Source organism: Halomonas sp. YLB-10 (assembly GCF_003856855.1).
Taxonomy (GTDB): Bacteria; Pseudomonadota; Gammaproteobacteria; order Pseudomonadales; family Halomonadaceae; genus Halomonas; species Halomonas litopenaei.
Genome location: NZ_RRCU01000004.1, coordinates 338,147 through 395,817 on the forward strand (window position 1 = coordinate 338,147; position 57,671 = coordinate 395,817).

Sequence of the window (57,671 nt, forward strand, 5' to 3'; positions counted from 1 at the left end):
CTGATGGTCTCGCCGGTCGCGGCCTTGACCAGCGGCGGGCCGCCGAGAAAGATCGTGCCCTGCTCGCGCACGATGATCGATTCATCGGCCATGGCCGGCACATAGGCGCCACCGGCGGTGCAGGAGCCCATCACCACGGCGATCTGGGGAATTCCCTCCGCCGACAGGGTGGCCTGGTTGTAGAAGATCCGGCCGAAGTGGTCGCGGTCGGGGAATACCTCGTCCTGGCGCGGCAGAAAGGCACCGCCGGAGTCGACCAGGTAGACGCAGGGCAGGCGATGCTTGCGCGCGACTTCCTGGGCGCGCAGGTGCTTCTTCACCGTCAGCGGAAAATAGGTGCCGCCCTTGACGGTAGCGTCGTTGGCGACGATCACGCACTCGACGCCCGAAACGCGGCCGATGCCGGTGACGATGCCGGCCGCCGGCACTTCGGCGTCGTACACCTCATGGGCGGCCAACGCCGACAGTTCGAGGAAGGGCGAGCCCTCGTCGAGCAGGTGGTCGATGCGGTCGCGTACGAACAGCTTGCCGCGGGATTCGTGCCGGCTACGGGCCTTGTCGCCACCGCCACGGCGGATGGCAGCGGTCAGTTCGGCCAGTTTGCCGACTTCGGCGCGCATGGCCGCGTCCCGGGCCTGGAACTCCTCGGAGCGCGGGTTGATCTTGGTGTCCAGAATCGCCATGACCGGCTCCCCTTACTTGGATTCGTTGAACAGCTCACGCCCGATCAGCATGCGCCGGATCTCGCTGGTGCCGGCACCGATCTCGTAGAGCTTGGCGTCACGCAGCAGGCGCCCGGTCGGGTACTCGTTGATGTAGCCGTTGCCGCCGAGCAGCTGGATGGCGTCCAGCGCCACCTGAGTGGCCTTCTCGGCGCAGTAGAGGATCACCCCGGCGGCGTCCTTGCGCGAGGTCTGGCCGCGGTCGCAGGCGGCGGCGACGGTGTAGAGGTAGGCGCGGCAGGCGTTCAGGGTGGTGTACATGTCGGCAACCTTGCCCTGGACCAGCTGGAACTCGCCGATGGACTGGTTGAACTGCTTGCGCTCGTGGATGTAAGGCACCACCACGTCCATCGCCGCCTGCATGATGCCGATGGGGCCAGCAGCCAGCACGGTGCGCTCGTAGTCCAGCCCGCTCATCAGCACGCGCACGCCCTTGCCGACCTCGCCCAGCACGTTCTCGGCGGGGACTTCACAGTCCTCGAACACTAGTTCGCAGGTGTTGGAGCCGCGCATGCCGAGCTTGTCGAGCTTCTGGGCGGTGGAGAAGCCGGCAAAGCCCTTCTCGATAATAAAGGCCGTCATGCCCTTGGAGCCGGCGTCAGGATCGGTCTTGGCGTAGACCACCAGCACGTCGGCGTCGGGGCCGTTGGTGATCCACATCTTGTTGCCGTTGAGGATATAGCGGTCGCCGTCCTTGCGGGCGCGCAGCTTCATCGACACCACGTCGGAACCGGCGCCCGGCTCCGACATGGCCAGCGCCCCTACGTGCTCGCCGGAGATCAGCTTGGGCAGGTACCTGGCCTTCTGTTCGGCGGAGGCGTTGATCTTGAGCTGATTGACGCACAGGTTGGAGTGGGCGCCGTAGGACAGGCCCACCGAGGCGCTGGCCCGGGAGATTTCTTCCATGGCGATGCAGTGGGCCAGATAACCCATGCCGGTGCCGCCGTCCTCGTCGGACACGGTGATGCCGAGCAGGCCCATGTCGCCGAACTTCTGCCACAGGTCGGCGGGGAATTCGTTTTTCTCGTCGATCTCGCCGGCGCGGGGGGCGATCTCGTCGCGGGCGAAGGCATTGACCTGGTCGCGCAGCATGACCAGGGTTTCGTCGAGGCCGAAATCGAGGGGCGTATAGGGGCTGAACATGATGGGCTCCGGGGCATCCTTGATGGTCGATACGGCGCCAGGAGGGGGCCGGACCATCTTTATTGATGGTGTTGGTGACGAGGTGAAACGGCACCGCAGGCGGTGAGCGTTCACGGGATGACAAGAAGACTAGGCAAGGTTTACGTTAACGTAAAGTGCAGCTTGTGATGCTTGCGACCAAAGTTGGTAGATAGGTGCGGGTAGTCGAGCGGCAGGTGCCCGGCAGTGGGTAGCCACCAAAAGCGCCAGACAACGCCTTCGGGTCAGGGCGATGGGGTGAACAGGGGGGCCGTGCGGTTCAGGTCGAGATCAGGATAATGGCAGTGGTTCAATGCCAGGCCAGATTCAGGGACGAGACCGGCAACGTCTGAGAAAGCGCGCCTGGCACGAGGCATGGAGCGATACGGCAAGGGTGAGCCGTCTGCCTCCAGGCACGCCCGTCCCATCAACCTTCGTCCTGCCAGTAGTCCACCGCGTCCTGGCGCATGCCGTAGTGTTCGAAGCTGCGCTCGGCCTTGTCGCCGCCCGGAGCGCTGCCGGCCAGTACACCAAACTTGCCTGAGTCGGGATACTCCATCACGTCCGGAGCGTTCATGCTGCTGATACACAGGTAGGTCAGGGGTTCGTCGGAGTCGTTGATGATCTGGTGTGCGCAGTCGGCGTCGCCGGCGGGGGCCGCGATCAGCTCCCCCTCGACGATGGGGTAGCGTTTCTCACCCAGACGCACGCTGCCCTTGCCCTTGAGCACGATGAACATCTCGTCATTGTTGTGATGGAAGTGGAAAGGCCAGGCGTGGCAGCCAGGTGCCAGGGTGACTCGGCGACAGCCGAGGTCGCGCATGCCCAGCACCGGCGTCAGGTTGATGATCTTGGCATCGACCTTGTCACCGTGCTGGTGGTCCTGGCGGGGGATCGGGCAGTGGCACAGAGAGAGGATGCGAGCTCGCATTGAGGGTCCTTGTCGGTCATGGGGACGAACGAAGCACGCCGATCGCGTGCCTTCGCCCGTCTCGCGTCAATCCTCGTATCAGCCTAGACCGAGATATATGACCCTGCTACGACCCCGGTCAGTTGACGTTGCTGCCTCGGGCGCGGCCGCCGGCTTCAGCGCAAGCCAGCGATTACTCGCTGTCGGCGTTGGGAAAGAACAGCTGCTGTCCCTTGACCTCGAAGTCGCCGATGGCCTGCTGGCCCGCCTCGGACAACAGCCAGTCGTGCCACTGGTCGGCCAGGTCGTGCTTGAGCTCCGGATGGCGCTCGGGCGACAGCTTGAGGCTGCCGTACTGGTTGAACAGCACCTCGTCTCCTTCGAACAGCAGCTCGAGATCCTGACGGTTGTCGAAGGCCACCCAGGTGGCACGATCCGACATCACGTAGGCACCCATGCCCGCCGCGGTGTTGAGGGTGGCCCCCATGCCGCTGCCCAGTTCACGGTACCAGTCGCCGCCGGGTTCGACCCCCGCCGACTCCCACAGCCGCAGCTCCGCCCGGTTGGTGCCGCTGTCGTCGCCACGGGAGGCGAAGGGCGACGCGTTGTCGGCGATCAGGTTGAGCGCCTCGGCGGCGCTGTCGGCGTCACGGATGCCTGCGGGATCCTCGGCCGGGCCGATCAGCACGAAGTCGTTGTACATGACGTCGGCGCGCTCGGTGGCGTAGCCGTCCGCCACGAAGGCTTCCTCGCCGGCGGTGTCGTGCACCAGCAGGCTGTCGGCGTCCCCGCGCCTGGCGATCTCGAAGGCCTGTCCGGTGCCCACGGCGACTACACGGACGTCGATGCCGGAGTCCTCGGTAAAGCTCGGGATGATGGCGTCGAACAGCCCCGAGTTCTGGGTCGAGGTGGTCGAAGCCAGGGTGATGAAGCGATCCTCGGCCTGGGCACTGGTGGCGCACACCGCCAGACCGGCGATCAGCAGGGCGCCGGAAAGCTGAGCGCCGGAAAGTAGAGCACTGGCAGGAGTGGAGGCTTGATATCTTGTCATGGGGGCCTTCCTTGCGTGGGTTGATCGGACTTCTGGATGGGGCAGGCCGCTCAATCGAGCAGCTCGCCGTGGACAAAGGCGTGGCCCTCGGCGGTGACCGGGGCGTCGAAGAAGGTCGCTGCAGGGCTCTGTTCGACCAGCCTGCCGTGGTGCAGCAAGATCACCTCGTCGGCCAGTCGGCGGGCCTGATGAAGGTCATGGCTGGTCATCACGATGCGTACCCCCTGGCGGTGAAAGTCGCCGATGGCGGCCTCCACGGCGCGAATGGCGGCGGGATCCAGGGCCGAGGTGGGCTCATCGAGAAACAGCACCTCGGGCGACAGCAGCCAGGCCCGGGCCAGCGCCAGGCGCTGCTGTTCGCCGCCGGACAGTACCCTGGCCGGTCGCCGGGCGAGCGCCTCCAGACCAAACCGCGCCAGCGCCTCCCTGGCCCGTTCGCGACGCTGACGCCGCGGCACCCGCTGCACCGCCAGGGCATACTCGAGGTTGGCCAGGGCCGAGCGTCTGAGCAGCACCGGGCGCTGGAACACCATGGCCTGGCGTGGCGCCGCGCCTTCCCACACCAGGCGCCCCGACGTCGGCTGCAGCAGACCATGGGCCAGGCGCATCAGCAGGCTCTTGCCGGCGCCGTTGGGCCCCATGATCAGGGTGCGGCGATGGCCCTCCAGGTTCAGCGACAGCGGCCCCAGCAGCGTCTGCCCACGGGATGCATAACTGACGCGATCGAAGTTCAGGCGTGGCGTCGTGGCCGGCACCGAAAGGGTCAGATGGGTCATCCGAGCTGCCTCCGCGTCGCTTCGCCCAGCAGATGCGCCAGTGCATTGATGACCCCCACCAGTGTCAGCAACACGATACCCAGGCCCAGCGCCAGGGGCAGGTTGCCCTTGCTGGTCTCCAGCACGATGGCCGTCGTCATCACCCGGGTGACGCCGTCGATGTTGCCGCCGACGATCATCACCGCCCCGACCTCGGCGCTGGCGCGGCCAAAGCCGGCCAGCACCACAGTGATCAGCGACAGCCTGGCGTCCCACAGCAAGGTCGGAATACGGCGCCGCCGAGAAACCCCGATGGAGGCGAGCTGTTCGGCGTACTCGCCGTGGAGCTCCTCGACCTTCTGACGGGTCAGGGCCGCCAGGATCGGCAGCACCAGGATGACCTGGGCCACGACCATGGCGGTGGGGGTAAACAGCAGCCCTAGTGAACCCAGCGGCCCTGCCCGGGACAGCAATAGATAGACGGCGAGCCCCGCCACCACCGGCGGCAGGCCCATCAGGGCATTGAGGGTGACGATAAGAGGGGCTCGGCCTGGAAAGCGAAACAGCGCCAGCGCCGCCCCCAATGGAAAGGCCACCAGGGCAGCGATGGCGACGGCGGTCAGCGAGATCTTCAGCGATAGCCCGACGATGTAGAGCAGGTCGGCGTCCAGACCGATGACGAGTTCAAGGGCAGTAAGGAAGGCAGAGTCGGTCATCGTGTCTCGGTCGATTTGGGGGCGTCGGGTGCTTGCCGTTTTCCGGTCTACCGGCATGATGTGATGATCTACTGCGACGCGCACCCCATGGCCGTAATATATGCAGCCATAGACCACTTCCTGCAAAGTGACCCTCTACACCTTTTGGAGGTAACCCGATGGTCGAACCCGTCCTGCCTCGCTACCTCACCACTGCAGAGGTGGCCGACTATCTGCGGTTGAAGCCACGCAAGGTCTACGATCTGGTCCGCCAGGGGCAGATTCCCTGCACCCGTGCCACCGGCAAACTGCTGTTTCCACGTCATGCCATCGACCTGTGGCTGATGAACCACCTGGAGGGGGATCAGTCTTCCGCGACCGAGCCGCTGGAGGTGATGGCCGGCAGTCAGGACCCGCTGCTGGACTGGGCGATGCGCGAGAGCGGCTGTGGCCTGGCGAGCCTTTGCCTGGGCAGCGGCGACGGCATCCAGCGGCTGCTGGCGGGCAAGGCCATGGTGGTGGGTGCTCATCTGCTGGACGGGGCGGGGCGCTACAATGTGCCCTCGGAGCTTGGCCTCGGTGGCATGCGTGACCTGGTGGTGGTGCACTGGGCCAGACGTACCCAGGGGCTGATGCTGGCGCAGGGCAACCCGCTTGGCCTCAAAGGCCTGGGTGACCTGGCAAGGCCGGGGCTGCGTATCGGTCGGCGCCCCGAGGGCGCCGGCGCCCACCGCTTGCTGGGTTGGCTGCTGGAGCGGCAGGGCATCGAGATGGAGCGGCTGGATATGGTGGAGCATCCGGCGACAAGCGAGGACGACCTGGCGCTTGCCGTTGCCCAGGGCAGGGCGGACGTGGGGCTTGGTGTGGAGGCCGCAGCAAGGCGCCAGGGGCTTCATTTCCTGCCCCTGCACCAGGAGTCTTTCGACCTGCTGTTGCGGCGACGCAGCTATTTCAGCGATGCCCTGCAGCGGCTGTTCGCCTTCGCCCGGGGTGAGCGTTTACGGGACCAGGCGGAAAGCCTTGGCGGCTACGAGGTGTCGCGGATCGGGACGATTCGCTTCAACGCCTGATGCGAGGTCGGTGATCCTCGGTGTTCCACCTTTCACGCGCGCAAGGGTGTCGCGGAGGGCCGGTGATCCTTGGTGTTCCGCCTTTCACGCGCGTAAGGGTGTCGCGGAGGGCCGGTGATCCTTGGTGTTCCGCCTTTCACGTGCGTAAGGGTGTCGCGGAGGGCCGGTGATCCTCTGTGTTCCGCCTTTCACGCGCGCAAGGGTGTCGCGGAGGGCCGGTGATCCTTGGTGTTCCGCCTTTCACGCGCGCAAGGGTGTCGCGTGAAAAGGCGGTCACCCTTCTTACTCTTCCCGCATCGCCCGTGCCAGCATGTCCACGATCGGTTTCGCCACATAGCTGGCGAAGCTTCTTTCGCTGGTGCGGATCATCACCTCTGCCGGCATGCCGGCCATCAGCCGCATATTCTCGGTCATGTCCTTCTCGCCGAGTTCGGTTACCTGGATGCGTACCTTGTAGTAGCGCTGGCGCGTCGCCTCGTCCTCGAAACTGTTGGCGCTGACGTGGACGACCTCACCGTCGATGACGTTGGACAGCCGCTGGTTGAAGGCGCTGAAGCGGATTTCCGCCGGTTGGCCAAGGTACAGATGGTCGACGTCGTGGTTGGCCACCTTGGCCTCGACGATAAAGCCGTCGCCCATGGGCACCAGGTCCATCAGCGGGTCGCCGCCGCGCACCACCGCGCCCAGGGTATGCACCTTGAGCCCGACCACGGTGCCCGCTACCGGGGCGGTGATCTGGGTGCGCTTCAAGGTATCGTTCAGCGCCACCAGGCGTTCTTCAGCGTCCGCCACCTCGGCCTGCACCTGGCGCAGCGCCTCGCCGACCTGCTGCTGGAACTCCTGCAGGCGAATCTGCTTGTTCAGGGTGTTCTCGCTGATCTGGGCCCTGAGCCTGGCCACCTCGGAGACGTGACGAGCGTTGTCGCTCTGGTACTCCAGGCTCTCGCGCTCCATCTCGCGCATGCGCTGGCTGCTGATCAAGCCATCACGAAACAGCTTGCGGTGGTTGGCGACATCGCCGTTGAGGGAGTCGATTCGCCGCTGGGTGATGACCTGGGTCTCCTCGAGGCCGGTGATCTGCTCCTCGAGCTGGAGGATCTGCTGGTCGAGCGCCGCCAGGGTGCCCTCCAGCGAGTCGCGGCGTACCTCGAACAGCCGCCGCTGAACCTCCAGCACCGCCTGTACCCGGGCGTTGTCCGAATCGATCAGGGCCTGGGGGAAGACCAGCGTTTCGGCGCCGGACTGTTCGGCCAGCAGGCGTACTTCGCTGGCGCGGGCGATCAGGTACTCGGTCTCGACGATACGACTCTGGGCCATCGCCTGGGTGTCATCCAGGGTGATCAGCGGTGCACCGGCCTCGACCTGACTACCATCCTCGACGTGGATCTGCTCGACGATGCCACCCTCGAGATGCTGCACCGTCTTGGTGAAGCTCTCCACCGACACCGAGCCGGGAGCCACCACCGAGACCGCCAGGCTGGCCATCACCGACCAGCTGCCGAAGCCGCCGAAGGCGACCAGCAGGATGATCAGGCCCATGCGCCGATAGCGAGTGTCCTGCAGCGGCAGGTCGTCCTGGGAAGGGGAGGGGCTGTTCATGATGAGGTCTCCTCACCGCCGCTGCGGCGGTTGACGGGGGAGCGCCCCCGGGCGCTGGGGTGCAGGGTGGTGACGCCGGGCGAGCGCCGTCCAGCGGTGGCCACGGCGGCCGCCGGCGTGTTGCGGCGGGGCGGCGTCAGCGAGGCGATCTGGCCGTCCTTGAGCACCAGGATACGATCGACGTTGCTCAGCAGGCGTTGGCGATGGGTAATCACCAGCGCGGTGGTGCCCTGCTGGCGCAGCTGGATCAGACACTCGGCCAGGGCGGCCTCACCGGCATCGTCCAGATTGGCGTCGGGTTCATCCAGCACGATCAGCGCGGGGTCGCCGTAGAGCGCTCGGGCCAGGCCGATACGCTGGCGCTGACCGGCGGACAGCGCGGTGCCGCCGTGATCCAGATAGGTGTCATAGCCTTCGGGCAGCTTCAGCACCAGTTCATGCACGCCGGCACGGCGGGCGGCACGCACGACCTGCTCGGGGTCGACCTCCTGGAAGCGGGCGATGTTCTCGGCCACGCTGCCGTCGAACAGCTCGATGTCCTGGGGCAGATAGCCGAGGTAGGGGCCCAGCGCGGTGCGATCCCACTTGTTGATATCGGCGCCATCCAGGCGCACACAGCCAAGCTGAGCCGGCCATAGCCCGAGCACCACCCGGGCAAGGCTCGACTTGCCCGAGGCGCTGGGGCCGACCACGGCCAGGTGTTCGCCCTTGGCAAGCTTGAGGTCGATGTTGGTCAGGGTCGGCAGGCGCACGCCGGGAGGCGCGGCGCTGACGCCTTCCAGGCTGAGCTGACCCCGGGGCCGGGGCAGCGGCATGGTCGGCGGATCGGCGGGCACCTCGTCGAGCAATGCCTCGAGTCGTCCCTTGGCCGTGCGTGCCCCGGAAAAGCCCTTCCAGCCGTTGATCATCTGGTCGATGGGGGCGAGGGCGCGGCCCATCAGGATCGAACCGGCGATCATCATGCCTGGGGTCAGCTCGCCCCTGAGCACCAGAAAGGCACCGATGCCGAGGATCAGCGACTGGAACATCAGCCGCAGCACCTTGGAGGTATTGGTCAGCAGGCCCGAACGATCGCTGGCCTGGGATTGCAGCACCAGGTATTCACGATGGCGCGCCGCCCAGCGGCCCTGGATCCCGGGCAGCATGCCCATGGCGTGCAGCACCTCGGCGTTGCGCAGGTTGCTGTTGGCCAGGTCCTGGGACTGCACGTGGCGACCGTTGGCCTCGGTCAGCAGTTGCTTGGTCATACGCTCGTTGATGACCGCGATGGTGGCCAGGATCACGCCGGCGCCCAGGGCAAACAGCCCAAACCACGGATGAAAGAGTGCCAGCACCCCGATGTAGACCGGTACCCAGGGCGCATCGAAGAAGGCAAACAGGCCGTTGCCGGAGAGGAACTGACGCAGGCTGGTCAGGTCGTTGAGCGGTTGGGCGGAGGGCTTGCCGGGACTCGACAGGGTGCGCTTGAACATGGCGCTGTAGAGCCGGGGACTGATCAGCGCATCGAGGCGATTGCCGACCCGGACCAGGATGCGTGAGCGCATCAGCTCGAGCCCACCCATCACCAGAAACAGGAACACCACCACCAGCGTCAGCATCCACAGGGTTTCCTGGCTGCGGGTGGTCAGCACCCGGTCATACACCTGCAGCATATAGAGTGGCGGCACCAGCATCAGCAGGTTGATGAACAGGCTGAACAGAGCCACATAGCCAAAGCTGCGCCGGCAGAAGGCCAGCACCTTGCGCAGATCGTTGTGTTCCGCAGACATCTTCCCTCTCCCCCTGGACGTCACGTCATTTTTCTTGTTTGGCGAACATTGCGCCGTTTTTCTTGAAAAGCTGCTGAGCTATTTGCCTGTAGATGGTGAATGTCGTAGGTCAATGCGGACGACGAATGACTAAAGATGTTATGCGGTTTTTTCTACCTTGCAACTACTTTGCAGGGGCTTTTGCCTAGTTATTCTTTGGATTTTATTCCCCAGTTATCTGCGGGCTGTATCTCTGATTTTTTAATAGTGGAAATCTGAATATATATCCGATGTTGGCATAATAAAAGTCTCATGTTGGAGTGTTGTTACGCTGGACTTCAAGGTGCCTTGTTTTTGGTTTTGGAGTGGTGGGTATACTGCATTTAGAGAGATTAATAATTTAATAAAACAATTAAAAACAACGATATAGATCACCGTTGATGAGGGTTTCTTTACCGTTTATTCCGCATGGTTAGCGCTGTCAAAAAAATCTTGATGTACCTCCGTCGGGTTATAGAATCAGAGAGAGCCATCTCTTTCTGGCTACCGGTTCGTTTGTTGTCTCAGCGGAAGTTGGGGATTCGTCTGGGCGGGCTGTAAAGCGGCGAGAGAGATCTTCGAAGAAAGTTGATGGGTTCTTGTTGGCAGTTGGTGGCAATCACTATCCAAAATAATCGTCAGGGGGCAGGCCATGTTTTCCATGTCATTTGTGAGCCGTGGGCAAAAGTCATTTCAAAAGCGTCTGGCAGATAAGGCGGAATTTCGGACAAAAGATTTCGAGATGCATGATCTGGTGGTCGCACCGCATCCTGGCCAATGGCGGGACGCGGTCGAAGCCGTGCGGATGACCTGGAAGGATGCCTCCGGCGCACAAAGCGTCTTCGAGCGTTTCGAACGGCCCTTCGTGTTTGACCATCTGCCTACGCCGCAACCGGGCAAGCTGGCCATGGTGATCGATGCCCTCGATGGGCAAGGGCAGGCACTGGGCGGACTTCGTGCTGCCTTCGATGTGCTTATCGAGGACGCCGAGGCTGCCAGTGACGAAGAAGTCGCAGGCCCGAGTGGCCAGGTGGAAGCGGGGCAGGACGGTGAAGGTCTGGAAGCATCGGAACAAGGGTCTGGTGATCAGGGTATCCCGGTAGATGCAGCGCCGGCGTCGGCACCAGGCGCGCCTGCTGCGTCCGATAGCGCAGCGCCTTTGGCAACCCCAGCCGCGGCGCTCTCTACCACCCCAGCCGCAGCGCTCTCAGCCACCCCTTCAGCAACCCCCTCAATAGTAGCCGCGGCCGCACCGCTCGGCTTTTCGCTACGTATCCAGGCCGAGGACGATGACGCCAGCGACGGCGCCTCGGCCAGTATTTCCGGCGATACCGGAATCGCCGTGGTCAGTGATCCGGCTAACCCTGACGCCGCCGATGCCGAGGGCAACGCCTACGTGGATTACGGCAACGGCGTGGCCGGTGGCGAGAGCCTGACCTTCACCTTCGAGGCGCCGGAGGCCGGTGAATACGACCTGGTGCTGCGCTACGCCATGGGCGACGGCAACCGCCCCCTGCGACTGGATGTCAACGGCGAGCTGTTCGACCGCATGTTCGACCTGCCCGCTACCGGCGATGATTTCACCAACTTCGAGCTGACCCAGCCGGTACGGGTGACCCTGGCCCAGGGCACCAACACCATTACGCTGACCTCCAATGGGGCCAGCGGGCCTAACATCGACTATCTGGAAATCACCGCCCCGGACCCCGATCGCTACGTGGTGCAAGGCGAGGACATGCTGCTGTCGCCCGACGAGGACGTGGACGACACTGGTACCAACCGGGTGGCGACGCTCGATAGCATCGCTGACTTCACCAACAACAACGAGACCTTCCGCGTCGGCGCCGAAGGTGCCGGCTACCTGGATTGGGCGTTTGGTAATGCCAATGCCAGCGCTGACTTTACCCTGGACGTGGCCACCGCCGGCACCTACACCGTAAGCGTCACCTACGCGACCTCCGACCCCCGTCCGCTGGACCTGATACTGGTGGACGGCGCGACCACCACCACCCTGGGCACCTTTGCCTTCGCGACAACCACGGCGCCGGACTACTACCCCGACGATGTCGAGTCCGATCTCGACGCTGCCAACCGGCCCAATCAGAGCAGCCAGTGGGAAGGCTGGACCGTCGAGACCCTGGAGGTCGACCTGGCTGCCGGTTCCAATACCCTGCGTCTGGGCGGCGGCTATACCAATGGCCCCAATATCGACAAGATCGAGCTGGCCCTGGTCAGCGCTGCGGCAACCAATCCAGTGATCGACCCGCTGGTGGTGCAGGCCGAGGACGCCGAGCTCGGCGCCGACAACGGTGCCGCCACCCTGGTGCGCGACGCCGAGAACCCCGAGAACGGCGGCTTTGTCGGGCTGCGCCCGGACTACTCCGGCACCGGCTATGTGGACTTCGGCAGCGCACCCGGCGACAGCCTGACGTTTACCGTCAACGTGGCCGAGGCGGGTGACTACGACCTGAACTTCCGCTACGCCAGCAACGGGGCGCGCCCGCTGGATCTGTCGATCAACGGGGGAGACGCCTCGACCCAGGCCTTTGCCAGCACCGATCCCAATGCCAGCAATGTCGATCCCGAGGGCTTCGATGTCTGGGGTTATCAGACCCTGACGGCGAGTCTGCAGGCCGGCGACAACACCATCACCCTGGCGATCCCGGCTGGCCGCAACAATGGACCCAACGTCGATCGTCTTGAGGTCACCACGGCGGGTACCGGTCCGGTCGGCGATGTCGAGGGCGACGAAGGTGACGACCTGTCGTTCAGCTCCGCTTCCGCCCTGATCAATGCCGACGCCGCTGCCTCGGCGAGTTTCAACGTAACGGGGCTGGATGATGACATCGTCTTCGTCGGCGTCAGCTTCGATGGCGGCGTCAACGTCGAGGAGGTCACCCCGGACGCCAACGGTGACTTCAGCCTCGACCTGTCCGGCCAGGCCGATGGGCCGCTGGCGGCCAGCCTGATCGCGATGGATGCCTTCGGCAACCGTGCGACTCGCGAGCTGTCATTGACGCTGGATACCACCGCCGACGAGGGTGCTGACCTGGCGCTCAGCGGCCCTGTCGATCCGGTAACCGCGGATGACAGCGACGCTGTCACCTTCAACCTGGCGGGGCTGGACACCGACGCCGATGTCGTCGAGGTAAGCTTCGACGGCGGCACCACCCGCACCCCGGTGGGTGTCGATGGCGGCAGCTTCCAGCTGGACCTGTCCGGCCAGGACGCCGGCACCCTGGACGTCACCCTCTACGTCACCGACGCCGCCGGCAACGAAGCCAGCACCAGCACCCAGGTCACCCTGGAAGCCGACGATGCCCCGCTGACGGTGGACTTCTCGGTGGGGGCGATCTCGTCCTACGGCGGCAACCAGGACAACCCGTCCCAGGGCACCGGTGCGGCGGTGGAAGACGCCGGCGCGACGCTCGCCCTGACCGACAACGTGTGGAAGCGGGTGGCCCTGGGTGAAAGCTACCAGATCACCACCGACACTCGCCTGACGCTCGAACTCAGCGCCTCTGACACCCCGGTGTCGGAGATCATCGCGATCGGCTTTGACCTCGACGATAACCCCTTCAACGGTGGCAACAGCGCCTACCAGCTGGCCGGCACCCAGAGCCAGGGTGGTTTTGTCGACCTGCGTGGCCAGGGCGTCGATGACGACGGTGATGGCGTCGTCAGCTTTACCATCGATCTGTCGGCCCACGCTGGCACCACCATCGATTCGCTGGTGTTCGTCAACGACGACGACCTGGGCGCCAAGGGCAGCGCGCGCTTCTCCAACGTGACCCTGAGCGAGGCCACCACCGGCGACGTCAATCAGGCGCCGCAGGTGGTCGGTGGTGGCGTCGCCGACCTTGCCCTCGATGAAGGTTCCACCCTCGAGGTCGACCTGGCCTTCGAGGACCCGGACGGCGACGATCTGAGCTACCGCTTCGAGGTGGCCGACGCCGATGGTGCGCCTGTCGACGCCGCTGGCCTTGCCATCGACGGCAGCGTGCTGAGCGGCAGCCTGGATGGGCTGGAACCCGGTGATTATACCGTTACCTTGTTTGCCGATGACGGTCAGATCGAGACCTCCGACAGCTTTGTGCTGACCATCGACAACGTCAACGACGCCCCGGTGGCGGAACCGGCGGCGCTGGAGCCGTTCTTCGGTGAAGTCGGCGAGGCCTTCGGTCAGGTGGCGATCGCCGACTTCGCGCCGTTGTTCTCCGACCCCGACGGTGACGACCTGACCCTGACGGTCGAAGACTTGCCGGCAGGACTCGAGGTGGTCAATGGCGTGATCCAGGGCACGCCCTCCCAGGGCGGCAATTTCAGCGTGACCCTGCGCGCCACCGATCCCGGCGGTCTGTCGGCGACCCAGGTGCTGGAGTTCCAGATCGAGGGCACCGATATCGGTGACGTCGTGACCATCGAGGCCGAGGCCTTTACCGACCTGGACGCCGACAACGTCATCGCCACCGGTAACGCCAGTGCCTCGGGCAATGAGCTGATCCGGGTGACCAGCAACGCGCCCGCCACCGTGGGAACCGAGCTTGCCGCCGCAGGCGTCGAGCCGGGCTGGTATCGCGTTACCCTGTACGTCTTCGACGAGACCGACGGTGAGGGTGAACTGACCCTGTCCATCGACGGCAATGCCCTCGAGGCGCGCAATCTGTCGAGCGACAGCCTGACCTCCGACGTCGTATTGAGCGACGACTTCGGCACCCTGGTGGGTAGTGGTGGCCGGGGCAACGCCGGTCAGAGCGGCAACCGCAAGGAGATCGTGTTCGAGACCCCGGTGGAGATCACCGCCGATTCGCTGCTGTCGCTGGAGCTTAGAGGCGAGGGCGGCGAGCTGATGCGCATCGACTCGCTGGACCTCCTACGCATCGAAGAGCCGGTCAACAACGCCCCGACGATTGACGGACTCGACGACAGCGTCAGTGTCGACGAAAACACCAGTGCCGTGGCGACCCTGACACTGGACGACCTGGACGGTGACGCCCTGACGGTGACCCTTGAGGGCGACGATGCCGCGCTGTTCAGCTTCGACGCCAATACCGGCGTATTGAGCTTCGTCAATGCCCCGGACGCCGAGCTCGCCGCCGACGCCAACGAAGACGGCGTCTATGAGCTGACGGTCATCGTCAGCGACGGCGAAGACAGCGTGTCCCAGGCGACCCTGGTCACGGTCAACGATGTCAACGAGAGTCTCTCGATCGGTGCAACCGCACTTGCCATCGACGAGAACCTGACCGAGATCGGGTCCATCGCGGTGCTCGATGAGGACGGTCAGCCGGCCACCCTGACGGCGCCGGTGTTTGCCATCACCGGTGGTGTCGACGCGCCGCTGTTCACCATCAACGCTGATACCGGAGCGCTGGCCTTCACCTCGGCGCGCGACTTCGAGCTGGCGGCGGACGCCAACGAAGACAACGTCTATGAGGTCGAGGTCAGCGTCAGCGACGGCGATCTTTCCACCACCGAGCTGGTGTCGGTCACCGTCAACGACGTCGACGAGGCGCCTTTCTCGCCCTTGAGCCTGCAGGCCGAGGACGGTGTGGTCGAGAGCTTCGATACCGACCCCAACAACACCGACACCCAGGTTCGCGACCCGGACAACCCCGAGGCGAACCAGCCCACCGGACTGCGTCCGGGCTTCAGTGGCACCGGCTATCTGGACTTCGGTGACACCCCGGGAGACAACGTCAGCTGGCAGATCGACGTGGCCCAGGCCGGCCAGTACGACATCAGTGTGCGCTACGCCACCAATACCGATCGTCCGCTGGACCTGGTGATCAACGGCGGTGATCCGCTCGCCCTGGCCATGGTCAGCACCGATCCGGACGGCACCGGCCCCGAGGAAGGCTTCGACCACTGGCAGTTCGAGACCGTCACCGTGACCCTGGAGGCGGGCAGCAACACCATCGCCCTGGCGATCCCGGCAGGTGCCAATACCGGTCCCAACATCGATCGCATCGAGGTGACCGAGGGCGGCAGCGGCCCGATTGCGGAGGACGTCAGCGCTGACGAGGACGGCGATCTCGCCATCGTCGCCGACGACGATACCCTCGACGCCAACCAGCTGGCGGCGGCGGTGTTCAATGTCTCGGGCGTCGATGACGACGTTACCACCGTCGAGGTGTCCTTCGACGGTGGCGCGACCCGCACCGAGGTGACGCCGGATGCCTCGGGCAACATTACCCTGGACCTGAGCGGCCAGCTCGACGACCAGAGCGGTGATCTCACCGTCTCGCTGTTTGTCACCGACGCCGCCGGCAACGAGGCCAGCGCCACCGAAGTGGTCAGCTTCGAGGACGACGACGTGGTGGTGGCGCCGATCACCCTGCAGGGAGAGGACGCCGACATCGTCGACGTGGGCGGTACCGCCCAGGGCGAGGTCACCCGGCCGGTGGATGCGGACAATCCCGACGACTTCGGCAATCATCGCCCCGGCGCGGTGGGTGACGCCTACCTGGACTTCGGCTCCAACCCCGGCGACCAGATCACCTTCAACGTCAACGCGGTGGAGGCCGGCAGCTACACCGCCACCGTGCGTTATGCCAATGGAGGTGATGCCCCGCGGCCGCTGGATCTGACCGTCAACGGCGATGATCAGGGCCAGCTCGGCTTCCCCAACGCCACCGGCGCGGACGCCTGGAACGAGTGGCAGACCCTGGAAGTCGAGGTAGAGCTGGTCGAGGGCGCCAACACCTTCACCCTGACCATGCCCGCGGGCGCCACCGGCGGTCCCAACATCGACCAGGTGGTGTTCGACTTCAACGAGGCCGACGTCGGCACCCCGGCGTTCAACTTCGCCATCGAGGGTGAGGCGCTGACCATCGTCGACGCCGACGGCGACACCCAGGTGCGCGACGCCGACAATCCGGAAACCAACACCGCAGCCGGCCCCGACGGTCTATGGAATGGCTTCTCCGGTAGCGGTTACCTGGACATGGGCGCCGACGCCGGTGACGCCGCCGAGTTTCAGGTGAGCGTCGATGAGGCCGGCACCTACACCCTGGAGGTGCGTTATACCAACGCCGGCACCAACGGCGCCGACCGTCCCATGGATATCCTGGTCGACGGCCAGAGCCAGGGCAGCCTGGCCTTTGCCTCCACCGGAACCGACGCGGCCGGCTGGGAGAACTGGACCACCACCACCATCGAGGTGGAGCTCGAGGCCGGCGACAACACCATTCGTCTGGCCAATATCGGCAACGCTGGCCCCAACATCGACAGCCTGACGGTGAGTCGTGACGGGGTGGCACCGGATCGTCCGGTGGAGCCGGGCGATCGCTTCTCGGTCAAGATCAACTTCCAGCCCGAGGGCACCGCGGTGCCGGATGGCTACATCGCCGACAACGGCAAGGCCTTTGGCACCCAGTCGGTCACCGTCGACGGCCAGACCTACCAGTACGGCTGGGTCACCGAGGAGTCGATCTACGATGGCGATCCCGGCACCGAGCCACTGGACATCAGTTCGCTGACCAGCGTTGCGGTCAATGATCGCACCGATGACATCGCCGGCCTCGACCCGCGTCAGGGAACCTACGCCCACTTCGACCAGCCGGGACCCAACTATGTGCGGGCCGGCTGGGAGATCGAGCTGGAAGACGGCTTCTACGAGGTCACCATCTCCATCGGTGATACCAGTGGGCCCTACGACAGCAACAACGTGCTCAACGCCGAGGGCGAGCTGTTCAACGACCCCTTCACCCCGTTCCGCCCGGATGACTTCCCGGCCGACACCAACCCGTCCAACGACACCGACGGCGTGCGCTCTGACCTGGTCACTCGCATCGTCCAGGTCACCGACGGTCGTCTGACCCTGGATTCGATGGGGCTCAACAACGAGAACACCGAGATCCAGTACATCGAGATTCAGGCCCTGCCGGACCTGACCCCTGGGGACGATCGCGATGCCGCCGAAGACTACGCCTTCTTCACCGACGCCCGGGCGATCGCCGGGGTCGGCCAGAACGAGGTGGAGGTGGATCTCGATCCGGATGACGGTGCCATTCCCACCGGGGTCGATCCGACCTCCGACATCTTTGTCGGCATCTCGGTGGTGGACGGACGTGGTGGAGCCCTGCTCGAAAGCCTGGGCGACGGCTCGATCCGGTTGTTCGAGACCGTCACCGGTCAGGAAGTCAGCTTCAACGCCAACACCACCGGCGGCTTCGATTCGCTGACCATCTCGCCGAGCCAGACCCTCAAGCCGTTCACCAGCTACACCCTGGTGATCGACGGCTTCCAGGACCGTGGCCCCAACGACGATGCGAGCGCGCCGACCCGCGAGTTCCAGAAGTACACCAACACCTTCGTCACCGGCGCCGAGCCGGAGGTGGTCGCGCGCGACGTGGCCTTCAACGACGTGGTGGAACTCAACGGCGCCGCCGACGGTGCCTTCGGCTTCACCTCGCTGGAGATGAGCCCGGATGGCGCCTACATGTACATCGCCACCATCAGCGGTGAACTGTTGCGCTACGACGTCGACCCGATCGACGGTTCGCTGTCCAATCGCCAGGATCTGAGTCTGCCCAACGACTATTTCGACCAGCCGGGACAGAGTCAGCAGCGCGGCATCATCGGTCTGGTGGTGGACCCCACCGATCCCAATGTGCTGTGGATCACCGACAACTATCCGATCCCGCTGACCGGACGTGACAACGGTGTGCCGGACTTCAGCGGACGGATCACCAAGATCACCCTGGACGATGGACCCGGCTTCTCCGGTACCGCCGAGGCCTATATCACCGGCTTGCCGCGCTCCAACGGCGACCACGTGACCAACAGCCTCGAGTTCCGCGAGAACCCGGACTACGACCCGGACACCAACCCGGACGTGCCGAGCCATCTGCTGTATCTGATCCAGGGCTCGAACACCGCCATGGGCGAGCCGGACAGCGCCTGGGGCAACCGTCCCGAGCGTCTTCTGAACGCCGCAGTGCTGGAGATCGATCCGACCCGTGACGTGTCCAATGGGCCCTTCGACGTCAGCACCGAACCGCTGCCCGACGATGGCCTGAACCGGCGCTTCGATGACCCCGACGGTCATCCCAAGGATGATCCCATCCCCATGGGCAACGGCGAGTTCTTGGTGTTCGACGATCGCGGCGTAGCCACGGTCCAGGACGCCAGTGGCAACGTGCTGGAGACCTACTACGATCCCTACGCCCCCGACGCGGTGTTGACGATCTTCGCCACCGGGGCGCGTAACGCCTACGACCTGGTGTGGCACTCCAACGGCTTCCTCTACGTGCCGACCAACGGCTCGGCGGCCGGTGGCAACGTGCCGGATGATCCCTCCACGCCGGAGAACGAGCGCTACACCAATGTCGAGAATCAGGATGACTACCTGTTCCGTATCGAGGAGGGCGGCTACTACGGCCATCCGAACCCGCTGCGTGACGAGTACATTCTGAATGGCGGCAATCCCACCGGTGCCAACGACCCCAACCAGGTCGACAAGTACCCGACGGGCACCATTCCCGAGGGCACCTACGACATCGCCGGGGTCTATTCGCTGGGCGAGAACCGCTCGCCCAACGGGGCGGTGGAATACACCAGCGGCGTGTTCGGCGGCAACCTCCAGGGCAACGTGCTGTTCACCGAGTACTCCGGCGGTGACGACGTGCGCTCCATCACCCTGGACGCCAACGGCAACGTCATCGGCGACGATGTGCTGCGTGATCCCGACGGCAACGTCATCACCTACGTCGACCCGCTGGACATCATCGAGAACCCGGCTACCGGCCAGCTCTACCTGCTGACCCTCAACCGCGGCAACGGCCAGAGCCAGATCATTCGCCTCGACCCGGCCCCGGGTGGCACCACCGGTCCCGTCGATCCGGATCCCGATCCCGTCGATGATCTGGTCATGGTGCTGGCCATCCAGGCCGAGGACATGACCCCGGATGACGGCACCTCGGTGGTCGTGGCCTCCGGTGCTGGCGCCGAGATCGAGATCCGCGACATCAACAATCCCGAGCCGAACCAGGCAGATCTGCCCAACGGCCTGCGACCCGGCGCCTTCGGGGTCGATGGCAATGACGTCGACGATGACGGTGTGCCCGGCGGTTACGCCGACTTCGGTAGCACCAATGAGGACTTCATCACCTTCAGCTTCGAGCTGGACCCCGATCAGGCCGGCGACTCGGTGCTCAGGGTGCGCTACGCCAACGGCGGCAATGCCGATCGTCCTCTGGAGGTGTTCGTCAACAACGTCTCGGTGGGCGCCGTATCCTTCCCGCCGCCCCAGGACCCGTCGCTTGATGACGCAGACTCGCGCTGGGCCGAGTGGCTGACGGTGGATATCGATGCCGATCTGGCAGCCGGTCTCAACACGGTGCGCTTCCAGGCCACCGACAACACCGGGCCCAACATCGACCAGCTGGCGATCCTCCAGGAAGAGGATGCAACGCCAGGCTTCACCCTCTACGAGGCCGAGGACGCCGCGCTCGGCGGGGCGGTAGTCGTCCCCGAGAGCCAGGACGACCGCAACGCCTCCGGTGATGGCTTCGTCGACTTTGCCGGTGCCGGGGACCAGACCATCACCTGGACGGTGAACGTGGACGAGGCGGGCAGCTACGAGATCGGCTTCCGCTACGCGCTGGCCGCGAGCAAGGCCGACCGTCCGCTGGGCCTGACCATCAACGGCAATGACCTGGGTCAGCTCAATTTCGTCGGCCAGAGCAACGACGACGAGACCGACTGGTTCTTCCAGGACGTGCTGGTCAACCTGGAAGCCGGCAGCAACACCATCGTGCTGACCGCGCCGAATGCCGTGGGCCCCAACATCGACCTGCTGCGGGTGCCGGACGACAGTGGTGACATCTTCATCCCGGTCTACGCCGATGTCTCCGATGGTGGCCGCATCGAGCTCGAGGATGGCAACAGTGCGCGTACCGTCAATGAGCTGACCGCCGACTTCTACTTCACGGTGGACAGCGACGGTCTCTATCGTCTGGACCTGGCGGCCAACGCCGGTGCCGATGACGGTGGCTCGCTGGCGCTGACCCTCAATGGGCAGACCATCGATAGCCTGGCCTATCCCGGGGTGGGTGACGCCGGCGAGCAGGGCATCTACGTCGAGCTTCAGGCCGGCGTCGAGTACAACCTGCGCGCGGTATCCAGCGCCGATGGTGCCGATGACCTCGACTACCTCGACGTGTCGCCGCTGACCGGTAACGACAACGCCGATATCGAGGTGCAGAGCGGCGATGCTGCCTACTTCGCCAACCGCCTGCACTTCAGCTACCTGGAGAACAACAGCGCCTCGAACGATGATCGCGAGTTCAAGGACAGCGCCACGGTGACGATCTCCAATAGCGGCAGCGAGCCGCTGGAGATTCTCGAGTCCGATATCGACGGGCCCTTCGTGCTGGCCGATCCGGGTGCGTTCGACGGCCTGACCCTCGCTGCCGGTGAGTCGCTCACGGTCACGGTGCTGTTCGACCGGGACGCCTATACGGCGCCGACCACCGACGCCGGGGATGGTGTCTTCGAGGGTCGCATTCGACTGGTGACCAATGACCAGGACTCGCCGGTGGCCGAGATCCACATGGCCGGCTTCTGGCAGGCTCGTGACGAGGGTGGCTGGGAACCCAACGTCAACGAGGTCTGGGAGGTGTTCGGCTTCGGCAACCAGATCGATGGTCTGGCGACCACCGGTGGCGGCCAGAACTCGGTGCTCAACGACTTCGACCTGTATCGGCCGGTCAACGACGACGAGGTGCTGTCGCGCTACTGGTCGCTGGCCGACGGCGTAAGCGAGGCCAAGATCACCCAGATCGCCGCCTACCACGGTGGTGGCGGGGCGACGCTGGGTATCCATGCGCCGGGCAACAAGAACCAGGACATCATCTTTACCAACCACCAGGGAGACAACAACCAGACGCTGTTGCCGCTGGTCAACAACGGTGACTTTGCCACCGCGACGTTCAGCCGGGACACCATCCCCGATGGCTGGGCCGGCGAAGAGGTCTTCGGCATCGAGATGGCCGGCCTTTCCACCGATCCGTCGCTCAACCCCCAGGGTGGAGGCACGCCGCCGGCGGACGCCGACGGCATCGAGCGGGGCTACACGGTGCGCATGTTCCGGGCGCTGGACGCCGACGGCAACGTGATCCCCAATACCTACCTGGGGATCATGGACTACACCGGCATCAACTATGACTACAACGACAACATGTTCGTGATCGAAGGGGTCAAGCCGGTGTCCGGTGGCTCGCTGACCGTGACCAACAACGACGGCGTGCCTTCCGACGAGCGGCTGGTGATGTCGCGCATCGAGAACCCGGTCAATGATGCCCAGGAGGTCCACGACGAGGTCACCATCACCCTGTCCAACGACGGCTTCGATGCCCTGACCATCGACGACGTCGAGGTCAGCGATACCTCGCTGTTCGAGCTGACCGAGGCGTTCAGTGCGGTGACCCTGGCGCCGGGCGAGTCGGTGGAGGTGACGGTGCGCTTTATCGCCGATGACCCCAACGACGGTTCGCTCTACGAGGCCAGCCTGATCATCAGCTCAAGCGACGCCGACGAGGCCGAGAAGGTGATCGAACTGGCCGGCATCAGCCAGAACCAGTCCGAGAGCGGCCAGGAGCCGACGGTGCAGGAGATCGTCAACGCCTTCGGCTACTCCACCGACGTGGCCCAGGGACAGATGAACCAGGGCGGCCTGGTGGAGGCCAACGGCGACGAGGTTCTGGCGCCGTACTTCCAGCGCGCCGACGGGGCCTCGCCGATCACCATCACCCAGCTGGCGGCCTACCATGGCCAGGGTGACATCGCCCGGCTGTTCATCCACGACGTCGACAGCCGCGACATCGACGAGATCATCGCCCATGACGAGGCCGACGGTCAGACCCTGTTGCCGCGTACCCTGAATGACGGCGACAACCTGGCGGTGGCGACCCTGGATCGTGACGATCCCTTCGGCTTCTATGCCGAGATCTCCGATCGTCCGGGATACATCTCCTGGTCCGATCCCGATGCCAACCTCTACGAGGACACCATCGATGCCATCGGTATCCCGGGGGCCAACCTCAACTGGGACGAGAACGACGGTCACCTGATCCGGGTGTACGTGGCCAAGGACGCCGACGGCAACGTGATCCCGAACACCTATATCGTCATCCAGGACTACGCGGGGGTGAACTACGACTACAACGACAATATCTTCCTTGTCGAGAACGTCACCACCTATGATCCGACCGGCGCCGAGGACGCCGACGGCAATGGCCGCGTGGACCTCTACGACGACGATGATGGCGACGGTACCCCGAACTTCCTCGACGATCCGACGCCGGTGGAGCAGACCGCCTTCAATGACGACCAGAGCGCCTGGGCCGTCGGAGCAGACGGCCTGACCCTGGAGGCGAGGTTCTTCGACAACGGGGGTCAGGGAGTGGCCTACAACGACACCACCGACGCGCACCAGGGCGATGGCTTCCGCTCCGACGAGGCGGTGGACATCTCCAACGGTAGCCTGGCCATCGGCTATGTGGCCGACGGCGAGTGGCTGGAGTACACCCTGAACGTGGAGACGGCAGGCACCTATACGCTGAACTTCTCCACCTCGGCGGTCTCAGGTGGCAAGTCGATCACCGCGGCCTTCGAGCAGGATGGCAACTTCTACACCGATGCCCAGACGCAGGCCTTGCCCAACACCGGCAGCTTCACCAGCTTCACCGAGGTGGGTCCCCTGACCTTCGATCTGGAAGAGGGTGAGCAGGTGCTCAGGCTGACGTTCAACGGCGGTCAGCTCGATCTGGCATCGTTCAGCCTGGATCTGGTGGAGCCGGTGGACGACGGTCAGGACCCGTTCAACGACACCCAGACCCCGTGGCTGGTGGACGCCGACGGTCTGACCCTGGAGGCGCGGTTGTTCGATAGCGGCGGTCAGGGGGTGTCGTACAACGACTCCACCGCGGCGCATCAGGGCAACGGCTTCCGCTCGGACGAGGCGGTGGACATCTCCACGCCGTCACTGGCCATCGGCTACATCACCGAAGGCGAGTGGGTCGAGTACACCATCAACGTGGCCGAGGACGGGCTCTATGATCTTGGTTTCCTGACCTCGATGGACACCAATTTCCCCGGGCCGCGCACCATCACCGCAAGCTTTGCCAAGGGCGGCGACAGCCCCTACGTGAGCGCCTCGCCGGTGGCGGTGAACGACACCGGTAGCTGGAGCAACTTCGTGCCGACCGAGACCACCCAGGTGGCGCTGGAGGCGGGCGAACAGGTGGTACGCCTGACCTTCAACGGCGGCTCCATGGATCTGGCGAGCTTTACCCTGGCGCCGGTGGGAGCGGTGGACGATGGCCAGCAGGCGTTCACCGACGATGGCCAGCCCTGGCAGGTGGGCAGCGAGTTCAGCCTCGATGCGGTGAACTATGACGAGGGCGGACAGGACGTCGCCTACAACGACACCAGCGAGGCGCAGCTCGGCAGCAACGTGCGCGGCGAGGGGGTGGATCTGTCCAACGGCGGCAGCGCCATCGGCTGGATCGAGGATGGCGAATGGGTGGAGTACACCCTGAACATCGAGCAGGCGGGGACCTATGACATGGCCTTCCTGGCCTCGCTGGGTACCACCGGTGGTGGGCAGCGCTCGATTACCGCCAGCTTCACCAAGGACGACGGCACGCCCTACGCCACCGCCACGCCGGTGGGGGTCGAGCCCACCGGTGGCTGGACCAACTATGTCGAGACCGAAAGCACCCAGGTGACGCTGGAGGCCGGCGAGCAGGTGCTGCGCCTGACCTTCAACGGCGGGTCCATGGACCTTGAGGGCTTCTCGCTGTCACGGGACGGCCAGCAGGCGTTCAACGCCGGTGGTACCCCCTGGCTGGTGGACGCCGACGATGGCCTTGCGCTGGATGCGGTGCAGTTCGACGAGGGCGAGCAGGGCGAGGCCTTCAACGAGCTGAGCGCGGCGCAGTTCGGCAGCGACTTCCGCGATACTCCGGTTGATATCGTCGGCCAGGGTGAGGCCGTGGGCTGGATCGAGGATGGCGAGTGGCTCGAGTACACCATCAACGTCGAGCAGGCGGGTAGCCACACCCTGTCCTTCGTCACTTCTGGCCCCAATGGCGGACGCAGTATCACCGCCTCGGTGGAGCAGAACGGCAGTGTCTACGAGCAGGGCAGCGTCGACACGCCGGTGACCAGCGACTGGGGCGTGTTCGTCGACACGGCGTCGATGACCCTGGATCTGGAGGCAGGCGTGCAGGTGCTGCGACTGACCTTCAACGGCGGTTCCCAGGACATCGCGTCCTTCGAGCTGACCCGTGATCCGGACGTGGTGGCGGCCAACGCGGCCAGCGCCAGTCTGCTGCTGGCGGACGATCCGCTCGCCAGCCAGGCCGACGATGGTATCGACAGTCAGCCGATGAGCGACGATGTCGGGGTCCAGGGCGTTCAGCAGGACGACGCCGGCTTCTGAGGCTGAAGCTTGGAGAACAAGCCAAGGCGGAACAGAAAAACGAGGGAGGAAGCCATGTCAGGCCCCGGCAACGGGGTCTGACGACAAGAAAAATGGAGGAGGGAGGATGGCCGGGGGGCCACCCTCTGCTCCAGAAAGATGCAGCAGAGTCGCTGTCATGGAGTCCCGTGCCGGCAGGGAGCTGGCCCTGCGCGGACCGTCCCCCCCCTGAACCTTGGTCCGCGCAGTTCTTTTTCTTGCCATCATCGAGCCGAGTGGTCCAACTCGGTCCTCGTCATTTTGTTCTGCTTGATCCCAGTACTTGATCCTACTGCTTGATCCCTCTGGGGGGGGGCTTCCTGGAACTGGCAGTCTGCGCGTGCGCATGGCGCCATCGAACCAGCGGTTTGGTGATTGCTCTTTCGTCATTCCTCACGCATGGCCCTAGTGAGCATATCGCCATTGAATCAGTGGTTTGGTGATTGCTCTTTCGTCATTCCTCACGCATGGCCCTAGTGAGCATATCGCCATTGAATCAGTGGTTTGGTGATTGCTCTTTCGTCATTCCTCGCGCATTGCTCTAGCGAGCATGTCGCCATTGAATCAGTGGTTTGGTGATTGGTCTTTCGTCATTCCTCACGCATTGCCCGGGCTAGCATGTCGCCATTGAATCAGTGGTTTGGTGATTGCTCTTTCGTCATTCCTCACGCATGGCCCGGGCGAGCATATCGTTGATCGGTTTGGTGATATAGCTGGCGAAGCTTCTCTCCCCGGTGAGGATCATCACCTCTGCCGGCATGCCTGCGACAAGACGCATGTTGTCGGTCAGCTGCGATTTGCCCAGGTCGGTCACGCCGACGCGGACCTTGTAGTAGCGCTGGCGGGTGGCCTCGTCCTCGAAGCTGTCGGCGCTGACGCGGATCACCTCGCCGTCGATGACATTGGACAGGCGCTGGTTGAAGGCGCTGAAGCGGATTTCCGCCGACTGGCCGGGGTAGAGGTGATCCACATCGTGGTTGGGGACGCGGGCCTCGATCACGAAACCGTCGCCGGCCGGGACCAGGTCAAGCAGCGGGTCGCCACCACGTACCACGGCGCCCAGGGTGTGCACCTGCAGGTCCACCACGGTACCCGCCACAGGGGCCGTGATTCGCGTGCGCGCGAGGGTGTCATTGAGGGCGACCAGGCGCTCTTCGGCGTCGGCGACCTCGGCCTGGACCTGACGTAGCGCTTCGCCCACCTGCTGTTGAAATTCCTGCAGGCGAATCTGCTTGTTCAGGGTGTTTTCACTGATATGGGCGCGCAGTCGGGCGATCTCCGAGGCGTGTCCCGCGTTGTCACTCTGGTACTCCAGGCTCTCGCGCTCCAGCTCACGCAGACGCTGGCTGCTGATCATGCCGTCACGAAACAGCTTGCGGTGGTTGGCGACCTCACCCTCCAGCGAGTCGATGCGTTGCTGGGTGATCGAACGGGTTTGCCCCAGGCCGGTGATCTGCTCTTCCAGTTGAAGAATCTGCTGGTCCAGGGCGGCCAGCGTATCGTCCAGCGATTGCCGGCGTACCTCGAACAGCCGCCGCTGCACGCCCAGCACCTCCTGAACCCGCGAATTGCTGGACGCGATCAGTTCCGGTGGAAAGACCAGGCTGTCGCTGTCGGCCTGTTCCGCCAGCAACCTCACCTCGCTGGCCCGAGTGATCAGGTACTCGGTTTCGGCGATGCGCTGCTGCGCCAGCGCCTGGGTGTCGTCCAGCACGATCAGTGGGGCGCCGGCTTCCACGTGATCGCCGTCCTCGACCAGCACGTCGGCGACGATGCCGCCTTCCAGGTGCTGGATCGTCTTGGTGAAGCTTTCCACCGAGACCGAACCGGGGGCGACCACCGACACCGCCAGGTGAGCGGTGACCGACCAGACCCCGAAGCCGCCGAAGGCCACCAGCAGGATGGCAAGGCCCCAGCGTCGATAGGGCCGAAGGTCCACCGGTACTAGATTCTCAGGACCGGCGGTGGCCGAGCTCGAGTCGATGGCGGCGGTCTCGACGGGCACCGAAGTAGAGACTTGAGCGCTCATCGTGGTGTCCTCGAGCTGTTGGATGAAGGGGGATCCGTTGGCAGCGGGTTCGATGGCGCAACGCCGGACGGGGCTCGTTGAGAAGAGGGCGTGCCGGCACCGGCGACTTGCTTCACCACCCGTGCCGAGGACACCGTTCCCTTGAGTCTTGCCCCGCCGGCCGGGGAGGGAGGAGCCAGGGACGTCACTCGGCCGTTGTCGAGGAACATTACCCGGTCGACCTGGGCCAGCAGGCGCTGTCGGTGGGTGATCACCAGGGTAGTGGTGGCGAGCCGGCGCAGGCGGACCAGGGTTTCCACCAGGGCTCGCTCACCGCTTTCGTCCAGATTGGAATCGGGTTCGTCCAGCACCACCAGCGATGGTTCGCCGTACAGGGCTCTGGCAAGGCCGATGCGTTGACGCTGGCCGGCGGATAGACCCGTGCCGCCGTGTCCGATGGTGGTGTCGTAGCCTTCGTCGAGCTTGAGGATCAACTCGTGGACGCCGGCCAGGTGGGCTGCCTTGAGTACTGCGTCGGCGTCGACCGGGCCGAAGCGAGCGATGTTGTCTGCAATGCTTCCGGCCAACAGCTCCACGTCCTGGGGCAGATAGCCCAGGTGGGGCCCCAGGGTGCTGCGTTCCCAGCGCAGGATGTCGGCGCCATCGAGGCGTACGCATCCGTCGAGACTCGGCCAGATGCCCAGGGCTACCCGTGCCAGGGTCGATTTTCCCGAGGCACTCGGGCCGATGATAGCGAGTTGTTCGCCAGCCTTGAGGTCGACGCTGATCGCGTTGAGTGAGGCGACGGTCGCTCCAGGCGGGCCGGCACATACCTGCTGGAGGGAAAGCTGGCCCTTCGGGGCGGGCAGCGGCATCGGTGGTGATGGCGCCTCGCTGTCGATGAGTTGGCCCAAGCGTTCGCGGGCGTTACGGGCGGCGATAAAGCTCTTCCAGCCATTGATCAGTTGATCGATGGGGGCCAGAGCTCGCCCCAGCAGGATCGAGCCAGCGATCATCATTCCTGGGGTCAATTCCGCCTTCAGTACCAGCCATGCCCCCAGGCCGAGGATCAGCGACTGGGACAGCAGCCTTAGTATCTTCGAAAGGTGGGTGAGTACACCTGAACGATCACTGGCCCGGGATTGCAGTGCGAGGGAGTCACGGTGCTGCGACTGCCAGCGTCGCTTTACGCTCTCCAGCATGCCCATGGCATGGAGCACCTCGGCGTTGCGCAAGTTGGCGGCGGTTTCATCACGGCTGGCGACCTGGTGGGCGCCAGCCTGTTTCAGCAGACCCCGGGTGCAGGCCTCGTTGATCGCGGCCAGGGCCAGCAACAGGATGCCGGCGGCCAGGGCAAAGAGCCCGTAGAGCGGATGAAATAGCGTTAGTACCCCCAGGTAGAGGGGGATCCATGGCGTGTCGAAGAAGGCGAGCAGGGCGGGGCCGGAGACGAACTGGCGCAGCGTGGCCAAATCATCCAGCGCCTGGGTCGAGGTGGCACCCGGACGGCGCAGGGCCTGATCGTAGATGGCCTGATGGATAGCCGGCTGGAGCCGTTCATCCAGGGCATTGCCGATGCGCACCAGCAGTCGCGAGCGAACCCACTCGAGTCCGCCCATGACGGCGAACAGGAACACCACGACCAACGTCAGCATGACCAGGGTCTCGACGCTGCGACTGGCCAGCACCCGGTCATACACCTGCAGCATGTATAGCGAAGGCACCAGCATCAACAGGTTGATGAACAGGCTGAACAGTCCGACGTCGAAGAGGCCGCGTCGGCAGCGAAGTATCGCCTCCCGAATATTGTAACGGGTGGGGGTCATGTAAAGGCGTCTCGTTTTCTGGATTTGCGGCGAAGTTCTGGTGGTGTTGGCAGCCGGAGCGAAGAGCGATGCCTGATGTCGTTTATCACCTTGTCGTGCAGGGTGTCCGAAATCTGATGGAATGAAGTATGGAGTTGGCAGGGAGTGAGAGGCTAGGGAGAAGTTCGCCGAAACGACTTTTTTAGAGCTTACAAATCTATGTAAAACGGCATAAAAATGAAGAATCTCAATAGATGTTTCCGTATTCTTTTGTTGAATTTTTGAAGAATTCTGTGCTGTTTTTGTCGACGATTATTGTGAGGAATATTGAAGTCATTGTTTTTAGAGGGAGTAAATAGGTTTTCGGCCGCTTTTAGATGCGTCAAAAAAGTTCTGTTGTGGAAGGGAGAGTTGATCAAGACGAAGTAGTTGGATCAAAAAAAACCCTCAACTTCTGATGTTGGTGTAAGATATTTGCTATTTGTTTCCGAATGTAAAACGGTTTTCATGGGGTATGACATGTAGAAAATATATGGAGTCACCATGAGCAGTAACGATGAGATGGTCAGCCCGATCACGGGAAGAACCGCCCAGATGTTGGTGGTGCCACAGGATGCCGATCTTCTGGTTTGGCAGGCGGAAGAGGGCATCATCATCGACGTTGGCGGTAGACCCTCCGGCGCTGTCACCGAAGTGGTGTCGGGTAGCAACGCCAGGCCCGGTGCTGTCGACAATGCCTATGTGGATCTTGGCAGGGATCCCGGTGATGGTGTCCAGTATGACATCAGTGTCGATACGGCAGGCAGCTACCAATTGACCCTGCGCTATGCCAACGGCAGCAACAGTGATCGTCCGTTGGCGCTTCAGGTGGATGGCGGCGTCACGACGTCGGTGAGCTTTCCTGGAACCGGTGGCTGGAGCAGCTGGCAGGAGGTGACGGTCGAACTTGAGCTTGAGCCGGGTTCGCATCAGCTGTTTTTGTCGATCCCCACGGCGGAACAGGGTGGCGTGGGCCAGGGACCCAACCTGGATCAGCTGACACTGGTAAAGGTGGAAGACGAACCAGATCCCGACCCAGATCCAGATCCCGACCCAGATCCAGATCCCGATCCCGATCCCGATCCCGATCCCGATCCTGATCCGGAGCCGGAAACAGGCATCATGTCGTTCGAGGCGGAAACCTTTACCATCGACGATCAGGAGTCGGATCCAGGCAGCCCGGCCGATACGACGGCTCGCCTGGAAGCCGATGGCGTGGATTCGCTCAGGCCTGGCTACAGTGGCGAGGGTTACCTTGACCTGGGCAACGATGTCGGCGATGCCGGGGTATTCGAAGTGACCGTGGAGGAAGGCGGCAATTTCCGACTGGACGCCCGCTACGCCAATGGAGGCAACGCTGATCGCCCCATGGTGCTCTACATTGATGGCGTCAGGGTAGGCGAGTTCGAGCTTGCTTCCACCGGGGCTGGTGATGATGGTTGGCAACGCTGGCGGGAAGAGTCGCTTGAACTCAAGCTCGAAGCCGGGACCCATACTGTTCGCCTTGAGAATCTCACGTCAGGGGGGGCCAACCTTGACCTGGTCAAGCTGTCTCCGCTCGTCGTCGAGCCCGGCGAGCGTCCGACACTGAAGATCAACTTCCAGCCACAGGGGGCCGACGTTCCCGAGGGCTATGTCGCGGACACCGGCCAGGCCTTTGGAACACAGCTACTGGAAGTGGACGGCAAGACCTACCGCTACGGCTGGGTCACCGAGCAAAGCATTGCCGACGGAACGGAGAACGGCACCGATCCATTGTCGCTGGCGAGTCAGGGTGCCTTTACCCTGGTGGATCGTTCCGAGCGCTTCGTCGGCCTGGACCCGCGCCAGGCGACCTTTGCCCAGATGACCAGCGAGCGCGACGGCTTCGTCGATGCAGGCTGGGAAATTGAGCTGGAGCCCGGCTTCTACGAGGTGACCCTGTCAGTGGGCGACGCTTCCGGCAACTTCGACGCCTTCTACGGGGTCAATGCGGAGGGTGTTGCCTTCACCGATGCCTTTGCCCCAGGGCGTCCAGACGACTTTTCCATCGATGCGACGCCGACCAATGACACCGAGGGCCTGCGTTCGGATCTGGTCACTCGGGTGGTTGAGGTGACCGATGGTCGTCTGACGCTGGATGCGCTCGACGTCGACAGCAAGAACGTCAAGCTGCAGTATCTGGAGATCCGACCTCTGCCGGACCTGACTCCGGAAGATGACCAGCCAGCGAGCCTCGACTATGCGCACTTTACCGATGCCCGGGCCATCGCCGGTGTTGCTACCAACACCGTGGTCGTGGATCTGGACAGGGAAGACGGTAACCTGCCCACCGGAGTCGATCCCACCTCCGATATCTTCGTCGGCGTTCAGGTGGTCGAGGGCCGAGGAGGCGCACTCCTGAAGAGCCTGAGCGATGGTTCTGTGCGGTTGTTCGAGACCGTCACCGGCATCGAGGTGGCGTTTGATATCAACACCACCGGCGGTTTCGATTCACTGACCCTTTCCCCCAGGGAAACGCTGAAGCCTTTCACCAGCTATAGCCTGGTGATCGATGGCTTTCAGGATCGTGGCGACAACAGCGACAGCAGTTTGCCGACCCGGGAATTCCTGAAGTACACCAATACCTTCGTTACCGGGCCGGAACCGGATATCCTGCCCAGTGATGTGGCCTTCGAGGGAACGGTGGAGTTGAACGGTTCCGTCGACGGAGCCTTCGGTTTTACCTCCCTCGAGGTCAGCGCCGAGGGTGATGCGCTGTACGTGGTCAGCATGGGCGGCCAGATCGTGCGCTACGCGCTGGACCCCGAGGACGGCTCGCTGGGCCCCGGGGAGGCCCTGTCGCTGGCCCTGGATCCCTTCATGGAGCCCGACGCCGACGCCTTCAACAATCGGCGGGGTATCATCGGCATCGCGGTGGACCCGACCGATCCAAAGGTATTGTGGGTGACCGACAACTATCCGATCCCGCTGTCCGGACGCGACACCTCGACCCCCGACTTCAGCGGGCGCTTGTTGAAGATTACCCTGGACGAGGGAGACGACTTCAGCGGCAGTGCCGAAGTCTACCTGACCGGACTTCCCCGTTCGGTGGCGGACCACGTCACCAACAGCATCGAGTTTCGGGAAAATCCGGCGTTTGATGCAGAGGTCTCGCCCACTGAACCCTCGCATCTGCTTTACCTGACCCAGGGGTCCAATACCGCCATGGGGGACGGCGACAGTGCCTGGGGCAATAGGCCCGAACGTCTGCTGTCTGCGGCGGTGTTGGAGGTGGATCCGACGCGCTCGCCGCCCGCTGGTGGCTTCGATGTCACCACCGAGCCCCTGCCGGAAGACCAGACACGCTTCCTCGACGTCGACAATGACCTGAAAAATGCCCCCATTCCCATGGAGGAAGGGCGCTTTCTGGTGTTTGACGACAAGGGTGTCGCCAGCGTCCAGGACGCTGATGGCCTCGTGCTGGAGAGCTTCTACGATCCCTTCGTCGATGATGCCGTGGTCAAGATCTTCGCCACCGGGGTCCGCAACGCCTACGATCTGGTCTGGCACTCCAATGGCTACCTGTACACGCCGACCAATGGCTCGGCGGCGGGCGGTGCCGTGCCGGATGACCCCTCGACGCTGATCGACGAATCGGCGACCAACGTGGTCAAGCAGGATGACTATCTGTTCAAGGTCGAGCAGGGGGGCTACTACGGCCACCCGAATCCTCTGCAGGACGAGTACATCCTCAACGGCGGTAACCCCACCCGGCTGGAGGACATCAACGAGGTCACGTCCTACGATCCAGGCATCCAGCCCGACCCCAACTATCGCATCGACGATGCCTACTCGTTGGGGGAGAACCGCTCTGCCAACGGCGCGACCGAATACGTCAGTGAGACCTTCGGCAATGCCTTCAAGGGCAGTCTGCTGATCACCGAGTATTCCGGAGGAGACGACATTCGCTGGATCACGGTGAATGCCGAAGGCAAGGTCATCGGTGACGACGTTCTGCGGAATGCCGCCGGCAAGGTCATCACCTATACCGATCCTCTGGATATCATCGAGAACCCCGCCACAGGGCGCCTGTATCTGGTCACCCTGAACCGCCGGACCGGCGAGAGTCAGCTGGTCCGCCTGGATCCCGTCGAACCCATGTCATCCGGCGGGGCTGGCACTGACTCGATGAGGATACTGGCAACCATCCAGGCCGAGGACAACACCCCTGACGACGGCACCAGCGCCACCATCAGCGAGGGCGGCGCTGCCGAGATCATCATCCGTGAAGGGATCGCCAGTGAGGTGCCGGGGCTACAGCCGGGCAGCTTTGGCAATGACGGCAATCTGGATGACAACGACGGGGTCGGTGGCGGTTACGCTGATTTCGGCAGGAACTCAGACGATGCCATCACCTTTGGCTTCACCCTGGAAGCCGGTGATGGTGGTGACACCGTGCTGCGGGTGCGCTATGCCAATGGTGGCTTTTCGGATCGACCTCTCGAGGTCTTCGTCAATGGCCTGAGTGTGGGTATCGCCGACTTTCCACCGGCACCGGACAGCCTCGAGGGTTCCGATCGCTGGCGTTTCTGGATGACCCAGGATATCGAGGTGAACCTGGCGCCGGGCGATGTCGAGGTGCGTTTGCAGTCGGTGTCCCGGGCTGGGCCTAACGTGGATCAGCTGGAAGTGGTGCACGAGCCTTCGCCCGGTTTCGGCATCTACGAGGCCGAGGATGCACTGCTAAACGGTCCCCGAGTGGTCGAAGTGGGTGACGTGCGCGACGTCTCGGAGAACGCCTACGCCGACTTCAGGGGCACGCAAGACCAGACCATCACCTGGTCGATTCGTGTCGAAGAAGCGGGAACCTATGAAATCGGTTTCCGCTACAACCTTTCTCAGACCAAGGCGGATCGACCGCTGTCTTTCAGTATCAATGGTGTCGCCCAGGATGATCTCGACTTCGCAGGGCTGAGTGAGAATAACGCTGACTGGATCTATCATAACGTGTTGGTCAGCCTGAAGGCGGGGATCAATACCTTGGTAGTGACCGCGCCGGCGGCGGTTGGGCCGGACATGGACCTGTTGTGGGTGCCCGACCAGTCGTTGGAAGCGATTCGGGCCGCCGTTCTCGGGCCAGCCGACGCCACCGATGGCGTGCGCATCGAGCTTGAGGATGGCATCTCGGCGCTCAGCGTCGACCCGCGAAGCGCTGACTTCTTCTTCGAGGTCGATACTCGAGGCCTCTACCGGCTCGATCTGGCGGCGAATGCCGGTGTGCTGCGTGGCGAGGATCTGGCCCTCAGTCTCAATGGCAAGCCATTGACCGTGATGTCCTTTCCCGGAGCAGGAACGGCGGGTGAAGAGTCCTACTACGTCGAGCTGGAGCCCGGGATCGAGTACCGCCTGCACATGGTGTCCGATGATCTGTGTAGTCAGCGCATCGACTACCTGGATGTGACGCCAGTCGCCGTCACTGCCGAGGCCGTGGCCCACCTGGAGAGTGGTGATGTCAACTACTTCAGTGATCGCCTGTTGTTCAACTATCTCGATGAAAACAACTTTGGTGGCCCGGATCGGGACTTCAAGGAAAGTGCTACCGCCGTCATTTCCAATGATGGCAGCGACCCGCTGACTATTCTTGATGTCTCACTGGATGGCCCCTTCGTGCTTGCTGACGCGGCGGTCCTTGAAGGGGTGACACTGGCACCGGGGGAATCGCTCGAGATCGATGTATTGTTCGATCGCGCGAATTATCGTCCGCCCGCCAGCAACGCCGATGACGGCAGCTTCTTCGGGAGTCTGAGGCTGGTGACCAACGACGCCGATGCCCCGGTCCAGGAGTTGACGCTTGCCGGGTTCTGGCAGGCTCAGGATGAGGGCGGCTGGGAACCGACCGTCGACGAGGTCTGGAATGTGGCCGGATTCGGCAACCGGATCGGCGGTATTCCGACGGACGGTGGCGCCAGAGGCTCGGCCTTCGATGACTACGGTTTCTATCGCGCCGTCAGCGAGGAGGAAGTGCTGTCGCGCTACTGGACCCTGGCCGACGGGGTCGATGAAGCCAAGGTGAGTCAGATAGTCGCACTGCATGGGGCGGGTGTGGCTGCCTTCGGACTCCACGCCTTCAGGAATACCTCCCAGGATATCAAGTTGATCCGCCACGATGAGGACCAGAACCAGTCCTTTCTGCCGTTGACCTATCTTGATCGTCAGGAACCGGCAGCCACCTTCACCCGAGACGATATTCCCGACAATTGGGTAGGCAACGATCTGTTCGGCCTCGAGGTGGCCACCCTGTCCTCCGATCCCTCGTTGAATCCTCCCGGCAAGGGCAAGCCACCGGCGGATTCGCCGGATCTGGAGCGTGGCTACTACGTTCGCGTGTTCAAGGCGCTGGACGATGAAGGTAACGAGATTCCTGATACCTATCTGGTGCTTCAGGACTATTCCGGATCCAACCTCGACTACAACGACAACATGTTCGTTATCGAGGGTATCAAGCCGATGTACGAAGGCAACGGTGTCCCGCCGGAGGAAACCGACCAGGTGGTGCCATCGTCGCGCTTCACCGTGGCCGCCGAGCAGGGCGAGTCTGCGCAGGAAGTGCCCGATGTGGTCGATCCGCTGGATCTACAGGGCCTGCCCCAGCAGCAACCCGACGAACTGTTCTGACAGGCTTGCCACTGTCAACCGTGTGAATGCCGCTCCCCCGGGAGCGGCATTTTTCTGGGCGCCAGATCCAGAGAGTAGTTGTCGCTGTTGGCAGACACCGGGTGTTGCAGGGCGTCGACAGCGGTGAAAAGGCGACCTTTGCGTTAGGCTGGTGTCGATTTGAACGGAAGGAGTCATGCATATGCGAACCGCTGGATGGATTGTTTTCCTGGTGATGGCCGTGTTGATGGTGGGCTGCAGCTATGACCCCGCACGGGTCTCGCCGGAGCCGCTGATCATCATCGATGACGATCATCGCGACCATCGAGATCATGACGGTGGCGACTTCTGTCCGCCGGGACAGGCCAAGAAGGGTCGCTGTTGAGAAGACGCCGAGTCTGACAACGGCCGCCATGCCCCCGCCACAAGGATGCCCAGGCGACAAGCGTTGAGGTCGCGTGAAGCCGGGCGTTCGCCCCGGCTTGTCAGGCTGTTCGGTGAGCGGCATGGTAGAGGTATCTTCTTCAGGCGAGGCGATCGTGAGCCGGATCGATCTCAGGACCACGACCCTGGCCAACGAGCACGTGTCCCACGTGCACGGCTACCACCAGTTGATTCTGCCCACCTGCGGCAGTACCGAACTATCCCTTGAGGGGCGGGAGCAACGGGTCACCGCCGAGCGTGGTTGCCTGATTCCAGGCAACTGCCATCACGACTACCTGGGAGACGGCAACAATCGTACCTTCGTGCTCGACGTGCCGGTGGTCTTCGGGCTGCCGGACGTCGACGTGGCCCGACTGTTCGAGCGACCGCGTTTCTTCGCGGTGCCCCCCGATCTGCAGCGGCTTGCCGACAGCCTGATGCGGCAACTGGATCAATTCCCCACCCTGGGCAACGATATCGCAGCGCTTCTGTTACGCGCGCTCTATCTCCATCTGGAGGCTTCCAGCGAAACCTGTGCCCCAACACGATCGACGGGCGTCAGCGGTCGGCTCGATCTGCGTCTGCTGGACGACTGGATCGATAGGCACCTGGCCAGTGATATTCGCGTGGATGACCTGGCGTCCTTGTGCGCGCTAAGTCCCGGTCACTTCCACGCCAGCTTTCGCCAGGCCACCGGGATGACGCCGCAGGCCTATGTTCGTCGACGCCGGTTGAGCCACGCCCAGGCGCTGATCCGTCACAGCGAGTTGCCGCTGGGGCAGATTGGGGCGCTGGTGGGCTTTCGTGACCAGGGCAGTTTTTCCCGAGCCTATCGCAGGGTTCATGGGGTGGCGCCCTCCCAGGAGCGCACAGGTTTCTAAACAGCGATTTAGCCTCTCTCCGCTCTCGCGCTCACCCACTTGTCACTTTTCTCCTCTCGTCGCGGTGACGTTGTGTCCGACGACACGGTTTGCCTGAGTTCCGGGCAAGGTTTTCGTAGTCTCGGGCAAGTTGACGATGGGTTTCGCGCATAGCCTGAAAAGGAGTCACTCGGCGCCGGCCTCGATTCGGCGCCATCAACAATGACAACAACCATGACAACAACCGGAGTTACCGATGTCTTCGACCTCCCTTACTGCCTCCGCCCGCACTGACGACCGCATTTCGGCTGACCGCCGCTCGCACGACAACCACAAGGTCGGCGCCCGGCGTGGCCAGCCGGCCAGACAGCGGCGACGAGCGCCGATGCTGGCGCTCGCAGCGTTGCCGCTGGCGCTGATGGCGTCCCAGGCGCAGGCTCAGTCCTACGAGATGGCCATCGCTACCCTGATCCCCGAGAACCTGACCAACAACGCCATCTATCCTGCCCTGGTCCACTTCAAGGAGCTGGTGGAAAGTCGCACCGAAGGCGACGTCACCGTCAGCATCTTCGGTGGCGGCCAGATGGGCTCCGAGGTCGAGACCGGCTCCCAGGTCCAGGCCGGTGGCAGGGCGCTGCAGTCCGCCATTCTGACCTCCGGCGCGATGTCGTCGTTCTACCCCGAGTATCAGGCGGTGACGGCCCCCTTCCTGTTCGATGACTGGCGCCAGGCCTGGGCCTTCTTCGATGGCGAGTGGTTCGCCGACTTCATGCAGGGCGCCATCGAACAGGCGGACATGCGCTATCTGGGGACCTTCGATGATGGTGGCGGCTTTGTCGCCTTCACCAACAACGAGCGGCTGATCAAGACCGTGGATGACCTCGAGGGGCTCAACATCCGCACCGAGGAAAACCCGGCCCACGTCGCCACCATGGAGGCGCTGGGTGCCTCCGCCACACCGCTGCCGTGGGGCGAGCTGATCACCGCGCTGGAGACCGGACTCGCCGACGGTCAGTTCAACGCGCCGGTGATCAACACCACCTTCGGCCTGGACGAGGTGACCGACTACACCACCCTGACCGGGCACGTGTACAACAGCGCCAGCTGGATGGTCAGCGAGAGCTGGTTTCAGGAGCTGCCCGAGGAGCACCAGCGGGTCATCACCAACGCCGCCCGTGAGGCGGTCAGCCTGAGCCATGGCGCTTCCGGCATGCTGGCGACCGCCAGCTGGCAGACGTCCTGCGAGATCTTCGAGGAGTGCTACCTGATGCCGGCAGAAGAGCGCCAGCGCATGGCAGAGGTGGCGCGTCCGGCCTGGAAGAGCTGGATCGTCGACGACTTCGGACTCGACGCCGCCTTGATCGACGACCTGCTGGCCGAGGTCGATGGCCTGCGCCAGTCGCTGCCGCAAGAGGCCTACAGCCGCTACGGCCAGTGATTGTCGCGGCGGGGCGGCCAGGCCGCCCCGCCAGTGCCCACCGCCTTGCCCGAGTTCTCCTGTCATGTCATCACTGCGATCTCTTCAGGCCTGGCTCCAGCGCCTGAGCGACGGCGTCAATCGCCTCGCCATCGTGTTCTGCGTCGGCTGCGTCCTGGCCATGCTGGGTATTTCGTTCACCGGGTTTCTGTACACCCTGTTTACCGGCGGGGCGCTCAGCTGGACCTATTCCCTGGCCCGCCTGTTCCTACCGTGGATCGGGCTCATCTCCTCGACCATCGCGCTGCATTCCGGTGAGCACGTGGCCATGACACTGCTGGTCAAGCTGCTGCCGCGCCCGCTGGTGGTGCTGGCAGCCGGCGCGACCCTGGCCGTCATCGGCACGCTGGCGGTGTTGATGATGTTCTACGGCTGGGACTTCTTTTCCAACGCCCGCCAGAGCTACATGGTGTCCGACAGTATTCAGATTTCCTACAAGTGGACCACCTTCGCGGTGCCGCTGACCGGCGCCATCATCGCGCTGCATCTGGTGCACGGCTTTGCACTGCTCGAGCACTTCATCGACAGCGACGCGGTGATCGAGCAGGCGATCCATTCCAATGACAATGGCGCCGGCAGCAACGCCGAGCAGGCGGTCGACAGCCGTGTCGAATCCTCCGATCCCTCTTCACCACAAGGCGACGCCGTCGCCCGGGAGCCACGCCCATGACCGCCGCGATTCTGGCCTTTATCCTGGTGTTGGCGATCGGCGCCCCGGTCGCCGTGGTCATGGCGATCTCGGGGGTTGCCGGGGTCTATGAGCTGGGCGGCGAGCGCCTGGTGGGGATCATCGCCGATCGCATGTTTTCCGGTGTCTCCGGCTACATGCTGATCGCCGTTCCGTACTTCATCTTTACCGCCGAGTTGATGAACCAGGGCGGGCTGACCCAGAAGCTGATCGCCTTCAACAATGCGCTGTTCGGTCGGGTGAGGGGGGCGCTGTCTCACGTCAACGTGACGGTGTCGCTGTTCTTCGCCGGGCTGACCGGGGCCGCCATCACCGATACCGTGGCGATCGGCAAGATCATGATTCCGGAGATGAAGAAGCAGGGCTACGACGCCGAATACGCGGCGGCGATCACCGCCTGTTCCTCGATCATCGGGCCGATCATTCCCCCAAGCGTGGTGATGGTGGTGTACGCCACCCTGCTGCGGGACGTCTCGGTCATCGACCTGTTTGCCGGAGGCATCGTGCCGGGCATTCTGATGACCGTGGCGCTGCTGGCCACCAGCATCGTGCTGGCCTGGCGGCGGGGCTACCCCAAGCAGGCGCCGACACCGCTGAAGATGGCTCTGCTGGCATTCTTCTCGGCGCTGCCGGCCATGCTGGTGCCGTTGATCATCCTCGGCGGGATACTCTCGGGCATGACCACCATCACCGAAGCTTCGGGCTTTGCCGCAGTGTACGCGATCCTGATCGGCATGCTGTTCTATCGCAACCTGACCCTGGCCAAGGTGGCCCAGGCGCTCGTGACCACGGTCAAGTTTTCCGGTGTCGTGTTCTTTCTGCTGGCGACCTCGGCGGTGCTCGGCTGGTTTGTCACCCGCTCTGGCGTCGCCCGGGAGGCGGCGAGCCTGATCACCTCCCTGAGCGATGTCGCCTTCGTGCAGATCTTGCTGGTGTGCCTGTTGCTGATCGTCATCGGCACGGTCATGGATGTACTGCCGGCGCTAGTGGTCATCGGCCCTGTGGTGGTGCCGGCGATGGTCAGCCTGGGTTTCGATCCACTGCACTTCGCCATCGTCATGATCGTCACCCTCAACATCGCCAACGTCACGCCACCGGTGGGCATGACGCTGATGACGGCGGCAAGAATCGCCCAGGTCCCCTACGAAAAGGCGATCCTGGCGTCGCTGCCGTTTTATACCGCCTTTATCCTGGTAGTGGTGTTGCTGGCGGGTTTTCCGGCACTATCGACATGGATCCCCTCGCTGCTCGACTGATGTGAGCAGTGACGGAGCGTCATCACCGGAGACAGATGCAGATGAAACTTTTCTACCATCCTGACCAGGAACGTCACGCGCCGCCTCAGTTCCTGAAGCGTGGAGCCCTCACCGATTCCCCCGAAGGGCCCCGCCGGGCGGAGCTTCTGAGCGAAGGCCTGGCCGAGGTCGGCCTGGCCCTGACCGCGCCGGCCGAGGTCGACAGTCCCACGCTCAGGGAGCGTCTCAAGGAGATCCACAGCGAGCGCTACCTGGATTTTCTCGAGACCATCCATGCCCGCTGGCAGGCGTTGCCGGACGCCACCGAATTCGTGGCGCCGAACGTCCATCCCTGCGGCGGCGGCAAGCACTACCCGCGCCATCCGGTGGGGCAGGTGGGCTGGCACATGCACGACATGGCCTGTCCGATGACCGAGACCAGCTTTCAGGGCATCCTGGCCAGTGCCGCTACCGCCCAGGCCGCCGCCGAGAGCATCGTCGCCGGCGGCGGCACCGCCTACGCTCTGTGTCGTCCGCCGGGGCACCACGCCGGCCCCGATCGTGCCGGGGGCTTCTGTTTTCTGAATAACGCGGCCCTCGCGGCCACGGTGCTGCGCGAGCATGTGTCCCAGGTGGCGATTCTCGATATCGACCTCCACCACGGTAACGGCACCCAGGACATCTTCTACGACCGTGGCGACGTCTGGACAGGATCGCTGCACGTCGATCCCAGCGACTTCTATCCCTACTACTGGGGCGGAGCCGGCGAGACCGGTATCGGTCCTGGACTCGGCGCCAACCTCAATGTGCCGCTGGCACTAGGCAGCGGTATCGAGGCCTTTCAGGCCGGTCTCGATGAGCTGCTCGACGCCATGGCGAGCTTCAGCCCGGACGCGCTGGTTGTGGCGCTGGGACTCGATGCCCACAAGGACGACCCGCTGGCGGGGCTGACGCTTGAAACCCCGGACTTCGTCGCCATCGGTCGCCAGATCGGTGAGCTGGGCCTGCCCACCGTGCTGGTGCAGGAGGGCGGCTATCCGACCGCGGCCTTGAGCCATAACCTGGCCGCCTTCCTGCGCGGATTCAACGACGCCTGACCATAGCTTAAATACAGCCTGATACAGCTCAATACTTAGCCCAACGATCATCCCGCGGATGATCTCCCACAAGGAAAACACCATGAGCCCGACCCTTCACGACAGCAACGACCGCATGAGCCAGATCGCCGTTCACAATGGCACCGTCTACCTCTCCGGCCAGGTACCGGCGGACGCCAGCCAAGGCATGCGCGGCCAGACCGAGCAGGTGCTGGCGCGAATCGACGAACTGCTGGCCAAGGCCGGGACCTCCAAGGATCGACTGATCTCGGCCCAGGTATGGGTCACCGACATGGCCGAATTTGACGAGATGAATGCCGCCTGGGACGCCTGGGTCAGCCCCGGACGTCCGCCGGTACGTGCCGCGGTGGAAGCGCGCCTGGCCCGGCCGGAGTGGAAGGTCGAGATCATGGTGGTGGCCGCCTTGCCCCAGGCCTGAGGTCGCCCATGAGCCGCAGCAAGACGACCGGTTTCTATTGGCACGAGCGCTGCTTCTGGCACGACCAGGGGGCGATCGGGGTATTTTCGGCGCCAGGGCCCTGGTTGCAGCCCCAGCCGGCCTCTGAGAGCCCGGAGAGCAAGCGCCGTCTCAAGAACCTGCTGGAGGTCAGCGGGCTGATCGACGAGCTTGAGGTGGTAAAGCCGCCGGCGGCCGGCCGCGAGGACCTGCAGCGCTTCCACACGAAAGACTACCTTGATGCGCTGGAGGCAGGTGATGCGGGCCTGGGTGGCGATGCCGGCGAGGCCGCGCCCTATCGCCCGGGCAGCCTTGCCAGCGCCCGGCAGTCCGCCGGGCTTGCCATCGCAGCGGTGGAGGCGGTGGCCCGTGGCACCCACGCCAGCGCCTATGCGCTGTGCCGTCCACCGGGGCACCACGCCGAAGCCGATCGCGGTCGCGGCTTCTGCCTGCTCGGCAATATTCCGGTGGCGGTGATGCGAGCGAAGGCACTGGGGCTGGTGCGGCGGGTGGCGATCCTCGACTGGGACGTGCACCACGGCAACGGCCAGCAGAGCGCCTTCTGGGACGACCCTGATGTGCTGACGGTATCGCTGCACCAGGCCGGCAACTATCCGCTCGAGACCGGTGGCTTCGACGAGCAGGGCGGTGAGGGCGCGTCGGGGTCCTGTCTCAATCTGCCGTTGCCGCCGGGCTCGGGGCTTGGCGCCTACGACTATGCGGTCGAGCGCCTGGTGCTGCCGGCCATCGAGGCCTTCGCGCCGGATCTGATCGTGGTGGCCTGTGGCTATGACGCCTGCGCCAAGGACCCGCTGGGCAAGATGCTGCTCAATAGCGATGCCTTCGGGCGCATGGCCCAGTCGGTCAAGGCGCTGGCTCAGCGATGTTGTGAAGGGCGCCTGGTGGTCGTCCACGAAGGCGGCTACTCGGAAGGCTATGTCCCGCTGTGTGGCCACGCCGTGATTCAGGCGCTGGCCGACAGCGACATCGGCGTGGATGACCCACAGAACGACGAGATCGCCGCCTGGGGCTATCAGGCACTGCAGCCCCACCAGCGTGAACTGATCGATGGCTGGCGGCGCGGCTGGCCTGGGCAGATCACCGAGGCCCGCGACGACAGCCAGGCTGAAGAGGCTATCGCCTGCGTCTGTGGCAGGGACAGCGACGCAAACAGGAACAGGGACAGGGAGCCAGGCACATGAGTGGACTGCACCAGCGCGACGGCTGGATCTGGAAGAACGGCGAATGGCTGCCCTGGCGGGAGGCCACGACCCATCTGCTGACTCATTCGCTGCACTATGGCATGGGCTGCTTCGAGGGCGTGCGCGCCTATCGTGACGACAACGGCAATGCCCGGCTGTTTCGGGTCCACGAGCATACCCGACGCCTGCTGGACAGCGCCCATATCCTCGACCTCGAGGTGCCCTGGAGCCATGAAGAGCTGATCGAGGCGCAGAGCCAGTGCCTGATCCGCAATGGGCTGACCGATGCCTATCTCAAGCCCACCGTGTTTCTCGGTCCCGAGGGCCTTGGGCTGCGGGCCAAGGCGTTGAGCTGTCAGATGATGGTGGTGGCCTGGGACCTGGGACCCTACGTCAGCGCCGAGACCGCTGCCGTCGGGCTCAGGGCCCTGACCTCGTCCTGGGCGCGCCATCACGTCAATATCAGCGCCTGTCGGGCCAAGACCAGCGGCCACTACGTCAACAGCATGCTGGCATTGAATACGGCGGTGAAGGCGGGCTTTGACGAGGCGATCATGCTTGACGCCGAAGGCTACGTGGCCGAGGCCAGCGCGGCCAATATCTTTCTCTATCGAGACGGGGTGTTGCACACCCCGGAGGTCACCTCCTGCCTGCAGGGGATCACCCGGGACAGCGTGATCCGATTGGCGCGTGAGGTGTTGGGCGTGGAGGTGCAGGAGCGCCGCATCACCCGCGATGAGCTGTACATCGCCGACGAGGCCTTTGTTACCGGCACCGCCGCCGAGATACTGCCGTTGCGGGAGCTCGATGGTCGCCATATCGGCGCCCGCGCGGGGGCTCCCGGGGTCGCTGAGCCGATAGCCGTCGATAGCCTGACGGCAAGACTGCAGCGACTGTATCGCGACGTCTGTCGAGGTCGGTTGTCGCCGGCGACCAACGGAGATCGCCATGACCTGGCGCGCTATGCCGACTGGCTGAGCCTGGTCCCGGCGGACAACGAAGTGGTTATCGACACAGACAGTGATACGGACAGCGACTAGGTCGGTTTACACAACCAGGCGGCTGCACGATGGCCACAAAGAAAGGCGCCACGACCCTTGAGTCGTGGCGCAGCTAGCCGTCTTTCCTCCCTGGGGCAGCTTCCCTGTGCCCGTGTTGCTCCCTTGGCGCTTCCCGCGCCGTCGCCTCCGTGACGCTCGAGGGGCAGTGTCCCTTGCCCGGTGTCGCCTGAACACAGAGGTAGTATCGACGAGGCGTGTGTCACTCAGATAACCGCCTCATGACCCTTTGGTGACATCCCGGCCACAGGACTTTTCTGGTACCATTCGCGCCGCCTGTTACCGGCGAAATGCCCAGGCGCCGTCGCGTACGGCAGTCGAGGCCGTCTCGCCAGGCACCAGGCTTGGCACGAAAAGCCGGCGAGCGCCGGTGCTTTTCCGACAAGCCTCGATTGCGCAAACCCTCTCTCGAACATAAACCTGGATTCGTCTATGAACGCTGTAATCCTTGCCGTGCTGGTGATGGTGGGACTGTCGCTGGCGCGGGTCTCCGTGGTGCTGGCCCTGGTGGTAGGGGCGCTGGTGGGCGGCCTGGCCGGTGGTCTGTCCATCGAGGACACCCTGGCGGCCTTCAACGACGGTGTCGGTGGCGGTGCCAAGGTGGCGCTGGCCTACGCCACCCTCGGTGCCTTCGCCGTGGCGATCTCTCGCTCGGGCCTGCCGGACCTGCTGGCACGCCGCCTCATCACTCTGCTGGGGCAGGAGTCCAGCGCGTCCCGTCAGGCCACGGTCAAGTACCTGCTGATCGGTAGCGTGCTGCTGGTGGCGATCTCCTCCCAGAACCTGATCCCGGTCCACATTGCCTTTATTCCGATCCTGATTCCGCCGCTGCTCAAGGTGATGAATCAGCTCAGAATGGACCGCCGCGCGGTCGCCTGTACCCTGACCTTCGGCCTGACCGCGCCCTACATGTTGCTGCCGGTAGGCTTCGGGGCGATCTTCCTCAACGACATCCTGCTGGCCAACATCAACGAGGCTGGCGCCGCACTGGGCCTCGAAATCGACCGCGCCATGGTCCCCATGGCCATGGGCGTGCCGGTCGCCGGCATGTTCCTCGGGCTTCTGGTGGCGGTGTTCCTGTCCTACCGCAAGCCTCGGGTCTATGACGAGGTGGAGCTTGGCAATACGCCGGCCCACGGCCATGGCCACGACCACAGCGAGATCGAGGAGCCTCACACCCTGGGCCTGATCATGTCGGTGGTAGCGATCGTCGCTGCGCTCGGCATCCAGCTCTATACCGGTTCGATGATCCTGGGTGGCCTGGTGGGCTTTTCGCTGTTGTCCATGGGCGGCATCTTCCGCTGGCGCGAAGCCGACGATCTGTTCACCAGCGGCATGCGCATGATGGCCCTGATCGGCTTCATCATGATCTCGGCCTCCGGCTTCGCGGCCGTGATGACCGCCACCGGCGAGATCGAGACCCTGGTCAGCGCCAGCGTCGAGGTCATCGGCGACAACCGTGGCCTGGCGGCGCTCCTGATGCTGCTGGTGGGGCTGTTCATCACCCTGGGTATCGGCTCGTCGTTTTCGACCATCCCGATCATCGCCGCCATCTTCGTTCCGCTGGCGGTGCAGTTCGGCTTCTCCGATCTGGCGACGGTCGCCCTGGTCGGCACCGCCGCCGCCCTGGGCGACGCCGGCTCCCCGGCGTCGGACTCCACTCTCGGGCCGACCTCCGGTCTCAACGTGGATCGTCAGCATGATCACATCTGGGACAGCGTGGTGCCGACCTTCGTGCACTACAACATCCCGTTGATCGGCTTTGGCTGGCTGGCGGCGATGACGCTGTGATCGCCCGCTGGAAAGCTCACACGCCCGCGCTATTTGCGCGGGCGTTTTTTGTGCGCCAGGCCCGGCCCGAACGTCGACGTGTGAGCCACCACAATAGTGAGACATGAGTGCTACGGGTTGTGCAGATCCGTCGATATGGTCCACGCTGGGGGAGACTCATCGACCGGTGGGTCGTGGCGCTCCCGGGAAGATGAAGGAGTTATCGAGCCCAGGGCGCAGCAAGACACTTGTTCACAGATGGAGAGGATCGACACATGGACAGGAGCGACAAGATGTTGAAGGCACGCGTGTTTGCCGGATCGTGCTTGCTGGGGGCAGGCCTGCTGGTAACAGGCGCCGCCCACGCCGCCACGGAGGTGGAGATGCACAGCGTCAGCACCGACGGTATTGGCGACTCCCTCGGCACCATCAGTTTCGAGGATAGTGAGCATGGTCTCAGGATCACGCCCGACCTCGAGGGTCTGGATACCGGCATCCACGGCCTTCACGTTCACGTGAACCCGAGCTGCGAGCCGGCCGAGAAGGATGGCGAGACGGTTGCGGCGGCTGCCGCCGGAGGCCACTTCGACCCGGAGGACACCGGCACCCACCAGGGCCCCTACGGTGACGGCCACCTGGGTGACCTGCCGGCGCTGGCGGTGGGGCAGCAGGGCGAGGCGACACTGCCGACCCTGGCGCCGCGCATCAGCGAGGAGGACCTGGCAGGCCACGCCATCATGATTCACACCGGTGGTGACAACTACTCCGACGAGCCCAAGCTCGGCGGTGGCGGTGCCCGCGTCGCCTGTGGCGTCATCGAAGGCTGATCGACGCCACCCCCGACATGGCCATCCAGGCCCCGCTCAGGCGGGGCCTTTTGCTGTAGTGACGTCAGTCCTGGCGATCGTCGCTGGAAGGGGGCAGGTGCGCCTCGAGGGATGACAGCAGGCCGCGCAGCAGCGAGAGTTCCTTGCGCGTGGGCGTGGCCCGGGCGAACAGCGCCTGGAGCTGTTCCTCGGTGCGAGCGTGGGGCTGGGTAATAAAACCACTGTCGCGCATCACCCGGCCCAGATGTGCCTGAAAGTGGGCGACCTGCTCGCGGGTGGGCTGGCGCAGCCGGGACGGTGTCCCCGAAGTGGCGACGTTGTCGACATCGCTATCGACGGCGACATCGATATCAGAGCAGGGGAGTCGGCGCCACGCCCGGCGCAACTCGTAAGCCAGCACCTGCACCGCCTGGGACAGGTTCAGGATGCCGTAATCGGGATTGGCCGGAATGCTGACCTGATGCGAGCACAGGCGGATTTCGTCGTTGGTCAGACCGAAGCGCTCGCGGCCGAAGACCAGTGCCACCGGGTCATGCACCGCGTCCTTCACCAGCGCCTGGGCCATCTCGTCCGGTTCGTCGTAGTGGGGCAGTGGCAGGCTTCTCAGCCTGGCGCTGGCCCCGACCACCCTGACACAGTCATCGATGGCGTCCTCGAGACGTTCCACCACGCGGGCGTTTTCGACCACATCTGCCGCACCTGCGGCCAGGCGGGTGGCCTCTTCATCGGGAAAGACGCGAGGATTGACCAGCACCAGATCGGTAAGTCCCATGGTCTTCATCGCGCGAGCGGCGGAGCCGATGTTGCCGGGATGGTAGGTCTGGACAAGAACGATGCGCAGATTGGCGAAGGGCAAGGCTTGAGTCATGGAGCACGGCAACCGTCGATGGGAAAACGAGCGACACCATACCGCCACTTTCGCCCAAAGCGAAGGGGCCGCGATGGCGGCCCCTGAGACGGTGGTGAAAAGATCAGGCTGTCTGTGAACGATACCGCCTTAAGCTGCGGCTGAACGCCACAAGCATCACCAGCATCACGCCGAGCATGCCCCCGAGGATCACGGCGAGCGCCATCACCAGGGCCTTGCCGGGGCCTTCGGGATGTATCGGACGATAGGCCACATTGACCACCTCGACGACGTGGATGTCGTCGGCGGTGATGCGGTTGGCCCTCAGCAGAGTGTTTTCCTGGCGTAGCTGGTTGTAGGCGTCAATGAACGCCGAGTCGCTCTCGCGAGACTTGAAAGCCTCGATACGTCGCTGGTGCTGCAACTGTTCGAGCTGCTTTTCGATCTGACGGATGGCCGGCGAGGAGATGGGCTGGTCGAGCCCCTGCTTCAATACCTCACGCTCGGCCGCCAGGGCTTCGGTACCCAGGAAGTACAGTGGTAGATCATTGCCGATGCTGACGTTGTCGTAGACGATACGGGCGGCGTCATCGGCGTCTCCCAACGATAGTGGGGACGTCGGCTTGGTGATGCCGAGCATGCCGGCGATCTCTTCTGCTACTTCCAAGGTGCGAATGCGCTCTTCGCGGGAAGCGCGCTCCGCGGCGCGTTCGGCGGCAAGCTGATCCTGGAGCTCGAGCCGGCGAATCGAGTGCTCCTCGCTCATCCGCGTGACGGTCGCGTCAAGCTCGGCGTCGTAGGCCTCCAGGTGGGCTTCCATGTCTGCCTCATTGCGTGAAATGGCGCTGGCCAGGCTACGATCGACGCGCGCGAGCAGGTCTTCGGTGTACTGCCGCTGCGACCACTGGAAGTACTGGTTCAGCAAGGCAGCGCCGTCGATATCTTCACGATAGGAGAAGCTAACCTCCCCGGGGCTACCGGAGGCGAGGTCGCCAGGCGCGACCTTCAGCTCTCGGAACTGCGTGCGAAGCACCGTGCCTTCGAGTTCCGGGGGACTATCCTGCATCAGCATGTCGGCGTAGTCGGGGTGCTGGTCGAGGAAGCCGCGGAAGCGCTCGTAACTCCCCAGGCGGATCTCCAGTTCGGAAACAGCCTGCTGGGGAGTGATGGCAATCCCCGGAATGCGGTTGATCACATTGAGACCATCACTGGTCTCGGTGTAGGCGAGCGAAGAATGGTATGACGGTGTGGATGCCACCAGATAGAGCGTCGCCAGTGCGAGGCAGGTTGCCATGCTGACGGCGATCCAGCGCCATCCGTTGATCAGCATGATGGCAATGTCTCGCAGGTCAATCTCGTCAGAGGAAGGATGCTCAGGTTGATCGACGGCTTGGTGGTTGAAAGAGTTCATGTGTGAGGATTCCAGACAGCAAGCCTCGCCGTCAGAGCGAGCAGGTGAACGAGCAGGACAGACACTTCCGCAAGAAGAAAATGAGAGGTGTCGACCAGGTCCAGATACAGCAGGAAGATGGGCGCAAGTGCCGCGGCGAGCATGATGGCCGCCGAGATATAGCGTCGTTCGCTGAACGCCAGAGCGCCCGGAAGCAGCAGCATCATGGGGGATGCCACCAGGTGTTTAAGTGTTGACATGGCGTTTATCAGCCCTGCGTGAGCCAAGGGATAGTGCTTATATGCACTTTATATTGCGGTTGAAAGTAGCAGGGCGAATGTAAGTATGTAAGTCTATGTTAACTTGAAATGCGCATAAGGACTGGTCGGTTTATTAAAAATACAACGTTTATATGCTGATATGAGTTTAATTGATTTTTTATGTGCTGATTCGATTGATCACCGAGGTGCTCTGTAAAACATGACCAACCAAGGTCTGACAACACGAATGGCACTGAGGCAGCGTGGTTTCCAGAGTGGGGTAGGCATATTGTTCCCACTTGATGCCAGCTTGACGTTCGCAGGCGCTATGCAGGATAAGCCATGATGCCCAGGTTGGCGCGCACCTGTTCAGGGAACCAAGGGTAGTGGGTGAAGCCGGGGTGGTGTCCAGCACGGCCAATGGGGCAAGGAGTGATCCGTTGTTCCCTTTGGCACCTGAATTCAACCAATAAGCGTGACAGGCAAGGTGGGTAGGGACGAGGCGCTTCCCCGAGTCAGGCCATGATCTGACTCGGGGCTAGTGCTGGAGGACGGTGAGAGCCAGCGGATCGTGGCTAGGGGTGCAGCGCTGCCAGGTCGGGTTGGCAAGATCACGCCCGCTGGGCCCTGTAGCGCTTGAGGCTTCGGCCGAACGATACACACATCACCAGCATGACGCCCAGCATGCTCCCCAGTATCACGGCAAGTGCCAGCACCAGGGCCTTGCCCGGGCCTTCTGGACGGTTCGGACGATAGGCCAGGTTGACCACCTCGATGATGTCAATATCGTCGGCGGTGACGCGGTTGGCCCGCAGCAGGGTATTTTCCTGGCTCAACTGATTGTAGGCGTCGACAAACGACGAGTCGTCGGATCGTTGCTGCAACGCTTCGATTTGGCGCTGATGACGCAATTGCGCGAGCTCTTTCTCGATTTCGCGGATGGCAGGCGTGCTGGCTTCCTGCTCCAGGCTTTGCTCGACGACCTCTTTTTCTGCGGCCAGTGCCTGGGTGCCCATGAAGTAGAGCGGCAGGTTTGTCGCGTTGCCGCTGTCACCGCGGCTAACTTGGGTTTGTCCGTTTTCGCCGAACGCCGGCGGTGAGGTGGGCTGGGTGATGCCGAGCCTCTGTGCGATGGCCTCTGCCTGGGTCAGAGTGCGAATGCGCTCTTGGCGAGACTTGCGCTCGGCATTCTTTTCGGCCTGAAGCTGGTCATCGAGTTCGGCTAACTGAACGTCATGTTGCTCTTGCAGCCGTGTGATCTCGACGTTCACGCTGTCCCGGTAGGCTTCCAGATGTGCCTGCATCTCTTCACTATTGCGTGCCAGCGCCGTTTCCAGTGAGTGTTCGGCGCGCTGCGCCAGAACCTGGGCATATTGCCTCTCCGTCCATGCCAGATAGTCATTGAGTAGAGCAGCCCCCTGCAGCGACTCTGGATACACAAGGCTCAACTGGTGCGGGCCTGTCCCGTCTTTGCCGGGACGCGTGATCGTTAGCTTGTCGAAGTAGTGAAGGCGCAGATGCTCATCTAGGGTCACGTCCTGTTCGTCGGCCTCCGACTGGGCGATGGACTGCCATTCGGGATGGTCGTCGATGAAGTCGCGCAGGTTGCCGAAGCTACCGAGCTTAAGTTCCAGTTCTGTCTGAGTGGAGGCCGCTGAGTAGTCGATGTCGGGCATCTCGTTGAGAAGACGCAGTCCTTCCGACGAGGGCGCGTAACTGGTCGACGCACGGAAGCTTTGCGGGGCTATGGCGACAAACACCAGGGCCAGCACCACGGCGGTGGCCACGCTGCCAAGGATCCACTTCCAGCCGTCAAGCAACATCAGGGCGATGTCGCGCAGGTCTATCTCATCATCGCGCCGATAGGAAAGCGCGGGAAGTTGGCTGTCGTGATCGGTCATCGCTGCGGCCTCCACAGTGCCAGATGCATGCTGTGGACCAGGCCATGGGTAACAAGATTGAAAGACTCCGCCAGGCGGGCGACGACCAGGCTCATCAGCCCCAGTGCTGATGCGACCAGCGGTGACAGCCAGGCAAGGAAGACGAGGGCGGCATGCAGGGAACGCCCACGTAACAGAGTAAAGCCCCCGGGAAGCAACAAGGCGATGGGGCCGAGAAGTAGTAGCCGAGAGGGTGACATCGGAAAGTCCTGATCGAGCGTTGAGGAATGGGCGGTCGATGAGTCATCGGTGTGCCACAGGGGCAACCTTCAAGGGCGGAAAACCACGGGCTATCTGCTGGGCGAACAGCCTAGCGATGTGGACGCGGCGCAACGCTGCTGTAGATCAGGAAGGGGGAAAGTACAGGTCGCCACGCTGCGTCGTCCTGACGAAGATCAAGGACGTCGCAGCCGTGGTCTGGGCTCTTGGGTGTCGTGCCGCTGACAGGGCGGAGCGAAGGGGAAGCGCGGCAGAACTCGTTGCTAGGCGCTGTCCGAAAAGTCGACGAGCGAAGGTTAGACAAGGCAAAAATCGGTGAGAAAGCGCAGTTTACGGGGTGTAAATGAGCATTTTGACCGGGCTGGCGCACCAGCCGATTTTTAACGCCGTATTACCGAGCGCAGGCACTTTTCAGACAAGCCCTAGTGATGGGCGGCCTGTTTCCAGGCATCTAGTGTTTCGATATGAGCCGGATGGATGCCGCAGCATCCGCCGATCAGGCTTGCGCCCAGGGCGTGCCAGCGTTTGGCGTAGTCCAGGTAGCCTGCCGGGGTCAGCTCCCGGTCTGCCGTCAAGGTGGTGTTGGCCCGGTGGGCATCGCCGATCGGCGAGAAGCTGTTGGCGTAGGCGCCCAGCGGGCGCGATAGCTTGAGTCGTTGCATGGCGTCGCCGGCGTCGACCAGTGCCTGCGCCATGACCTCCGGAATCGAGCAGTTGAACAGGATGGCGTCGGCGCCGCCCTGACATAGCTGTTGGGTCGCCTCGGCAACGGACTCTCCGGAGCGCAGGCGTGCGATGTCGGACACCTCGTCCTGCAGGGTGAGGGCGTACCAGCGAGGCTTCTCGGAAGCCGCCAGAACCTCCTGCATGACCGAGATCTCGGCAAGACTCGACAGCGTCTCGGCGAGCCACAGATCCACGTGTGGGTCCTGCGCATGATACAGGGCGGTGGTGATCTCCCTGGCGCGGCAGGGGTCGAACAGATCGGGACGATAGCTGCCCAGGGCAGGAGGCAGGCAGCCCGCGACGCTAAGCGAGGCTTCTGGGGCATTTGCCTGCGGTGGTGGCTGGACGGATTCTTCCTGCCAGCGGCTTGCCGCTTGCGCTGCCAATCGTGCCGCGAGAGAAGCGAGTGCCGGCCCCTCTTCCCGATAGCGCCGCTCGCCAAGATGGAACGGCACGCAGGCGTAGCTGTTGGCAGTAATCACTCGGGCGCCGGCCCGAATAAAGTTGAGGTGGGCCTCGATGACCCGGTCGGGAGCTTCGATCAGCGCCTGGGCGCTCCACAAGGGCTGTGAGAAGGGGGCGCCGATGCGCTTGAGCTCGCGCCCCATGCCGCCGTCCAGTAGCGTCAAATCCATGATGTTGCCTGCAAGTTGATCCAGCCGATAGTGAATCATGTCCCGGGGGCGGGAATAAATTGAAAAGTCCTCAACCTCTGGATGAGGCGGCTCGATGAATGGTGAAGAACAAAAAAGCCCTGCCATCAGGCAGGGCTTTGTGCGCTTGGGGTGCGCGGGTCGGGCAGCCGGAGCTGCCCGGGGCAGGCGTTACATCATGCCGCCCATGCCGCCCATTCCACCCATGCCGCCCATGTCCGGAGCAGCGTCCTTCTCGTCCGGATCGTCGGCGATCATGGCTTCGGTGGTGATCAGCAGGCCAGCAACGGAGCCAGCGGACTGCAGCGCGCTGCGGGTGACCTTGGCCGGGTCCAGCACACCCATCTCGAACAGGTCGCCGTACTCGCCGGTCTGGGCGTTGTAGCCGAAGTTGCCTTCACCGTCCTTGATGCGGTTGACGATGACGGAGGCTTCCTGGCCAGCGTTGGTGACGATCTGACGCAGCGGTGCTTCCATGGCGCGCAGAGCGATGGCGATACCGTGAGTCTGGTCTTCGTTGTCACCCTTGAGGCCAGCGATCTTGGTCAGGATGCGGATCAGGGCAGTACCACCGCCAGGCACGACACCTTCCTCGACCGCGGCGCGGGTAGAGTGTAGGGCGTCCTCGACGCGGGCCTTCTTCTCCTTCATCTCGACTTCGGTAGCGGCACCGACGCGGATGACGGCAACACCGCCGGCCAGCTTGGCGACACGCTCCTGGAGCTTCTCGCGATCGTAGTCGGAGGAAGTCTCTTCGATCTGGGCGCGGATCTGGTTGACGCGTGCTTCGATGTCACCATCGTTGCCGGCACCATCGATGATGGTGGTGTTTTCCTTGGACATGGTCACGCGCTTGGCGGTGCCCAGGTGGTCCAGGGTGGCCTGCTCGAGGTTCAGACCCACTTCCTCGGAGATCACGGTGCCGTTGGTCAGGATCGCGATGTCCTGCAGCATGGCCTTGCGGCGATCACCGAAGCCAGGCGCCTTGGCGGCGGCGACCTTGACGATGCCACGCATGGTGTTGACCACCAGAGTAGCCAGCGCTTCGCCTTCGATGTCTTCGGCGATGATCACCAGCGGCTTGCCAGCCTTGGCGACGGCTTCCAGGGTCGGCAGCAGTTCGCGGATGTTGGAGATCTTCTTGTCCACCAGCAGGATGAACGGATCTTCCAGTTCCACGGCCATGGTGTCCTGGTTGGTGACGAAGTACGGGCTCAGGTAGCCGCGGTCGAACTGCATGCCCTCGACCACGTCCAGCTCGTCTTCGAAGCCACGGCCTTCATCGACAGTGATGACGCCTTCCTTGCCGACCTTCTCCATCGCCTCGGCGATGATCTCGCCGATGCGCGAGTCGCCGTTGGCGGAGATGGTGCCGACCTGGGCGATGGCCTTGGAGTCGGTGCAGGGCACGGACAGAGCCTGGATTTCCTTGACCGCAGCGATGACGGCCTGGTCGATGCCGCGCTTGAGGTCCATCGGGTTCATGCCGGCGGTCACGCCCTTCAGGCCTTCGGCGACGATGGCCTGGGCCAGCACGGTAGCGGTGGTGGTACCGTCACCGGCCACGTCGGAAGTCTTGGAAGCCACTTCCTTGACCATCTGCGCGCCCATGTTTTCGAACCGATCCTTCAGTTCGATTTCCTTGGCGACGCTGACGCCGTCCTTGGTCACGGTCGGCGCGCCGAAGGACTTCTCCAGCACCACGTTGCGACCTTTCGGGCCCAGGGTAGCCTTGACGGCATTGGCCAGGACATCGACACCACGCGCCATGCGCTTGCGGGCATCATCAGAGAACTTGACTTGTTTCGCTGCCATTTTCTGTACTTCCTTAAAATCTAAGCGTCAAAAGTGAACGTTGAAACGAGTGAGTCTGCGGGGCAGGGCTTAGCCCTCGACGACCGCCAGGATGTCGGACTCGCTCATGATCAGGACTTCCTCGCCGTCGATCTTCTGCTTTTCGACGCCGAAGCCATCCTTGAAGATCACGGTGTCGCCGACCTTGACGTCCAGAGGACGCACGTCGCCGCTCTCGAGAATCCGGCCGTTACCGACGGCGAGAACTTCGCCACGAGTCGGTTTTTCCTGGGCGTTGCCCGGAAGCACGATGCCGCCTGCGGTCTTCTGCTCTTCCTCAACGCGACGGATGACGACGCGATCGTGCAAGGGACGGATGTTCATTGCTCACGTTCTCCTGATGGTTTTGCAAGGCCGGGGCATCCACCCCGGCGGTTCATTGTTCACTCTCGTCGTGACGCCCTGCGACTCGGCGAGAGCTGGAGGTCATTGCCGGGCTGCCGATGAAGTGGCAGGCCCTTGTCGGCCCTCCTGTCAATGGCGGGGGAGCGTGCTCCCTCACCGAAGCTTGGTGCTGCTCTGGTAAGTGGGGCTGGAGTGGGGGCTTTCAAGGGCTTGGATGAAAATTTTTTTGTCTTCTTGCATCCAAGGCTGACGGGGCCCATGAAACGGCATCGGCACCCCGAAGGGTGCCGATGCGTGGGACAAGACGATGATGCGGCAAGGGTGGGCCCGCCGCGCAAGCCTCAGGCTCAGTCCGAAAAGTCGACGAGCGAAGGTTAGACAAGGCAAAAATCGGTGAGAAAGCGCAGTTTACGTGGTGTAAATGAGCATTTTGATCCGATTTTTAACGCCGTATTACCGAGCGCAGACACTTTTCAGACAAGCCCTAGCGGCGTCGCTCATCCTTGCTGATAAATTCGCCCTCCAGCGGTTCTTCATCGCCGGCCGAACTTTCGCGCCAGCTGGTGTCATCCCGGCGGCGGCCGGAAGCCTCGTCCCATCCATCGGCATTGGCCTTCGGGCCCGCAAAGCCCCCTTCCTCGGTACCGCCGAAATGGGTGCCGCCCATCTGGAAGCCCTTCATGCGCACCCCGACCTTGGCCAGCGCCTTGCCCAGCAGGCGGCGAGCGTTGGGAATCAGGCACATGAAGCCGAGTGCGTCAGACAGAAAACCCGGCGCCATCAGCAGGGCGCCACCGAAGATCAGCGCGGCACCGGTCATCAGCTCCGAGGAGGGGATCTCGCCGCGTGACATCCGCTCCTGGGCGCGTGCGAAGGTGGCCACACCTTCGCGACGGATCAGGTGCAGACCGATGAAGCCGGTGGCCAGCACCAGCGCCAGGGTGGAAAGCAGACCGATTTCGCTACCCACCGAAAAGAGTACAGCGAAGTCGAGCAGGGCGAAGATGGTGAAGATAAGAAGAAAGGGCATGTCAGCTCCGCGTTGTGATCTCCGTTCAAGATGGGGGTGGCCTCCTCGGAGTTCAAGCGTTGCTGTGGCTTTTGCTGACCGCGCCTTTGTTTTGCTGGTGGCGCCTTCCTTTTGCTGCTGGCGGCGGCTTTCATTTGCTGGCAGCGCCTTGCCGACTCTGGCGCGGCCACTCGCGCAGTCGTGCTTACGGTTTCAGCCGCTCGGCGTGGCAAAGATCTTCTTTTTTTGCCCGATTCGGTCGCAGGGGGTTGCGCAGGCTTGCGCTAGACCAAGGAAGAGTGGCGGGGGTTTTGAAAGGTTGTCATGATGCGGTGCACCAATTGTTAGTGGGCTCATGTGTGGTGCTTGGATGTATCGCGCGGCCGTTTCGCCTGGCGGCAGGTGCGGCCTGTCACGCCTTGGCGCCTTACCAAAAAACCATCTGAATACGCGCGTGTATGACGCGTCTTGCAAGGGGAAACCGCATGCAACTCAACGATGCCCTGATCGCCATCACCGGCGGAGCCCGTGGACTCGGCCTGGCCATGGCGCACCATCTGGGACGCCGTGGAGCGCGGGTCGCGCTCATCGATACCGACAACGACCAGCTGGACCAGGCCGTCAATGGTCTGTTCGATGCCGGCATCACCGCCAGAGCCTTCGTGGCTAACGTGGCAGACGAGGCCTCTGTCACTGAAGCCTTTGCGGACATTCGCGAGCACATGGGGCCGCTCGACGGTCTGGTCAACAACGCCGGTATCCTGCGTGACGGCCTGCTGGTCAAGGCGCGCGACGGCAAGGTCGAAAAGACGCTGGGACTGGACGAGTGGCAGGCGGTCATCGATGTCAATCTGACCGGTGTATTCCTGTGCGGGCGTGCCGCCGCCACGGCCATGATCGAGGATGATCGTCGGGGTGTCATCGTCAATATCTCGAGCATCTCGCGCGCCGGCAACATGGGGCAGAGCAACTATGCCGCGGCCAAGGCCGGCGTTGCCGCTCTGACCGTCACCTGGGGCAAGGAGCTGGCCCGTCATGGTATTCGCGTGGGCGCGGTGGCACCTGGCTTCATCGAGACCGAGATGACCGCCTCCATGCGTGACGACATGCTCGAAAAACTGACCGCAGGCGTGCCCCTGCGCCGCCTTGGCGCCCCTGCCGACATCGCCGAGAGCGTTGCCTTCATCTTTGACAACGACTACTTCACCGCCCGTGTCATGGAGGTGGACGGGGGGCTGCGGCTCTAGGTCTAGGTCTAGGTCTAGGGCTAGGTCTAGCCAAGGGAAGAGGCCGGCCGCCTGGCCGGGCACGTCATGAAAAACCAGCATGATCAAAGCTACAAGTTGCTATTCAGCGAACCGAGGGTGATCCGAGACCTGCTGACCGGCTTTATCGGTGAAGACTGGATCGAGAAGCTGGACCTCGACTCGCTGGAGCGGGTCAGTGGCAGCTTCGTCACTGATGACCTGCGTGATCGCGAAAACGATGTCATCTGGCGCGCGCGCTTCGGTGATGAGTGGTGCTACGTGTACCTGTTGCTGGAATTTCAGAGCACGGTGGATCGTTTCATGGCGCTTCGCACCATGACCTACGTCGGGTTGCTTTACCAAGATCTGGTCAAGCAGAAACAGCTGACTCGGTCGGGCAA

35 protein-coding genes (2 of these 35 running past the window's edge) are annotated in these 57,671 nt (G+C 63.5%); 16 read left to right on the forward strand and 19 right to left on the reverse strand.

Features of this window, described 5'->3' with window-relative positions:
* The 6 genes from EBB56_RS11470 to EBB56_RS11495 form a co-directional block, all read right to left on the reverse strand.
* Positions 1-683, reverse strand: the 5' end (the start) of a protein-coding gene (locus tag EBB56_RS11470) for a carboxyl transferase domain-containing protein (protein ID WP_124804409.1). It extends 925 nt beyond the left edge of the window; 683 of the gene's 1,608 nt are visible here — the first part of the coding sequence; its start codon is at positions 681-683; its stop codon lies off the left edge, out of view.
* 12 nt (positions 684-695) lie between these two features.
* Positions 696-1,865 carry an isovaleryl-CoA dehydrogenase gene (locus tag EBB56_RS11475; protein WP_108132750.1) on the reverse strand — a complete coding sequence of 390 codons (1,170 nt, stop codon included), beginning with the start codon at positions 1,863-1,865 and terminating at the stop codon, positions 696-698.
* 445 nt (positions 1,866-2,310) lie between these two features.
* A complete protein-coding gene (locus tag EBB56_RS11480) occupies positions 2,311-2,814 on the reverse strand; it encodes a cupin domain-containing protein (protein ID WP_045994996.1) in 504 nt (167 codons plus the stop codon).
* Positions 2,815-2,986: 172 nt separating this feature from the next.
* On the reverse strand, positions 2,987-3,844 hold the full coding sequence (locus EBB56_RS11485) for a substrate-binding domain-containing protein (protein WP_124804410.1): 858 nt from the start codon (positions 3,842-3,844) through the stop codon (positions 2,987-2,989).
* Between the two features lie 50 nt (positions 3,845-3,894).
* A complete protein-coding gene (locus tag EBB56_RS11490; protein WP_045994994.1) occupies positions 3,895-4,620 on the reverse strand; it encodes an ATP-binding cassette domain-containing protein in 726 nt (241 codons plus the stop codon).
* Positions 4,617-5,315, reverse strand: a complete 699-nt coding sequence (locus tag EBB56_RS11495; RefSeq protein WP_045994993.1) for an ABC transporter permease — start codon at positions 5,313-5,315, stop codon at positions 4,617-4,619. Before EBB56_RS11495 ends, EBB56_RS11490 begins: the two co-directional genes overlap by 4 nt.
* A gap of 158 nt (positions 5,316-5,473) precedes the next feature.
* On the opposite strand from EBB56_RS11495, the gene EBB56_RS11500 reads away from it, so the two are divergent.
* A complete protein-coding gene (locus EBB56_RS11500; protein ID WP_124804411.1) occupies positions 5,474-6,364 on the forward strand; it encodes a helix-turn-helix transcriptional regulator in 891 nt (296 codons plus the stop codon).
* A 282-nt stretch (positions 6,365-6,646) separates the two neighbouring features.
* On the opposite strand, the gene EBB56_RS11505 is transcribed toward EBB56_RS11500, so the two are convergent.
* Positions 6,647-7,963, reverse strand: coding sequence for an HlyD family type I secretion periplasmic adaptor subunit (locus EBB56_RS11505; protein WP_108132754.1), 1,317 nt, complete (start codon positions 7,961-7,963; stop codon positions 6,647-6,649).
* A complete protein-coding gene (locus EBB56_RS11510) occupies positions 7,960-9,732 on the reverse strand; it encodes a type I secretion system permease/ATPase (protein ID WP_108132755.1) in 1,773 nt (590 codons plus the stop codon). Before EBB56_RS11510 ends, EBB56_RS11505 begins: the two co-directional genes overlap by 4 nt.
* A 760-nt stretch (positions 9,733-10,492) precedes the next feature.
* On the opposite strand from EBB56_RS11510, the gene EBB56_RS11515 reads away from it, so the two are divergent.
* Positions 10,493-25,201 (forward strand): carbohydrate-binding protein, encoded by a 14,709-nt coding sequence (locus EBB56_RS11515; protein ID WP_260425338.1) that lies wholly within the window; start codon positions 10,493-10,495, stop codon positions 25,199-25,201.
* A gap of 676 nt (positions 25,202-25,877) precedes the next feature.
* On the opposite strand, the gene EBB56_RS11520 is transcribed toward EBB56_RS11515, so the two are convergent.
* Complete coding sequence (locus tag EBB56_RS11520) at positions 25,878-27,248, reverse strand: HlyD family type I secretion periplasmic adaptor subunit (protein WP_124804412.1); 1,371 nt, start codon at positions 27,246-27,248, stop codon at positions 25,878-25,880.
* Positions 27,245-29,053, reverse strand: coding sequence for a type I secretion system permease/ATPase (locus tag EBB56_RS11525; protein WP_124804413.1), 1,809 nt, complete (start codon positions 29,051-29,053; stop codon positions 27,245-27,247). Before EBB56_RS11525 ends, EBB56_RS11520 begins: the two co-directional genes overlap by 4 nt.
* A gap of 522 nt (positions 29,054-29,575) precedes the next feature.
* Here EBB56_RS11525 and EBB56_RS11530 point away from each other — a divergent pair.
* The 12 genes from EBB56_RS11530 to sodC all read left to right on the forward strand — a co-directional run bounded on the left by EBB56_RS11530 (position 29,576) and on the right by sodC (position 46,780).
* Positions 29,576-35,707: a carbohydrate-binding protein gene (locus EBB56_RS11530; RefSeq protein WP_124804414.1), complete on the forward strand. Its 6,132-nt coding sequence runs from the start codon at positions 29,576-29,578 to the stop codon at positions 35,705-35,707.
* A gap of 181 nt (positions 35,708-35,888) precedes the next feature.
* Entirely contained in the window at positions 35,889-36,071 is a 183-nt protein-coding gene (locus tag EBB56_RS11535; protein ID WP_045994856.1) for a hypothetical protein, read from the forward strand.
* 154 nt (positions 36,072-36,225) lie between these two features.
* Positions 36,226-36,990 carry an AraC family transcriptional regulator gene (locus tag EBB56_RS11540; protein WP_124804415.1) on the forward strand — a complete coding sequence of 255 codons (765 nt, stop codon included), beginning with the start codon at positions 36,226-36,228 and terminating at the stop codon, positions 36,988-36,990.
* 364 nt (positions 36,991-37,354) lie between these two features.
* The gene (dctP, locus tag EBB56_RS11545; protein WP_045994863.1) at positions 37,355-38,407 is read left to right on the forward strand and encodes a TRAP transporter substrate-binding protein DctP; all 1,053 of its coding nucleotides are present in this window, start codon (positions 37,355-37,357) and stop codon (positions 38,405-38,407) included.
* A gap of 64 nt (positions 38,408-38,471) precedes the next feature.
* Entirely contained in the window at positions 38,472-39,116 is a 645-nt protein-coding gene (locus EBB56_RS11550) for a TRAP transporter small permease (RefSeq protein WP_260425339.1), read from the forward strand.
* Complete coding sequence (locus tag EBB56_RS11555; RefSeq protein ID WP_108132764.1) at positions 39,113-40,390, forward strand: TRAP transporter large permease; 1,278 nt, start codon at positions 39,113-39,115, stop codon at positions 40,388-40,390. Before EBB56_RS11550 ends, EBB56_RS11555 begins: the two co-directional genes overlap by 4 nt.
* Positions 40,391-40,431: 41 nt before the next feature.
* The gene (locus EBB56_RS11560; protein ID WP_045994862.1) at positions 40,432-41,466 is read left to right on the forward strand and encodes a histone deacetylase family protein; all 1,035 of its coding nucleotides are present in this window, start codon (positions 40,432-40,434) and stop codon (positions 41,464-41,466) included.
* Positions 41,467-41,548: 82 nt separating this feature from the next.
* Positions 41,549-41,905 carry a RidA family protein gene (locus EBB56_RS11565; protein WP_108132815.1) on the forward strand — a complete coding sequence of 119 codons (357 nt, stop codon included), beginning with the start codon at positions 41,549-41,551 and terminating at the stop codon, positions 41,903-41,905.
* Between the two features lie 8 nt (positions 41,906-41,913).
* A complete protein-coding gene (locus tag EBB56_RS11570) occupies positions 41,914-43,125 on the forward strand; it encodes a class II histone deacetylase (RefSeq protein WP_124804416.1) in 1,212 nt (403 codons plus the stop codon).
* A complete protein-coding gene (locus tag EBB56_RS11575) occupies positions 43,122-44,165 on the forward strand; it encodes a branched-chain amino acid transaminase (RefSeq protein WP_124804417.1) in 1,044 nt (347 codons plus the stop codon). Before EBB56_RS11570 ends, EBB56_RS11575 begins: the two co-directional genes overlap by 4 nt.
* 450 nt (positions 44,166-44,615) lie before the next feature.
* The gene (locus EBB56_RS11580) at positions 44,616-45,974 is read left to right on the forward strand and encodes a Na+/H+ antiporter family protein (protein ID WP_124804418.1); all 1,359 of its coding nucleotides are present in this window, start codon (positions 44,616-44,618) and stop codon (positions 45,972-45,974) included.
* A gap of 272 nt (positions 45,975-46,246) precedes the next feature.
* On the forward strand, positions 46,247-46,780 hold the full coding sequence (gene sodC, locus EBB56_RS11585; protein ID WP_124804419.1) for a superoxide dismutase family protein: 534 nt from the start codon (positions 46,247-46,249) through the stop codon (positions 46,778-46,780).
* A gap of 64 nt (positions 46,781-46,844) precedes the next feature.
* On the opposite strand, the gene EBB56_RS11590 is transcribed toward sodC, so the two are convergent.
* The 9 genes from EBB56_RS11590 to EBB56_RS11630 all read right to left on the reverse strand — a co-directional run bounded on the left by EBB56_RS11590 (position 46,845) and on the right by EBB56_RS11630 (position 56,044).
* Entirely contained in the window at positions 46,845-47,648 is an 804-nt protein-coding gene (locus tag EBB56_RS11590; RefSeq protein WP_124804420.1) for an RNA methyltransferase, read from the reverse strand.
* Positions 47,649-47,751: 103 nt separating this feature from the next.
* A complete protein-coding gene (locus EBB56_RS11595; protein WP_108132769.1) occupies positions 47,752-49,038 on the reverse strand; it encodes a GNVR domain-containing protein in 1,287 nt (428 codons plus the stop codon).
* Positions 49,035-49,244, reverse strand: a complete 210-nt coding sequence (locus tag EBB56_RS11600; RefSeq protein WP_108132770.1) for a hypothetical protein — start codon at positions 49,242-49,244, stop codon at positions 49,035-49,037. Before EBB56_RS11600 ends, EBB56_RS11595 begins: the two co-directional genes overlap by 4 nt.
* A 644-nt stretch (positions 49,245-49,888) precedes the next feature.
* Entirely contained in the window at positions 49,889-51,178 is a 1,290-nt protein-coding gene (locus EBB56_RS11605) for a GNVR domain-containing protein (RefSeq protein WP_124804421.1), read from the reverse strand.
* Positions 51,175-51,417 carry a hypothetical protein gene (locus EBB56_RS11610; RefSeq protein WP_108132772.1) on the reverse strand — a complete coding sequence of 81 codons (243 nt, stop codon included), beginning with the start codon at positions 51,415-51,417 and terminating at the stop codon, positions 51,175-51,177. The genes EBB56_RS11605 and EBB56_RS11610 overlap by 4 nt, the downstream gene beginning before the upstream one ends.
* Positions 51,418-51,858: 441 nt before the next feature.
* Positions 51,859-52,797, reverse strand: a complete 939-nt coding sequence (locus EBB56_RS11615; RefSeq protein WP_260425340.1) for a homocysteine S-methyltransferase family protein — start codon at positions 52,795-52,797, stop codon at positions 51,859-51,861.
* A gap of 189 nt (positions 52,798-52,986) precedes the next feature.
* Positions 52,987-54,630 (reverse strand): chaperonin GroEL, encoded by a 1,644-nt coding sequence (gene groL, locus EBB56_RS11620; RefSeq protein ID WP_045994578.1) that lies wholly within the window; start codon positions 54,628-54,630, stop codon positions 52,987-52,989.
* Between the two features lie 69 nt (positions 54,631-54,699).
* On the reverse strand, positions 54,700-54,993 hold the full coding sequence (locus EBB56_RS11625; RefSeq protein WP_045994577.1) for a co-chaperone GroES: 294 nt from the start codon (positions 54,991-54,993) through the stop codon (positions 54,700-54,702).
* A gap of 505 nt (positions 54,994-55,498) precedes the next feature.
* Positions 55,499-56,044 (reverse strand): FxsA family protein, encoded by a 546-nt coding sequence (locus tag EBB56_RS11630; protein ID WP_108132773.1) that lies wholly within the window; start codon positions 56,042-56,044, stop codon positions 55,499-55,501.
* A 464-nt stretch (positions 56,045-56,508) separates the two neighbouring features.
* Here EBB56_RS11630 and EBB56_RS11635 point away from each other — a divergent pair, with 464 nt between their 5' ends.
* Together EBB56_RS11635 and EBB56_RS11640 are read left to right on the forward strand one after the other, a co-directional pair.
* Entirely contained in the window at positions 56,509-57,270 is a 762-nt protein-coding gene (locus EBB56_RS11635; protein ID WP_045994575.1) for an SDR family NAD(P)-dependent oxidoreductase, read from the forward strand.
* A 66-nt stretch (positions 57,271-57,336) separates the two neighbouring features.
* Positions 57,337-57,671 carry the 5' end (the start) of an Rpn family recombination-promoting nuclease/putative transposase gene (locus EBB56_RS11640; protein ID WP_124804422.1) on the forward strand. Its footprint extends 736 nt past the window's final position, so only the first 335 of its 1,071 coding nucleotides appear in the window; its start codon is at positions 57,337-57,339; its stop codon lies beyond the right edge, outside the window.

Coding starts and splice junctions, on each gene's coding strand:
- EBB56_RS11605 (WP_124804421.1), bottom strand. CDS start 51,178: ATGACCGATCACGACAGCCAACTTCCCGCGCTTTCCTATCGGCGCGAT.
- EBB56_RS11535 (WP_045994856.1), top strand. CDS start 35,889: ATGCGAACCGCTGGATGGATTGTTTTCCTGGTGATGGCCGTGTTGATG.
- EBB56_RS11560 (WP_045994862.1), top strand. CDS start 40,432: ATGAAACTTTTCTACCATCCTGACCAGGAACGTCACGCGCCGCCTCAG.
- sodC (WP_124804419.1), top strand. CDS start 46,247: ATGTTGAAGGCACGCGTGTTTGCCGGATCGTGCTTGCTGGGGGCAGGC.
- groL (WP_045994578.1), bottom strand. CDS start 54,630: ATGGCAGCGAAACAAGTCAAGTTCTCTGATGATGCCCGCAAGCGCATG.
- EBB56_RS11485 (WP_124804410.1), bottom strand. CDS start 3,844: ATGACAAGATATCAAGCCTCCACTCCTGCCAGTGCTCTACTTTCCGGC.
- EBB56_RS11565 (WP_108132815.1), top strand. CDS start 41,549: ATGAGCCCGACCCTTCACGACAGCAACGACCGCATGAGCCAGATCGCC.
- EBB56_RS11530 (WP_124804414.1), top strand. CDS start 29,576: ATGAGCAGTAACGATGAGATGGTCAGCCCGATCACGGGAAGAACCGCC.
- EBB56_RS11520 (WP_124804412.1), bottom strand. CDS start 27,248: ATGAGCGCTCAAGTCTCTACTTCGGTGCCCGTCGAGACCGCCGCCATC.
- EBB56_RS11555 (WP_108132764.1), top strand. CDS start 39,113: ATGACCGCCGCGATTCTGGCCTTTATCCTGGTGTTGGCGATCGGCGCC.
- EBB56_RS11570 (WP_124804416.1), top strand. CDS start 41,914: ATGAGCCGCAGCAAGACGACCGGTTTCTATTGGCACGAGCGCTGCTTC.
- EBB56_RS11475 (WP_108132750.1), bottom strand. CDS start 1,865: ATGTTCAGCCCCTATACGCCCCTCGATTTCGGCCTCGACGAAACCCTG.
- EBB56_RS11600 (WP_108132770.1), bottom strand. CDS start 49,244: ATGATGCTGCTGCTTCCGGGCGCTCTGGCGTTCAGCGAACGACGCTAT.
- EBB56_RS11500 (WP_124804411.1), top strand. CDS start 5,474: ATGGTCGAACCCGTCCTGCCTCGCTACCTCACCACTGCAGAGGTGGCC.
- EBB56_RS11595 (WP_108132769.1), bottom strand. CDS start 49,038: ATGAACTCTTTCAACCACCAAGCCGTCGATCAACCTGAGCATCCTTCC.
- EBB56_RS11615 (WP_260425340.1), bottom strand. CDS start 52,797: ATGGATTTGACGCTACTGGACGGCGGCATGGGGCGCGAGCTCAAGCGC.
- EBB56_RS11550 (WP_260425339.1), top strand. CDS start 38,472: ATGTCATCACTGCGATCTCTTCAGGCCTGGCTCCAGCGCCTGAGCGAC.
- EBB56_RS11510 (WP_108132755.1), bottom strand. CDS start 9,732: ATGTCTGCGGAACACAACGATCTGCGCAAGGTGCTGGCCTTCTGCCGG.
- EBB56_RS11495 (WP_045994993.1), bottom strand. CDS start 5,315: ATGACCGACTCTGCCTTCCTTACTGCCCTTGAACTCGTCATCGGTCTG.
- EBB56_RS11525 (WP_124804413.1), bottom strand. CDS start 29,053: ATGACCCCCACCCGTTACAATATTCGGGAGGCGATACTTCGCTGCCGA.
- EBB56_RS11590 (WP_124804420.1), bottom strand. CDS start 47,648: ATGACTCAAGCCTTGCCCTTCGCCAATCTGCGCATCGTTCTTGTCCAG.
- EBB56_RS11490 (WP_045994994.1), bottom strand. CDS start 4,620: ATGACCCATCTGACCCTTTCGGTGCCGGCCACGACGCCACGCCTGAAC.
- EBB56_RS11635 (WP_045994575.1), top strand. CDS start 56,509: ATGCAACTCAACGATGCCCTGATCGCCATCACCGGCGGAGCCCGTGGA.
- EBB56_RS11505 (WP_108132754.1), bottom strand. CDS start 7,963: ATGAACAGCCCCTCCCCTTCCCAGGACGACCTGCCGCTGCAGGACACT.
- EBB56_RS11515 (WP_260425338.1), top strand. CDS start 10,493: ATGCATGATCTGGTGGTCGCACCGCATCCTGGCCAATGGCGGGACGCG.
- dctP (WP_045994863.1), top strand. CDS start 37,355: ATGCTGGCGCTCGCAGCGTTGCCGCTGGCGCTGATGGCGTCCCAGGCG.
- EBB56_RS11630 (WP_108132773.1), bottom strand. CDS start 56,044: ATGCCCTTTCTTCTTATCTTCACCATCTTCGCCCTGCTCGACTTCGCT.
- EBB56_RS11480 (WP_045994996.1), bottom strand. CDS start 2,814: ATGCGAGCTCGCATCCTCTCTCTGTGCCACTGCCCGATCCCCCGCCAG.
- EBB56_RS11580 (WP_124804418.1), top strand. CDS start 44,616: ATGAACGCTGTAATCCTTGCCGTGCTGGTGATGGTGGGACTGTCGCTG.
- EBB56_RS11610 (WP_108132772.1), bottom strand. CDS start 51,417: ATGTCACCCTCTCGGCTACTACTTCTCGGCCCCATCGCCTTGTTGCTT.
- EBB56_RS11575 (WP_124804417.1), top strand. CDS start 43,122: ATGAGTGGACTGCACCAGCGCGACGGCTGGATCTGGAAGAACGGCGAA.
- EBB56_RS11625 (WP_045994577.1), bottom strand. CDS start 54,993: ATGAACATCCGTCCCTTGCACGATCGCGTCGTCATCCGTCGCGTTGAG.